A 52,474-nucleotide genomic window follows, 5' to 3' on the forward strand; every position below is an offset into this window, starting at 1 on the left:
CGCGCGGATCTTCCCGGCGATCTGGGCGATGGACTCCTCGCGCAGCGTGCGCGCCGAGCCGTGCGGCGTCACGGTGATCTTCGGATGCCGCCAGAAGGCATGGTCGGCCGGCAGCGGCTCGACCTGGAACACGTCGAGCGTGGCGCCCGCGAGCTGGCCGGCGTCGAGCATCGGGATCAGGTCGTCTTCGACCAGGTGGCCGCCGCGCGCGATGCTGATGAGGTAGCCCTCGGGCTTGAGCTTGCCCAGCGTGGTGCGGTTCAGGATGCCGCGCGTGGCTTCGGTCAGCGGCAGCAGGTTGACCAGCACGCGCGTGGACGCCAGGAACTCGTCGAACTGCGCCTCGCCGCTGAACACCTGCACGCCGTCGAGCGCCTTGGGCGAACGGCTCCAGCCGAGCACCGGAAATTCGAACTGCGCCACCGCCTTGGCCACGCGCTCGCCGAGCACGCCCAGGCCCATGATGCCGACCGGGAAGTCGCGCCGCAGCTTCGGCTTGCGGTAGCTCCACTTGCCCTCGCGCGCATCCGCTTCGTACACGTCGAATTCGCGGAAGTGGCGAATGAGCGTGTGGCACACGTACTCGGCCATCTGCACCGACATGCCCGCATCGTCGAGCCGCACGATGCGCGTGTGCGCGGGCACCCTGAGCTTGAGCAGCGCATCGACGCCCGCGCCGATGTTGAACAGGCCGCGCAGGTCGGGCTGCTCGTCGAGGAACTGCTGGGGCGGCGCCCACACCACGCCGTGGTCGGCCTGCGGCGCGCCGGGCGTCCAGGCTTCGATGGTGGCTTCGGGGAGTTCGGCCTTCAGGCCATCGATCCAGGGATCGGGACGGTTGTCGGTGAGGTAGACGGAGATTCGCATGGACGCCATCTTAGAAGGCACCGGCTTGTTGCGTCGCGCGCCATCTCCTATGCTCGACCGCATTCAGCCACCCAGGAGACACCTTCCATGATCAAAGTCAGCGTGATGTACCCCCACACCCCCGGCGCGCGGTTCGACCACGACTACTACCGCGACCAGCACATGCCCATGCTCAAGGCCCGCATGGGCGACGCCTGCCTCTCGTACACCATCGACAAGGGCCTGGGCGGCGGCGCACCGGGCACGCCGCCCACGTATGTCGGCATGTGCCACGTGTTCGCCGAATCGGTCGAGTCCTTCCAGAAGGCCTTCGGCCCGCACGTGAAGGAGATCATGGGCGACGTGAAGAACTACACCGACATCGCGCCGGTGATGCAGATCAGCGAAGTGGTGGTGGGCTGACGGGCGCTTGCCCCAGGTCCGTCGGAACACGCGCCATCAACCCCACGCCCGGCAAGTAACCCCGGTCCGCTTCGTCGAGCCGCGTCGGGTCGACACTCCACGCATCAGCAAGCGCCGTGACGTCCTCTTCGCCGGGCATGACGCTGCGGCCAGTCGGACGGACCTGGCGGTCGGCGTCGCGGTGCGACATGCCTGAGGCGACCAGCGCTGCCTCCCGTGCGAATTCATCCTCGAGCAGGTCCGAGAGCCGATCGCGCGCATCGACCGGCGACAGTCCGCTGAGCACGGCAAAGCCCAGTGCGGCTTCCTCGGCGCTCTGTGCGCCCACGTTCGCATACACCTCGCCGCTGCTGCCTGCATAGCAGAACTGCCGCCCGGGCTCGCCGCGCCGTGCGCGCGCCCAGGTGACGAAGTCGGCGACACGGTGGCTGCCGAAGAACTGCGCTTCGCCGAAATGGTCCTTCAGGCGCGTGAAGATCACGTCGAAGGCCTGCCCGATGCCTTCGAGGCGGTCCTCCGGGTACACGGCGGGATACGGCAGGCCGTCTCCCACGAGAAGCACCCAGCCCTCGACGGGCGGTGATGCGAACACCCAGGAGGCCTGTCCGCCAGACGTCCGGCGGTAGGCCGCCGCGATGCCGGTGTGCCAGTTGGCCGGCCCTTCGGACGCCCACCCGAGGGCATCGAGCACCTGTGCGGGGTCCGAGGCTCGCACGGCAAACCAGCAGACCTTGTAACCGAAGGGTTCCGGCAGGTCCGGTGTCGCGTCGAACTGCGGCGGAGGTGCCTCGACGGGTGGCGCGGGCGGGTTCCGTGGTGGAGGCTTCGAGGGCGTCGGGGGCGCCGAGGCCCACGGGGCGGCAATCAACCGTTCCATGGGCTGGGCAAGTTTGACGTCGAAGGTGTAGCGCAGTGCAGGGGGCGCTGCGGGCGGTGGCGCCGGTTCAGGCGCAGCCGGCACAGAGGCAGGCACCGCCCCATCGTCCTGCGCCTTCCCCAGGCCCAGTCCCGCAAGAAACTTCCGAAATCGACCCACCATGCGGCCCCTCCTTCTTGTCGTGCGGCCGCGCTGTGTCGGGCGCGGCCGGCGCGCAGTGTCTCACGCCGACTTGGCGCGGCGGCGACGCCACAGCACCCGCACCAGCCACCCCACGGGCAGCACCACCAGCAGCAACCACGGCAGCGCCGCGGCCACGAAGGTGATGAGCGCGCCCACGCTTTCGGCCAGCACGTCGCCGGCGTTGCGCAGCGCATGCGCCATCGGGCTGTAGCCGTCGCTGCCGCTGACCAGCGCGCGCTTGGGCGTGAACTGGATCTGGATGTGCTGCTTGCTGGTCTGCTGCGCCAGCACCTTGCGCTGGGTGGCGATGGCGTCGAGTTCGGCCTGCGTGTCCGACAGCGTGCGCTGGATCGCCAGCAGGTCGGCCATGGTGCGCTTGGTGACGGTGTCGCGCAGCATCACGCGCAGGCTGTCGCGGAACTCGGTGCGGTTCTTGATGCGGGCCTCGACGTCGATCACCTCGGAGGTCTTGTCCTCGCTGGTGGTGGTGTGCGAGACCACGTTCGCCACGCCGGCCAGGCCGCCGAGCAGCTTGTCGACGTCGGCGGGTTCCACGCGCATCTCGAGCAGGGCGTTGCCCGGCTGCTGCGGCGTCTCGCGCAGCAGCGAGGACGACAGCAGCTCGCACTTCAGCGTGCCGCACAGGTCGCGCACCTTGCCCCAGGCGTCGGCCAGCTGTTCAGCCGGGACTTCGACATTCAGGTCCTGGCGCACGGCCAGGAAGCGCTGCAGCGCGGTCTCGCCACTGCCGCCCCGCGCCTCGTCGGACTGCGACGCGACGATCTCGGCCTGCGGTGCGCTCGCCCGCTGTGCTTTCATGGCACCGCCATAGCCCATCGGCGGCGCCGGCATGGACGCGGAGGCCGGCGCGGCCGACTCGGCACTGCGCTGGCGGTCGCAGCCGGCCAGCGACAGGGCGGCCGCCAGGGCCAGCAGGACAGCGCCTGCGCGGTGGCGCACGGCGGCGCGGGGTGTCGACATGGAAAGGGTGCGGCGGATCATCAGGACTCCTTGAAAAGAATGACTACCACCGCTGATACGGGCGAACGGCCCGAACGGGGTTAAGCCGCCGCAGCCGCCATTCGCAACAATTCGTCGCCTTCCGCCACCTGCTCGCCCGGCGCGAACATCAGTTCCTCCACCGTGCCGTCGGCCGGCGCGGCGATGGTGTGCTCCATCTTCATGGCTTCCATCACGGCCAGCGGCTGGCCGCGGCTGACCTTGTCGCCGGCCTTGACCGCGAAGGACACGACCTTGCCGGGCATCGGCGCCGTGAGGCGGCCGCCTTCGGCGTGGGTGTCGCCCGCGTGGGCGAGGCGGTCGATGGCCGTGAGGCGCGTGGCGCCCTTCGCCGCGAACACATGGGCGGTGGCGCCGTCCAGGTGCACGTCGAGGGTCTGGCGCGTGCCGGCGAACTCGAGCTCGAACTCGCCCGTGGGAAAACGCCCGATGGTGAGCGGGCCTTCGACACCGCCCACTTCGAGGTGCAGGCCGCCGTCGCGGCGGTAGGTCAGCAGTGCGCTGTGCTCGGTGCCACGGAACTCGAAGTCGAAGCGGCGCTTGTACTCGCCGTGTGCGCGCCAGCCGTCGCGGCGTTCGAAGGGGTCGGGCAGCTGCGTCGGCCACTCGGTGACCAGCGTGCGCGTGATGGCAGCGGCGGCGGCCAGCGGCAGGCCCAGCGGCTCGCGGTCGAACAGCACGGCGCGCTCGCGCTCGATGAGCGCGGTGTCGAGGTTGGCCTTCGAGAACGACTCGGTCGCCAGGATGCCGCGCAAGAACTGCACGTTGGTCGACACGCCCACGATCTGCACCTGCGCCAGCGCGGCGTCGAGCCGGGCCAGCGCCTCGGCGCGCGTGCTGCCGTGCACGATGAGCTTGGCGATCATCGAGTCGTAGAAGGGCGAGATCTCGCCGCCCTCGCGCACGCCGTCGTCGATGCGCACGCGGCTGCGCTGGAAAGCGGTCGCCTGCGGCTTGCGGTACACGCGCAAGGTGCCGGTGGCGGGCAGGAAGTTGTTGTCGGGGTTCTCGGCGCAGATGCGCGCCTCGATGGCGTGGCCGTGGATCTGCAGTTCCGATTGCTTGGCGGGCAGCGGCTCGCCCGAGGCCACGCGCAATTGCCATTCGACGAGGTCGAGGCCCGTGATGGCTTCCGTGACCGGATGCTCCACCTGCAGGCGCGTGTTCATCTCCATGAAGAAGAAGTTCATCTCGCCGCCTTCGCGCTGCTCGACGATGAACTCGACAGTACCTGCGCCGACGTAGTTCACGGCGCGCGCGGCAGCCACGGCCGCATCGCCCATCTGCTTGCGCATCGCCTCGGTCATGCCGGGCGCGGGCGCTTCTTCCAGCACCTTCTGGTGGCGCCGCTGCACCGAGCAGTCGCGCTCGAACAGGTAGACGTAGTTGCCCTGCGTGTCGCCGAACACCTGGATCTCGATGTGGCGCGGGCGCTGCACGTACTTCTCGATCAGCACCGCGTCGTCGCCGAAGCTGTTGATGGCTTCGCGCTTGCACGAGGCCAGCGCGGCCTCGAAGTCGGCGGCCTTGTCGACCGCGCGCATGCCCTTGCCACCGCCGCCGGCGCTGGCCTTGATGAGCACCGGGTAGCCGATGCGGTCGGCTTCGCGCTGCAGCAGCGCCGGGTCCTGGTCGGCGCCGTGGTAGCCGGGCACCAGCGGCACGCCGGCCTTTTCCATCAGCTGCTTCGACTCGGCCTTCAGGCCCATGGCCTTGATCGCCGAGGGCGGCGGGCCGATGAAGGCCAGGCCGGCGTCGGCGCAGGCCTGTGCGAACTCTTCGTTCTCGCTGAGGAAGCCGTAGCCCGGGTGCACGGCTTCGGCGCCCGTGGCCTTGGCGGCCTCGAGGATCTTTTCCCAGCGCAGGTAGCTGTCCTTCGGGGCGCTGCCGCCGAGGTACACCGACTCGTCGCAGGCGCGCACATGGTTGGCGTGCGCATCGGCATCGGAGTACACGGCGACGGTGCGAACCGCCATGCGACGAGCGGTTGCGGCCACGCGGCAGGCGATCTCGCCACGGTTGGCGATGAGGATCTTCTTAAACATTCGGAGTGTCTCCCGGAGGATTCTTTTTCAGTTGAAAGGCGGACGTGACGCCCGGATCGGGCCGGCCACTGAAGATGCGTGCCACGCGGCTGAACAGCGCGCGCAAGAAACGCCAGCTCTTGCGGATGAGCCACACGCTGAGCACGAGCACGAAGACGAACAGCACCAGAAAGACCAGCGGATGCGCCACCGCGAGCCACAGCCCGGCCGGCACCATCGAGTCTTCGACCAGCGATGCACCCACGTTCGAGAACGGCTCGGGCGAGGTGTTGATGGCCGCGCGCGTGGTGGCCTTGGCCGCATGCGCCGTGGCCGCGAAGCCGCCACCCAGCAGCGCCGCGACGACGGCCATGGCGCCGTGGTCGGCACCGAACACGCTGGCCGCGAGCGCCGCGCCGGCGGGGATGCGGATGGCGGTGTGCACCACGTCCCACAGCGAGTCCAGGCCCGGGATCTTGTCGGCGAAGAACTCGACGAACACCATGAAGCCGCTGACCGCCAGCACGATCGGATGCGCGAGCATCTGCAGCCCCGCGGGCAGCGGCACCCAGCCGAAGTAGCCGACCAGGCCGGTCAGCAGCACGACGAGGTACAGGCGCACGCCGCTGGCCCAGCCGATGGCGGCGGCCAGTGCGAGCAGTTGCGGCATGTCGAGCGTGTTCATGGCGTGCGGCGGTGGGTCAGCCGGCCAGCCAGCTCGGCTTGCGCTTCTGCAGGAAGGCCTGCACGCCCTCGCGGCCTTCGTCGCTGGCGCGGATGTCGGCGATGCCTTCGACCGTCTTGGCGATGAGCGCGCTGTCGATCTCGCGGCCGGCCACGTCGGCGATCAGCTGCTTGCAGGCGCGCACGGCGGCGGGGCTGGCGCCGGTGAGCGCCTTCAGCAGCTCGTCGACCTTGGCATCGAGCGCGTCGGCGGCCACCACTTCATGCACGAAGCCGATGCGGTGCGCCTCGGCGGCGGTGAAGCGCTCGGCCGTGAGGAAGTAGCGCTGCGAGGCGCGCGGGCCCATGGCGCGCAGCACATACGGGCTGATGGTCGCGGGCACGAGGCCGATCTTCACTTCGCTCAGGCAGTACCACGCGGTGTCGACGCTCACGGCCATGTCGCACGCGGCCACGAGCCCCATGCCGCCCGCGTACACGTCGCCCTGCACGCGCGCGATGGTGGGCTTGGGGCACTCGGCGATGGTGCGCAGCATGTCGGCCAGCTTGCCCGCGTCGGCGAGGTTCTCGCCCCGCGTGTAGTCGGCCATGCGGCGCATCCAGTTGAGGTTGGCGCCCGCGCAGAAGGCCGGGCCGTTCGCGCCGAGCACGACGGCCTTGACCTGCGGCGCGCCGCCGGCTTCGAGGAAAGCCTGCGTCAGCTCGGCGATCACGACGTCGTCGAAGGCGTTGCGCGCGTCGGGCTGGTCGAGCCAGATGCGGGCGACCGCGCCGTCGATGGCGAGGTTCAGCTTGGTGAAGGTGCTGCTCATGCGGTGCCCCTGGTCACATGCGGAAGATGCCGAACTTGGGCTCGGGGATCGGCGCGTTGCGCGATGCGGCCAGGCCCAGTGCCAGCACGCGGCGCGTGTCGGCCGGGTCGATGATGCCGTCGTCCCACAGGCGCGCGGTGGCGTAGTAGGGGTGGCCCTGGTCTTCGTACTGCTGGCGGATCGGTGCCTTGAAGGCTTCTTCCTCGTCGGCGCTCCAGCTGCCGCCCTTCAGTTCGATGCCGTCGCGCTTCACCGTGGCCAGCACGCTCGCGGCCTGCTCGCCGCCCATGACGCTGATGCGCGCGTTGGGCCACATCCAGAGGAAGCGCGGGCTGTACGCACGGCCGCACATGCCGTAGTTGCCGGCGCCGAAGCTGCCGCCGATGATGATCGTGAACTTCGGCACGTTGGCGGTGGCCACGGCCGTCACCATCTTGGCGCCGTGGCGCGCGATGCCTTCGTTCTCGTACTTGCGGCCCACCATGAAGCCGGTGATGTTCTGCAGGAACACCAACGGGATCTTGCGCTGGCAGCACAGCTCGATGAAGTGCGCGCCCTTCTGTGCCGACTCGCTGAACAGGATGCCGTTGTTCGCGATGATGCCCACGGGCATGCCCTCGATCTCGGCGAAGCCGCAGACCAGCGTGGCGCCGAAGCGTGCCTTGAACTCGTGGAACTCGCTGCCGTCGACGATGCGCGCAATGATCTCGCGCACGTCGAAGGGCTTGCGCGTGTCGGTGGGGATCACGCCGTACAGCTCTTCGCGCGGGAAGTCGGGTGCGCGCACCGCGGCGCCTTGCGGCGTGTCGGCGGCCTTCGCGTTGAGGTTGGCCACTGCCGAGCGCGCCAGCGCCAGCGCGTGCAGGTCGTTCTGCGCCAGGTGGTCGACCACGCCCGACAGGCGCGTGTGCACGTCGCCGCCGCCCAGGTCTTCGGCCGACACGACCTCGCCGGTGGCTGCCTTCACGAGCGGCGGGCCGCCCAGGAAGATGGTGCCCTGGTTCTTCACGATGATCGATTCGTCGCTCATCGCCGGCACGTACGCGCCGCCGGCCGTGCACGAGCCCATGACCACCGCGATCTGCGGAATGCCCTGGGCGCTCATGTTGGCCTGGTTGTAGAAGATGCGGCCGAAGTGATCGCGGTCGGGAAACACCTCGTCCTGGTTCGGCAGGTTGGCGCCGCCCGAGTCCACGAGGTAGATGCAGGGCAGGCGGTTCTGCTCGGCGATCTCCTGCGCGCGCAGGTGCTTCTTGACCGTCATCGGGTAGTAGGTGCCGCCCTTCACCGTGGCGTCGTTGCACACGATCATGCAGTCCACGCCGTTCACGCGGCCGATGCCCGCGATGATGCCGGCGCCGGGCGCCGACTCGGCCCCCTTGGCATCGAGGTACATCGCATGCGCGGCCAGCGGCGCGATCTCGAGGAAGGGCGTGCCCGGGTCGAGCAGCTCGGCCACGCGGTCGCGCGGCAGCAGCTTGCCGCGCGCCGTGTGCTTGGCGCGCGCGGCCTCGCCGCCGCCCTGCTCCACCTTCGCGAACTGCTGCTGCAGGTCGTCGACCAGCGCGCGCATCGCGGCCGCATTGGCCTGGAAGTCGGCCGACCGTGCGTTGAGTTTGGTTTCGAGTTTGCTCATGCTGTCTTTTCTTGGCTGAGACCGAGCTGCTCGGTCATGGCGTCGCGGATCTTGAATTTCTGGATCTTGCCGGTCACCGTCATCGGGAACTCGGAGACGAACTGGATGTACTTGGGCACCTTGTAGTGCGCGATCTGGCCCTTGCAGAAGTCGCGGATCTCGGCGTCGGTGGCGCTCTGGCCGGGCTTGACGATGATCCAGGCGCACAGCTCTTCGCCGTACTTCTTGTCGGGCAGGCCGACCACCTGCACGTCCTGCACCTTCGGGTGGCGGTACAAAAATTCTTCGATCTCGCGCGGGTAGATGTTCTCGCCGCCGCGGATCACCAGGTCCTTGATGCGCCCGACGATGTTCACGTAGCCCTCGGCATCCATCGTGGCGAGGTCGCCGGTGTGCATCCAGCGCTCGGCGTCGATGGCCTCGCGCGTCTTGGGCTCGTCTTCCCAGTAGCCGTGCATCACCGAGTAGCCGCGCGTGCACAGCTCGCCCGACTGGCCCGGCGGCATGATCGCGCCGGTCTCGGGGTCGATGATCTTCACCTCGAGGTGCGGCTGCACGGTGCCTACCGTGGACACGCGGCGGTCCAGCGGCGTGTCGGTGCTGCTCTGGCAGCTCACGGGGCTGGTCTCGGTCATGCCGTAGGCGATGGTGATCTCGCCCAGGTGCATCTCGTTGACCACGCGCTTCATCACTTCGATGGGGCACGGCGAGCCGGCCATGATGCCGGTGCGCAAGGTCGACAGATCGAACTCCTTGAAGCGCGGATGGTCCAGCTCGGCGATGAACATCGTGGGCACGCCGTGCAGGCCCGTGCACTTCTCGGCCTGCACCGTCTCGAGCACGGTGAGCGGATCGAACCCGTCGTTCGGGTACACGATGGCCGAGCCGTGCGTGAGGCAGGCCAGGTTGCCCAGCACCATGCCGAAGCAGTGGTACAGCGGCACCGGGATGCACAGGCGGTCGGCCGGCGTGAGCTTCATGCATTCGCCGATGAAGAAGCCGTTGTTCAGGATGTTGCGGTGCGTGAGCGTTGCGCCCTTGGGGAAGCCCGTGGTGCCGCTGGTGAACTGGATGTTGATCGGGTCGGTGGCCTTCAGCGTCTTCTGCGTGGCGGCCACGCGCGCGTCGGCCGCATCGCCGCCGGCCAGCAGCTCGCTGAAGCGGCGCATGCCGGGCTGCTCGTCGCCCTGGCCGGGCTTGTCGATCCAGAAGGTGTGCTGCAGCAGCGGCAGCTTGGCCGGGCCCAGCTCGCGCAGCATGCCCAGGTAGTCGCTGGTCTTGAACTGCGCCATCGTCACCAGCGCCTTGCAGCCGACCTTGTTGAGCGCGTACTCGAGCTCGGAGGTGCGGTAGGCGGGGTTGATGTTCACGAGGATCAGGCCGACCTTGGCGGTCGCGATCTGCATCAGCACCCACGGCACGTTGTTGTGCGACCAGATGCCCACGCGGTCGCCGGGCACGAGCCCCAGGCCCAGCAGTGCGCTGGCCAGCTTGTTCGACGCGGTCTGCAGTTCGCGGTAGGTGAAGCGCTGGCCTTCGTGGCGGCTGACGAGGGCTTCGCGTTCAGGCTGCTTCTCGACCATGTCGTCGAAGAAGTCGCCGATGGCTTGCTCGATGAGGGGGACGTCCGTGGCGCCTTGGGCCAGGCTCTGCGTCAGTGGCATCGTCTTGTCTCCTTGTCTGGCGCCCTCTCCCTGCGGGGAGAGGGTGGGGTGAGGGTGTGCGGCGACTTATGCCGTTTCTGAGAACAGCTCGCGGCCGATGAGCATGCGGCGCACTTCGCTCGTGCCCGCGCCGATCTCGTACAGCTTGGCGTCGCGCCACAGCCGCTCGACCGGGAAGTCCTTGGTGTAGCCCACGCCGCCCAGCGTCTGGATCGCCTCGCCGGCCATCCAGGTTGCCTTCTCGGCCGAGTACAGGATGGCGCCCGCCGCGTCCTTGCGGAAGGTGCGCGCATGGTCGTTGCGGTCGCAGGCCTTGCCCACGGCGTACACGTAGGCGCGGGTGGCCTGCCAGGTCGAGTACATGTCAGCGATCTTGCCCTGCATCAGCTGGAACTCGCCGATGCTCTGGCCGAACTGCTGGCGCTCGTGGATGTAGGGAATCACGGCGTCCATGCAGGCGGCCATGATGCCCAGCGGGCCGCCCGAGAGCACGGCGCGCTCGTAGTCCAGGCCGCTCATCAGCACCTTGGCGCCCATGCCTTCGCCGCCGAGCACGTTCTCTTCGGGCACTTCGCAGTTGTCGAAGAACAGCGGGAAGGTGTTGGAGCCGCGCATGCCGAGCTTGTCGAGCTTGGTGCCTGCCGAAAAACCTTTGAAATTCTTTTCGACGATGAAGGCCGTCATGCCGCGCGCGCCCATCTCGGGTTCGGTCTTGGCGTAGATGACCAGCGTGTCGGCGTCGCCGCCGTTGGTGATCCACATCTTGCCGCCGTTGAGCACGTAGTAGCCGTCCTTTTTGTCGGCCTTGAGCTTCATGCTCACCACGTCGGAGCCGGCGTTGGGCTCGCTCATGGCCAGCGCGCCGACGTGCTCGCCGCTCACCAGCTTGGGCAGGTATTTCTTCTTCTGCGCGTCGCTGCCGTTGCGGTGGATCTGGTTCACGCACAGGTTGGAGTGCGCGCCGTACGACAGGCCCACCGAGGCCGAGGCGCGCGAGACTTCTTCCATGGCCACGATGTGGGCCAGGTAGCCCAGCTCGGTGCCGCCGAATTCCTCCTTCACCGTCATGCCGTGCAGGCCCAGCTCGCCGAGCTTTTGCCACAGGTCGTGCGGGAACAGGTTGTCGCGGTCGATCTCGGCGGCGCGGGGCGCGATTTCGTTGGCGGCGAAGTCCTGGATCGCGCTGCGCAGCGCGTCGATGTCGTCGCCCAGGTCGAAGTTGAGGCCGAAATCGTGCATGAGTCTTGTCTCCTCTGAAGGGGTCGGCGCGCAGGGCTGCCCGCGCGGATGGCGCTTGAAAAAACGCAGCTTACGCCTCGTGGCGCCGCAATTGGCGCCACAATGGTTGCAAATTGCGCCACGACCGATGCCCTCCACCACGTCGTCCCCCGCCTTCCTGCGACCCGCCCGCGCCGTCACGCCGATGGCCTTCGTGCGAGCCATCGTGCAAGGGTATGCCCGCTACGGCAAGGACCCGGCGCAGGCCCTGCAGGCGGCACAGATCGCGCCGCGCGAGCTGGCCCGCCCGGGCGCCCGGGTGACGGCCGCGCAGTTCGAGGCGCTGTCGGGCCACGCGATGCAGGAGCTGGACGACGAGGCGCTGGGCTGGTTCTCGCGCCGCCTGCCCTGGGGCAGCTACGGCATGCTGTGCCGCGCCTCGCTCACCTCGCCCGACCTGGGCGTGGCCATGAAACGCTGGTGCCGCCACCACCGCCTGCTGACCGAGGACATCACGCTCGCGCTGGACGTGACCGGCGGCGTGGCCACGCTGCGCATCACCGAGAACCGCCCGCTCGACCCGGCGTTCCGCGAGTTCTGCCTGGTGACGAGCCTGCGCTTCATGCACGGCTACGTGTGCTGGGCGATCGACTCGCGCATCTCGCTGCGCCAGGCCACCTTTCCGTTCGCGGCGCCGCCGCACCGCGACGCCTACCCGCTGATGTTCACGCCCGACGTGCACTTCGACGCGCCGCAGGCCAGCATCAGCTTCGACGAGCGCTACCTCGCGCTGCCGCTGCTGCGCGACGAGCGCGCGCTGCGCACCATGCTCAAGCGCGCCCTGCCGCTCACGGTGCTGCAGTACCGCCGCGACCGCCTGCTGGGCCAGCGCGTGCGCGAACTGCTGCGCGCGCGCGCCGGCGAGGCCACCACGGCGGAAGCGCTGGCGGGGCTGCTGAATGTGTCGGGGCGCACGCTGCACCGGCAGCTGCATGAAGAGGGCACCTCGCTGCAGGTGCTGAAGAACGAGGTGCGGCACGAGCTCGCGGTGGAACAGCTGCGCCGGACCACGCGGCCGATCAAGCAGGTGGCGCTGGCGGTGGGGTTTCGCAACGAGAAGAGCTTTTCGCGTGCGTTCCTGCAGTGGACGGGGCACGCGCCTCGGGATTTTCGGCAGCTGGGGTTGTAGGGCGCTGGTTCAGGGCGCGTGCACAGGCCACCGGGTACTTCCCTCCGCGAATGTCCCCCGGGCTTCGCCCTCCTCCTTGATTTCGCTGCGGGAAGCACCCAGTGTCCTGTGCACGATGGGCGCGGTCGTGGTGCTGGCCGATCAACAGCTGCACTGCCCAACGCTCACGTCGATGGGGTGCCTTGCGCAGCGAAATCAAGGAGGAGGGGCGAAGCCCCGGGGGACATTCGCGGAGCAAGGCTCCCCGTCGGCGGGAGCGTCGCCCTGAATAACGGAACTCAGGCCGGCGAATCGATCAACGCCAATGCCTCGGCGATCGACTGGCTGTCTTCCGGCCGCACCAGCTTCGCGACCTGTTGCCCGTCGCGCAGGAACACCAGCGTGGGCCACAGCCGCACGTTGAACGAACGCCCCAGCGGGCGGCCGCTGCCGTCTTCCACCTTGATGCGGCGCACGTTCGGGTACTGGGCAAAAGCCTCGGCAATGTTCGGCTGCGCGGCCTTGCAGATGCCGCACCAGTTGGTGCCGAACTCCACCACGGCCGGGCCCTGGAGCGCGTCGATCTCGCTGCGGTCGGGTTGCTCGGTCTGGTACTCGGAGGTCATGGGCAGGGTCCTTGCGAATTCGTGGGAAGGAGCGCGTGCAGGCGACGGGCGCGCCACACGCTGACGGGCGTCATTGCACCAGAAACTCAGGCCGCCTGCAGGCCGTAGCCGGCCAGCAATGCGGGCAGCCCGGTCATGTCGCTGAACACGGCCACGGCACCCGCGGCGCGCAGCGCGCCCGGGCCGCTGTGGCCCGATTCGCCCGTGCTGTAGCCGAACACCGTGGCACCGGCGGCCACGCCGGCCATTGCGCCGGTGACCGTGTCTTCGACCACCGCGCAGCGCTTCGGGTCGACACCCAGCGCTTCCGCCGCGGCCAGGTACACGTCGGGATGCGGCTTGGAACGCGGCATCTCGTGGCCGCTGAAGATGCGGCCCTCGAAGCAGTCGAGCAGGCCGACCTTGGCCAGCTGCAGCTCGACCTTGTGGCGGTCGGCGCCCGAGGCGCAGGCGATGCGGCCCTTGAGCCGCGCATGGATCTCGCGGATGGCGGCGGGCGCATGGGGAATGGCGACGAGGTCGCGGTCCAGCGCCTCGTTGCGGCGGGCGCGGAAGCCGCGCAGCCAGTCGTCGGTAATCTTGAAACCCGTCTTGGCCTCGATGAGCGCCGTCTCGTCCTTCACGGCCTTGCCGGTGAAGATGTTCATCGATTCCTCGGCCGTGAGCTGCCAGCCGAGCTCGCCGAGCATGTCGGCAAGCACGCGGTTGGTGATGGGTTCGGAATCGACGAGCACGCCGTCGCAATCGAAGAGAACGGCGGAAAAGGGGAAAGGGGTCATTGCGAGGCTGGAGTTCAGGGGTCTGGCCCCATGGTAGCAACGCCCCCTTTCCGCACGGGGAGACTCAGGCTATCTCAGGCGACGGGACGGATCGGGATGTAGATCTCGCCGCCGCCGGCCATGAATTCTTTCGACTTCTCTTCCATGCCCTCGGCCATGGCAGCCGCCTCGGCCACGCCTTTCTTGGCCGCGTATTCGCGCACTTCCTGCGTGATCTTCATCGAACAGAACTTGGGGCCGCACATCGAGCAGAAGTGCGCCACCTTGCTCGAGTCCTTCGGCAGCGTCTCGTCGTGGAATTCGCGCGCCGTGTCGGGGTCCAGGCCCAGGTTGAACTGGTCTTGCCAGCGGAACTCGAAGCGTGCCTTGCTCAGCGCGTCGTCGCGCGAGCGCGCACCCGGGTGGCCCTTGGCCACGTCGGCCGCGTGCGCGGCGATCTTGTAGGCAATGATCCCCTGCTTCACGTCGTCGCGGTCGGGCAGGCCCAGGTGCTCCTTGGGCGTCACGTAGCAGAGCATCGCCGTGCCGGCCCAACCGATCATGGCGGCGCCGATGGCGCTGGAGATGTGGTCGTAGCCCGGCGCGATGTCGATGGTCAGCGGGCCGAGCGTGTAGAACGGCGCTTCGTGGCAGTGCTTGATCTGCTCGTCCATGTTGGCCTGGATCATGTGCATCGGCACGTGGCCCGGGCCTTCGATCATGGTCTGCACGTCGTGCTTCCAGGCGATCTGCGTGAGCTCGCCCAGCGTGCGCAGCTCGGCAAACTGCGCCTCGTCGTTCGCATCGGCACCCGAGCCGGGGCGCAGGCCGTCGCCGAGCGAGAAGCTCACGTCGTAGGCCTTCATGATGTCGCAGATGTCCTCGAAGTGCGTGTAGAGGAAGCTCTCCTTGTGGTGCGCGATGCACCACTTGGCCATGATCGAGCCGCCGCGCGACACGATGCCCGTCATGCGGTCGGCCGTGAGGTGGATGAACGGCAGGCGCAGGCCCGCGTGGATGGTGAAGTAATCAACGCCCTGCTCCGCCTGCTCGATGAGCGTGTCGCGGTAGATCTCCCAGGTCAGGTCTTCGGCCACGCCGCCCACCTTTTCGAGCGCCTGGTAGATCGGCACCGTGCCGATGGGCACCGGCGAGTTGCGCACGATCCAGTCGCGCGTGGTGTGGATGTTCTTGCCGGTCGACAGGTCCATGACGTTGTCGGCGCCCCAGCGGATGGCCCACACCAGCTTCTCGACCTCTTCCTCGATGCTCGAGGTGACGGCCGAGTTGCCGATGTTGGCGTTGATCTTCACCTTGAAGTTGCGCCCGATGGCCATCGGCTCGACCTCGGGGTGGTTGATGTTCGCGGGAATGATCGCGCGGCCACGGGCCACCTCGTCGCGCACGAACTCGGGCGTGATGATGCGCGGAATGCTCGCGCCCATCGGGTTGCCCGCCACGCGCTTGGCGCGCTCCTCGTTGGCCAGGTACTCGGCCATCCACTCGCGCTTGCCGTTCTCGCGCAGGGCCACGTATTCCATCTCGGGCGTGACGATGCCGCGGCGCGCGTAGTGCATCTGCGTGACGTTGGCGCCCGACTTGGCGCGGCGCGGCGTGCGCTGCAGTGCCGAGGCACCGGCGCGCAGCTCGGCCAGGCGCTGCGCGTCGCGGTCTTCGTTCTTGGCGCCGTCGTCCAGCGCGTGGTGCGTGCGGCCTTCGTAGCTTTCGGTGTCGCCGCGCTCGATGACCCAGGCGCTGCGCACGTCGGGCAGGCCGCGGCGCACGTCGATCTCGACCTTCGGGTCGGTGTAGGGGCCCGAGGTGTCGTACAGGGAGACGGTTTCGCCGTTGGTCAGCGCCACGTCGCGCACGGGTACGCACAGGTCGGGCCGGCTGCCCGGAATGACGCACTTGTGCGAGGCGGGAAAGGGTTCGCGCGTCAGCGACAGCAGCGAGGTGAATTTGTCGGTGGCATTCATCGGGGGCACTCCTTGTTGAGGGAAAGGGTGCTCCGCAATCGCTCGATGGACCTCGGGAGGCCCGTCACCGAAAAAGGGAGTGACGGACCGAAGTCAGGGAGTGCAGCTCTTCTTACGCCGGTATGACCCGGATCAAGTTCGCGGGTCGGCAGCTTTGCCATCTCAGCACGCCACATGCGTGCACCCCGGAGCGGGGCCGATTGTGCGGGCCGAAGCCCGCCGCCGTCAACCCGGGGGCTGGTGCAGGTCGCCGTCGACGTAGAACCAGCGCTCGTCCTCGCGCACGAAGCGGCTGCGCTCGTGCAGGCGGAACGCCACGCCTGTCGCGCCGCGCTGGCGGGCGACGAACTCGACCTCGGCGTGGTCGGCATCGAGCACCGAGCGCGAGCGGATGTCCAGCCCCAGCCATTTGACGCCCGGCTCGAACTCGACCGAGGCCGGTCGCTTCGATGCGTGCCAGGTGGCGAGCAGGTAGTCGGCACGCGCCAGCACGAAGGCCGAGTAGCGCGAACGCATCAGCGATTCGGCGTCGGGCGCCGGCGTGTTCTCGAAATCGTCGAGGTAGCGCCCACAGCACAGGGCGTAGCCAATGGGCTTGTCGCGACGGTCGGTGCGGCCGCAGGGGCAGGGGCCGGGAGTGGGGTCGGTGGCGCTCATGAAGGGCTCTATTGGAACACTTGGCGCGGCGGGGGTTGAAGGTGGGGTGTGGGGGGCTTCGGGCATGCCCGCTTTGCGAAGACCTGCCGGGGCCAAAGGCGCCAGGGCCTCTTGCGCCAATGGCTTGTGTCGCTACAGTCGTCTGGCGTTTCGTTCTTTCAAGCTGAACACCAAAGCATGCTTTTGCGATTCCTCAAGCTGTTCTTCCTGCTCGCTGCGACCCTCTCCTTGGGCGTCTTCGCCTTTCTGCACGGATTCAGCGCATGGCGCGCCGGACAAATCGTTGTCACGCGACGGGGGCGCGAACCCTTTGTCGCAGCCGCCGATGGTGCATTTCCCATCACGTTCAATATGGAAGTCTGGGGATGGATGATCATCGGGGGCGCTGTTGCTCTTTGCGGCATTGCAGGCGTCGTCAAGCTCCTCATCAACACGCCGGACCAGCGACGCACGATGCTGACCCGTATGGATGGCGTCTCGCGCCGCGAGCGCAGTGACATGGACATTCCGTGGTCGATTGGGCTTGCCATCGTCGGGGCGGTTGTGGCGTTTTTTCTCTACTTGGGATTTAGGGTCCACGCGCAATAGGCTTGTCTGTCTGCAACCAGCCATGAGTGGCCTTTCATCAGCAAGAACGACGACGAACTCAGGAAAGTGTCCGCGCAGGGTTTCAAGCACTACCGCGAGACTGGCGTGCAACGGATGAGCGTGCGCAAGCTCGACGTCTCGGCGATCGACGAACTCCACGGATTCGCCCGCGTGGAATGGCGAGCGATCTACAAGGTCGATGGCGCGCAGAAGGTGATCGACTTCACCAATGTCTATCTGGTGCGGCTTGAAGGCGCCAGCGCGAAAGTGTTCGGGTGGATCACTGGCGATGAAGCTGAGGTGCTACGGCAGCATAGCATTGGGTGAGGGGCTGCCGAGGGGGCGCTTTCGGCCCGAAAGGGGCCTTTAGCTTTGAGACTCCCTCAAGCGCTCGTGCGGCGCTCCCTGTCTGCTACTTTGGGGTGTACGTCATCTTGACCGGGTAATCCTGCCATGAGAAGCCGCTCAGGGATTGCCTGCCTACTGCTTGGCCGCGAAGTGGGCCTTCCGCTGGAATCTCGAACTTGAGCCGCCGATCGTAAGACTTGCCCGGCGTCGTAGCCTTCGTATTTTCGTAAAGCATGCAGGTCTCGTAGGTGCCGAGCAACGTCGAGAGCGTATGCCTTCCACCGTAGGTAAATTCTGTCGTCAGATCGTAGATCTGCTCGGGGTCTGGCGCAGCGGGTACACCACCTTTCGGCGTGAAAACGGAAACCGCCTTCATCCGGTATTTCCGAGTGACCACCTCGTCCTTCTTCATGTTCAAGGGACGCGTGAGGGGTGGGTCGTAAACGATGGTGTCGGTCCTGGAGCCGGAAGAGTCGCTGTAGGTGAAGCGGCGGCCGTAATACACGACGTTTCCATCGACCAAGTCCGTGAACTCGGTATCGCTGAACGCAACCCGCTCAACGATGAGTCCATCTGATTTGGACGTGATGGCGATTGGCGTCACACCAGCGAATGGCTGACGTCCCTCGAGCTTGTAGTAAACCTTGTCGGCACCCAGCGCTGGCTCGAGGATCAGGTTCCGATTGAACTCCGCTTCCAGAACGGTTCCCTCACGGAAATCTGCTTCGTTGGTGCACGCGGCGGCAGTGGGCGCCTCCGGAGCGGGCGGAGAGACAGGTGGAGCAGGAGGTGGCGCTGGTGGATTACCCCCGCTTGAGGGCGGAGGTGCCACTGGCAGCAAAGGCAGGCCCCCGCCGCCGCCTCCCCCGCCTCCCCCTCCGCCGCATGCGGCAAGCATCACGGCCACACCGAGCATGACCGATATAAGACTTTTAACTCCACTCATCAAATTCTCTCCTCGCTTGTTTTGTAGTCCAAATCTTACGAGGGAAAAGTTATGCTCACGATAGTTCCGATCGCTCGGCTCATGCCAGTTCGGCAACCGTTGTTTTGATGCCCAGAGTTGCGCAGGACGCAAGCCCCAGCGAAGTGCTCCTACTCGTCCACCGCCTCGCACTGCGCTTCAATCCGCGCATGAAGCAGCCCCAGCGAGACCGCAAGAAACCGTTGCAGCGAACTGCGCTGGCATGCATCGAAAAGCGGCGCGGCGTCTGCATCAGAAGAAGCGGCGTCGCGCCGGTCCTCATCCCATTCGAGCAACTGAACCAGCGTCTGCGCGCCCTGCACCACATCGCGCGCCTCGTTGAGAAACGCCGCGTGGCTTTGCAGTGAAGGAGGGAGCCGTTCGCCTTGCACCCATTCGAAGGGTTTGAACTGAGCGGCGGAACGAGAAGACGCGCAGGAACAATCGGCGTCGGTGACTGCGTTTGAAGCATTGGCCATAGGCCTCCAAGGATTGCTACGCAGGATGTCAGCGGGACGCCAATCCCGACCTCGCTCATCACGAGGCGATGGCAATGTTCGCGGCCACCACGACGCCCGTCAAGCGCCGGCGACCGGTACGCACCACCCTACCGAAACATCACCCACTCAGGCCGCATGTTGAACCGCACCGGCAAGATGCTCACGCCAAGCCCGCTGGTCACGTACATGCGCTTGTTGTCCTTGTGCGCGATCCAGCCATAGGCCCATTCACGCGGCGCGCGCCCAGGCACCACGAGTGCGCCGTAGCCCGGCACGCTGATCTGCCCGCCATGCGTGTGCCCCGCCACCACGAGCCCCTGCGTGCGCGGCATGCCGGCGAAGCTGAAGGGGTCGTGCATCATGACCAGCGTGGCGGCGCCGGGTGGCACGCCGGCCAGGGCCTTGTCGGGCTGCGAATGGCCTGTGGAGTCGTCGCCGATGCCGACCACCCAGAGGTCGTGCCCGGGCAGGCGCGCCGAGGCGTTCTCAAGCACGCGGATGCCCTGGGCGGACAAGGCCTTGGCGGTGCGTTCGCCGTCGTGCCACCAGTCGTGGTTGCCGAGCACCGCGTACACGCCCTGCGGCGCCTTCAGGCGGCCGAGCACGGCGGCCATGGCTTCGATGGAAAAGTCTTCGTCGTCGCCGGAGCCCGCTAAAAAGTCGCCGGGCAGCAGGATCACGTCGGGCTGCGCCGCGTTGATCTGGTCGACGATGGCCGCGGCGCTGTGGCGCTGGTCACGCGCCACAGCGAGCGCGTGCTGAGGTGCCAGTCGCTGGCCACGGCGACCTTCAGACCGGCCGGGGGTTGCCACTGCGCCGAGCCCAAGGGCTCGACGCGCGCGGCCACCCAGCGCGGCTCGATGACGACGCTCCAGGCGGCCAGCGCCACGAGCGCGAGTGCCGCGGCGATCGAGCCCCAGGGTCGGCCGCGGCGTCGGCTCACGTGATCAAGCAATCACGCCAGCGCGCGTTGAATCAGCAGCTTCTGGATGTCCGACGTGCCTTCGTAGATCTGGCACACGCGCACGTCGCGGTAGATGCGCTCCAGCGGGAAGTCGTTCACGTAGCCGTAGCCGCCCAGGGTCTGGATGGCGGCGCTGCACACGCGCTCGGCCATTTCGCTGGCGAAGAGCTTGGCCATGGCGGCTTCTTTCAGGCAGGGCCGGCCGGCGTCGCGCAGGCTGGCGGCGTGCCAGATGAGCTGGCGCGCGGCTTCGATCTGCGTGGCGCAGTCGGCCAGGCGAAAGCCGACGGCCTGCTGGTCGAAGATGGCGCCGCCGAAGGCCTGGCGCTCCTTGGCGTAGGCCACGGCCACGTCGAAGGCGCTGCGGGCCATGCCCACGCTTTGCGCGGCGATGCCGATGCGCCCGCCTTCGAGTGCGCCGAGCGCGATCTTGTAGCCCTCGCCTTCGGCGCCGATGAGGTTCTCGGCCGGGATGCGGCAGCTGTCGAAGTTGATCTGCGCGGTGTCGCTGCTGTGCTGGCCGAGCTTGTCTTCCAAACGCGCGACGTTGTAGCCGGGCGCGTCGGTGGGCACGATGAACGCGCTCATGCCGCGCTTGCCGGCGCCCTTGTCGGTCACGGCGATGACGATGGCGACCTGGCCGTTCTTGCCGCTGGTGATGAACTGCTTGACGCCGTCGATCACGTAGCCGTCGCCGTCCTTGCGCGCGGTGGTGCGCAGGCTCGAGGCGTCGCTGCCGGCCTGCGGTTCGGTGAGGCAGAAGGCGCCGAGCATCTGGCCCTGGGCCAGCGGCTCGAGCCATTTCTTCTTCTGCTGCGCGTTGCCGTAGCGCATGAGGATGGCGTTGACGGGGCAGTTGGTCACGCTGATGGCGGTGCTGGTGCCGCCGTCGCCGGCCGCAATCTCTTCGAGCACGAGTGCGAGCGTGAGGTAGTCGAGGCCCGCGCCACCATGCTCCTCGGGCACGCAGATGCCGTAGGCGCCCAGTGCGGCGAGGCCCTGGTGCACTTCCTTCGGGAAGCTGTGGTCGCGGTCCCATTTGGGGGCGTTGGGCCACAACTCGGCTTGCGAAAAATCGCGCACGGCGTCGCGGATGGCTTCCTGGTCTGCGCTAAGCAGCATGGCGTTGTCTCCAGTTCTTTCTTGTCGGTGGGTGCGAGGCTTACTTGCCAGCGCCCAGGTCCATGATGAGACGCGCGGCCATGTACAGGCGGCGCGGAATGGCGCTGATGTCGACGTACTCGGCCTTGTCGCTGTGATAGCCGAAGCCGGGCAGGCCCAGGCTTTCGATCACGGGCTTGCCCGAGAGTGCCGCGTAGGCTGCGTCGGTGCCGCCGCCGGTGCGCTCTTCGACACCCACGCTGCCGCCGGCTTCCTTGTAGAAGCCCACGGCCTTGTCGACCAGCTTCTTGCCGCCCTCGCCCGCGTTGAAGGCCGGACGGCCGCGCGTGACGAGCACCTTGACGTCGGCCTCGGGCAGCTTCTTCTGCTGTGCCTTCTCTTCGAGGGTCTTCATGGCGGCGTCGAAGTCCTCGTTGCGTGCGTAGCGCACGTCGGCGTTCAGCGTGGCGCTGGCCGGGATGATGTTCGACACGTTGCCGGCCTTGGCAATGGTCCAGTTGAAGCGCAGGTTCTTCGACTTGTCGTCGATGCTCATGGTGCGCAGCACGAGGTCGGAGGCCTCGACCAGCGCGTTCACGCCCAGCTCGGGTGCGGCGCCCGCGTGCGAGGCCTTGCCGGTGATGTTGACCTGCACGTAGGCGATGCCCGAGGTGCCGAGCGACATCTTTTCGTCGCCGGCGCTGGTTGGCTCGAACGAGAGCACGTAGTCGGCCAGCTTGGCTTCTTCCTGGATCAGGTCGCGCGAGCCGAAGGAGCCTTTTTCTTCGTCGGTGTTGAACAGCACGGTGATGGTGCCGTAGTCGCGCACGCCGTAGTCCTTGAGCAGCTTGAGGGTGTGCAGGATGACGGCGTTGCCGCCCTTGTCGTCGGCGATGCCGGGGCCGTAGGCCTTGTCGCCTTCGATGCGGAACGGCGCCTTGGCGAGCGTGCCCTTGGTGTACACGGTGTCCATGTGCGACATGAGCAGCAGGTTCTTGCCGCCGCGGCCCTTGAGCTTGCCGACGATGTTGTCGCCGACCACGAGGCCGACCGACTTGCTGCGCGTGACGGTGAAGCCGAGGTTCTTGAGCTCGCCTTCGAGGTACGCGCCAGCGGCGGCCATGCCTTCGGCGTCACCGGTGCCGGTCTCGATGTTGACGAGCTTCTCGAGCGTCTTGATCACCGCCGGCTGCTCGTCGGTGGCGGCCTGGAACAGCACGTTGTCGCGCTTCTGGGCCCAGGCGCCACCTGCCACGAAGGCGGTAGCGAGCACGGCGGCAACGGCGGTACGGTGAATGGATGGGCGCATGAAATCTCCTGCTCTACGCATGGTTTTGTTTGAACTGTCCGGGGTGGAAACCGGCCGGCGCCCTCTCCCGGGCGCCGGCGGCTCCTGGCGTTATAGCAATTCGAGCGCGACGGCGGTGCCTTCGCCGCCGCCGATGCACAGCGTGGCGACGCCGCGCTTCTTGCCGCGCGCCTTCAGCGCGTGCAGCAGCGTGACCATGATGCGCGCGCCACTGGCGCCGATGGGATGGCCCAGCGCGCAGGCGCCGCCGTTCACGTTGACGATGTCGTGCGACACGTCGAGCTCGTGCATGAGGGCCATGGGCACGACGGCGAAGGCCTCGTTCACTTCCCACAGGTCGACGTCTTTCACGCTCCAGCCGGTCTTGGCGAAGAGCTTCTGCACGGCGCCGACCGGCGCGGTGGAGAACCACTCGGGCTGCTGCGCGTGCGTGGCGTGGCCGACGATGCGCGCCAGCGGCTTGGCGCCGATCTTCTTCGCATGCGACTCGGTCATCATGACCAGCGCGGCGGCGCCGTCGTTGATCGACGAGCTCGAGGCGGCGGTGATGGTGCCGTTTTCTTTCTTGAACGCGGGCTTGAGCGTGGGGATCTTGTCGAGCTTGACCTTGCCCGGGCCTTCGTCGATGGAGATGACGGTGTCGCCGCCGCGGCCCTTCACGGTGACGGGCGTGATCTCGTCCTTGAAGGCGCCCGATTCGGTCGCGGCCTTGGCGCGCTGCACGCTGGCGATGGCGAAGGCGTCCTGCTGCTCGCGCGTGAAGTTGTACTTGGCAGCGCAGTCTTCGCCGAAGGTGCCCATGGAGCGGCCCGGCTGGTAGGCGTCTTCGAGGCCGTCGAGCATCATGTGGTCATAGATCTTGTCGTGGCCCATGCGGTAGCCGCCGCGGCCCTTGAGCATGAGGTAGGGCGCGTTGGTCATGCTTTCCATGCCGCCTGCCACGATGACGTCGTGCGTGCCGGCCAGCAACAGGTCGTGCGCGAGCATCGCGGCCTTCATGGCCGAGCCGCACATCTTGCTGAGCGTGACGGCGCCCGCGCTGTCGGGCAGGCCGCCCTTGTAGGCCGCCTGGCGCGCCGGGGCCTGGCCCTGGCCGGCCATGAGGCAGTTGCCGAACAGCACTTCACCCACGCTCTCGGGCGCGATGCCGGCGCGCTCGACGGCCGCCTTGATGGCCGCGCCGCCCAGGTCGTGCGCGGAGAGGGACGAGAAGTCGCCCTGGAAGCCACCCATGGGGGTGCGGGCGGCGCCGACGATGACGATGGATTCGGACATGGGGGTCTCCTTCAGGAATGTGAAAGTGAAATCAAAGACAAAACGAAAACGGAATCGGGAAACGGGCGGTCAGAAATGCGTCGCATGGCCTTCGTGCTGGAAGCGTTGCGACTCTTCGTACGGGAACACATCGAGCATCTGGCCAGCCTGGATGCGTTCCTTGTGGTGCTGCCAGAAGGCGGCATCGAGCAGGTCGGCGTGGTGCGCCATGAAGGCGGCGCGCACGTCCTTGTTGCCCAGCAGAAAGGGCTCGAAGGTCTCGGGGAACACGTCCTTCGGGCCGACCGAATACCAGACCTCGCCGCTCATCTCGTCTTCTTCGTTGCGCGGCGTGGGCACCTTGCGGAACTTGCAGTCGGTGACGTATTCGATTTCGTCGTAGTCGTAGAACACGACCTTGCCGCCGCGCGTGACGCCGAAGTTCTTCCACAGCATGTCGCCGGGGAAGATGTTGGCGGCCACCATGTCCTTGATGGCGTTGCCGTACTCGATGACCGCATGCTCCAGCTGGTCCTTGGCGCGCCGGGCCTGGGCCGGGCTCTCGGGGTGGGCCAGCGTATCGAAGGCTTCCTGCAGGTAGATGTTCAACGGAATCATGCGGCGCTCGATGTAGACGTGCTTGAGCACGACCTCCATCTCCCCGTTGCCGTCGCGGTCGCCGATCTCGAGCTGGCTGGGCGCGAACTTGCGGATCTCTTCGATGAGCTCGGGCTCGAAGCGGTCGAGCGGAAAGCCCACGTTGCTGTACTCGAGCGTGTCGGCCATGCGGCCCACGCGGTCGTGCTGCTTCACGAGCATGTATTTGCCCTTGATCTGCTCGCGCGTGGTGTCCTTCTGCGGCGGGTAGAAGTCCTTGATGACCTTGAACACGAAGGGGAACGAGGGCAGGTCGAACACCAGCATGACCATGCCCTTGATGCCGGGCGCGATGCGAAAGCGGTCGCTCGAGTAGTTCAGGTGCGACAGGAAGTCGCGGTAGAACAGCGTCTTGCCCTGCTTGGCCAGGCCGAGCGCGTTGTAGATTTCGGCGCGCGGCTTGCGCGGCATGAGCGAGCGCAAAAACTGCACCCAGGCCGAGGGCACTTCCATGTCGACCATGAAGTAGGCGCGCGCAAAGCTGAACAGCATCTGCAGGTCGTCTTCGCCGAACAGCGCCGCGTCGATGTAGAACTTGCCGTGGGTGTCGTGCAGGATGGGCAGCGAGAACGGGATCTCGGTGAAGCCGTTCATGATCTTGCCGACCACGTAGGCGCCCTTGTTCCGGTAGAACAGGCCCGACAGCACCTGCAGCTGGAAATTGGCGCGCAGCTTGACCTGGTGGAAGCGGTTCAGGATGACGTGCGCCACGCGCTCGGCGTCGCGTCGCTTGTTGGCGTAGCTGCCCTGCAGCGCGAAGTCGTCGAGCATCTGCTCGATGATGTCGGGTAGCGTCGCCTGCGAAGGGTAGTACGGCCGGTAGGTGGGTGCGCCGCGCGGCTCGATGTACTCGGTGCTGATGGCCGGGCGCACGAAGATGAAGTCGTTCTGGAAGTAGGCCCGGTGCAGGATCTTCGTGGTGACCGAGTTGAAGAAACTCTCGGCCAGCTCGGGCTGGTGATGGTTCACCAAGAGGCCGATGAAGTGCAGCTTGACCTGGTGCCAGACCTCCATGGGCTGGTCGCCGGCCTTGAACTCTTTTTCGAGCCGGGCCACGGCCTCGTTCACGCGCAGGTCGTAGAACTCGATGCGCTCGCGCTGCGCCCGCTGCTGGCCATGCCAGTCGGCGGTTTCGAAGCGGTGCTTGGCGCGCGCCGATTCGGCCCGGAACAGCCGGTAGTGCCGGTTGAACCCGTCGATCATCGCCTTCGCGATGTCGTAGGCCAGCGGGGAATCGAGGCGCTGCGGGAACATGGCGACAGGACCGGCGATGGCAGCGGCGGGTTCGCTCAGGCGGCTGGCGGGGTCTCGGTGCCTTCGGTGCCGTCGGCACCTGCCTGCGCCGACGGCGAGGCGCCTGCGGGCTTGCTCCACTTGTAGCGGATGCGCTGCACGGCGGCCTTGTAGATGGCGTCGAGCGGCTTGTCGCCCTCGACACTCAGGCCGAGGTCTTGCAGCAGGCCGTCGTGCACGCCGAAGGTCCAGCCGTGGATGCGAACCTTCTGGCCGCGCGCCCAGGCGTCGACCATGACGGTGCTGACGGCCACGTTGACCACCTGCTCGGCCACGTTGAGCTCGCACAGCGCGTCGACGCGCACGTCTTCGGGCAGGCTGTCGAGCATCACGCTGTGGCGGTCGCGCACGTCCTGGATGTGGCGGATCCAGTTGTCGGCCAGGCCGATGCGCTTGCCGCTGAGCGCGGCCTTGACGCCGGCGCAGCCGTAGTGGCCGACCACCATGATGTGCTCGACCTTCAGGTGCTCGACCGCGAACTGGATCGCCGAGAGTGCGTTGAGGTCGGAGTGCACCACGATGTTGGCGACGTTGCGGTGCACGAACACTTCACCCGGCTCCAGGCCGGTGATCTGGTTGGCGGGCACGCGGCTGTCGGAACAGCCGATCCACATATAGCGCGGCGTCTGCTGCTTGACAAGGCCGGTGAAGAAGCCGGGCCGGTCACGCTCCATCTGGGCGGACCAGGCACGGTTGTGGGCAAAGAGGTCGTCGAGGTTGTCGGAGGGCATGGTGGTCTATTGTCAGTGAGTCGTCGTGTCGGGCGTGTTTTCGCCACCTCGGGCGTCCTGGACGGCCTTGGCGGCCTTCTGCGCCCTGGTCAGCGTGGCGCGGCCTTTTTTCTCGTGCTCGCGCACTTCGGCGAGGTTGGCCTGCAGCTCGGCCAGCTGCGCCTCGAGCTGCGCGCGGTGGGCGCCGAGCACGCCCAGGAATTTTTCCAGCTGCGGCACGGTGTCACGCGGGCTGTCGTACATGTCGAGGATGTCTTTCGCCTCGACCAGCGTCAGGCCCAGGCGCTTGGCGCGCAGCGTGAGCGTGAGCCGCGCCCGGTCGCGCGCGCTGTACACGCGCTGCAGGCCGGCCCGCTCCGGCGACAGCAGGCCCATGTCTTCATAGAAGCGGATGGCGCGCGTCGTGAGATCGAACTCCTTGGCGAGCTGGCTGATGGTGAAGGTCTGCGCGGGCATGGGCGGCAAGGGTTGTGGGGGCGACAGCAGGTTGGCGGCGCATTCTCTACAATGATGCCTCAACCCATGACGTTTACGTAAACGTCAATCATACATGAACCTCCTCGAACGCGAACTCCACTACCCCCTGGGCGACACCCTGCCCGCCGCTGGCGAAGCACTGGAAGTCGCGCCCGGCGTGCGCTGGATCCGCATGCGGCTGCCCTTTGCGCTGGACCACATCAACCTCTGGCTGCTGCGCGACACGATCGACGGCGTCGAGGGCTGGACGGTGGTCGACTGCTGCATTGCGCACGACGAGGCCCGCGCGCAGTGGGAGCAGATTTTCGAGACCCAGCTGCAGGGCCTGCCGATCCTGCGCGTGATCGTGACCCACATGCACCCGGACCACATCGGCCTGGCCGACTGGCTGTGCCAGCGCTGGAACGCGCCGCTCTGGATCAGCGCCACCGACTACCACGTGGCGCGCGTGCTGTGCAGCGCCGGCGACACGCTCGCGGGCGGCGACGCGGCGGCCGACTTCTTCGCCTCGCACGGCCTCACCAACCCCGAGTCGATCGCCAAGATCCGCGCGCGCACCAGCTACTACACCAACATGGTGCCCAGCGTGCCCGCCCGCTACGTGCGCATGATGGACGGCGACATCGTCCGCATCGGCGGACGCGACTGGCGCTGCATCAGCGGCTACGGCCACGCGCCCGAGCACATCGCGCTGTACTGCGCCGAGCCGAAGCTGCTGCTGGGCGGCGACATGATGCTGCCGCGCATCTCGACCAACGTGAGCGTGCACGCGGGCGAGCCCGAGGCCAATTCGCTGCGCCTGTTCCTGGACAGCATCGACAAGTTCAAGGCCCTGCCGGCCGACACGCTGGGCCTGCCCTCGCACGGCAAGCCCTTCACCGGCATCCACCGCCGCGTCGACCAGCTGCAGGAGCACCACCGCGACCGCCTGGCCGAGCTGCTCGAAGCCTGCCTCGCGCGCCCGATCACGGCGTCGGAGGGCCTGCCGATCCTGTTCAAGCGCGAGCTCGACCTGCACCAGATCACCTTCGCCATGGGCGAGACCGTGGCCCACCTGCACCTGCTGTGGTTCTCGGGGCAGGTGAAGCGCACGCTCGATGCCGACGGCATCTACCGCTTCGGCGCAGCCTGAGGCCCCCCGGCTTTTCACTTCGCTTCGCTGCGTGTAACTCCACCCCCCGAGAGGGAGGCGCGGCTCGCCTTGGGGCGGCCCGGCGGCGGCCGCATAGACTCTGGGAATGACAATGTCGAACACGCTGGCTGAGCTGCGCGCCGGCCGGCTGGCTGGCGCACGACGACTGGACCTCTCGTGCGGACTCACCGAGTTCCCGCGCGAGATTTTTGCGCTCGCCGACACCCTCGAAACGCTGAACCTCACGGGCAATGCGCTCAGCGCGCTGCCCGACGACCTTGGCCGGCTGCACCGGCTGCGCGTGCTGTTCTGCTCCGACAACCGCTTCACCGAACTGCCGGCCTCCATCGGCCAGTGCCGCCAGCTCGACATCGTGGGCTTCAAGGCCAACCGCATCGCCCACGTGCCCGCCGAGGCGCTGCCGCCCTCGCTGCGCTGGCTGATCCTGACCGACAACGCCATCGAAGAATTGCCCGACACGCTCGGCGACTGCACCCGCATGCAGAAGCTGATGCTGGCCGGCAACCGCCTGCGCGGCCTGCCGCCGTCGGTGGCCCGCTGCCGCCAGCTCGAGCTGCTGCGCCTGTCGGCCAACCGCTTCGAGGCGCTGCCCGACTGGCTGCACACACTGCCGCGCCTGGCCTGGCTGGCCTGCGCGGGCAACCCGTTCGACACCCCGACCGAAGACGCCGCTATCGACGCGCCCACCGTGCCGCACGTCGACTGGCGCGACCTGACGCTCGGCCCGAAGCTCGGCGAAGGCGCCTCGGGCGTGATCCACCGCGCCATGCTGGCCACGCCCGATGGCGCCGCACAGCCCGTGGCCGTCAAGCTGTTCAAGGGCGCCGTCACCAGCGACGGCTGGCCGCACAGCGAGATGGCGGCCTGCATCGCGGCCGGCGCGCACCCGACATTGATCGCCGCACAGGGCCGCATCGACGGCCACCCCGACGGCACCGAAGGCCTAGTGATGGCGCTGGTGCCGCCCTCGTTCCGCACCCTGGCCGGCCCACCGAGCCTGGCCTCGTGCACCCGCGACGTCTATGCCGACGACGCGCGCTGGACGACCGGCACCGCGCTGCGCATCGCGCGCGACATCGCCGCGGCCATGGCGCACCTGCATGCGCGCGGTCTGCTGCATGGCGACCTGTATGCCCACAACATCCTCTGGCATGCGCAGGACGGCGGACGGCTCGGCGATTTCGGCGCGGGCTGGATGACCGGCGCGCTCGACCCGGCACTGGCGAAGGCCCTGCAGGGCGTGGAAATGCGCGCCTTCGGCTGCCTGCTCGAAGAGCTGGCGGAGCGCTGCGACGATGCAGCTTCTTCTCCCTTGACCACGCTCGCGGCGCGCTGCCTGCAGCCCGAAGTGGCGGCGCGGCCGTCGTTCGCCGAGGTGCTGTCGGTGCTGGACGCCGCCGCGCCATGACGCGCCCCCGCTTCCCCGTCCCGATGCCCACGCGCGATGGCGTGAGCCCGAGCTGCGTTTCGCTGCCTTGCGGTCCCTGGCCCACCATCGCCGACTTTCTCGTCGAGCGCTTTCCCGCCATCTCGCGCGAGGCCTGGCTCTCGCGCATCGAAGCGAACGACGTGTGCGACGAGCACGGCGTGCCCATCACCGCCACGCGGCGCTACGAGTCGCCGCTGCGCGTGTACTACTACCGCGCGCTCGACGCCGAGACGCCCATCCCTTTCGAAGAGCTGGTGCTGCACCAGGACGACGACCTCGTGGTGGTCGACAAGCCGCCCTTCGTGCCTGTCACGCCCACCGGCAAGTACGTGCAGCAGAGCCTGCTGGTGCGCCTGAAGCGCAAGCTCGGCCTGGACGACCTCGTGCCGCTGCACCGCATCGACCGCAACACTTCGGGGCTGGTGCTGTTCTCGGTGCGCCGCGAGACGCGCGGCGCCTACCAGGCGATGTTCCCCGAGCGGCGCATCGACAAGCATTACGAAGCCGTCGTGCCGTGGCACGAGGACGTGTCGTCGGTGCCCGCCGTGTACCGCAGCCGACTGGTGGACGACGACCATTTCATGCGGATGCGCGAAGCGCCTGGCGAGCCGAATTCCGAGACCCGCATCGTGCTGCGGGAGGCGCGCGACGGCCATGCGCTGCTGGAACTCTCGCCCGTCACCGGCCGCAAGCACCAGCTGCGGGTGCACTGCCAGGCGCTGGGTTTGCCGATCGTGAACGATCCGTTCTATCCCACGCTGCAGCCCGCGGGGAACGACGACTTCGACAGGCCGCTGCAGCTGCTGGCCCGGTCGCTGGCTTTTGTCGACCCGCTGAGCGGCGCCTTGCGCACCTTCGAGAGCCCGCGCCGGCTGGCGCTGCCTTCTGCTCCTGCTGCCGCCTAGGTGACGCGGCGCGGGCGCGGCGCGGACTAAGCTTTCTCCTGACGGGAATTGAACTTCCTCTCTTCCACCACTCAGGAGACAAACGCACATGGACACCACCCAACTCTTCTCGCTGAAGGGCCGCAGCGCCTTGATCACCGGCGGCTCGCGCGGCATCGGCCGCATGATTGCCGAAGGCTTCCTGGCGCAAGGCGCGCGCGTGTACATCTCGGCGCGCAAGGCGGCGGCTTGCGACCAGACGGCGAAGGAGCTGTCGGCTTTTGGGCATTGCGTGTCGCTGCCGGCGGATGTGTCTACTGTGGAAGGGGCTCAGGCGCTGGTCGATGCTTATGCGAAGCATGAAGGGTCGCTGGACATCCTGGTCAACAACGCGGGGGCTGCCTGGGGGGCGCCTTATGAGGAGTTTCCGGAGAGTGGATGGGACAAGGTCGTCGACCTGAACCTGAAGACGCCCTTCTTCCTGACGAAGGCGCTGACGCCGATGCTCAAGAAGGCGGCTACGGATCATCTGTCGAAGGTGATCAACATTGCTTCTATCGACGGGATTTCTGTGAATCCGCAGGAGACTTATTCGTATGCGGCGAGCAAGGCTGGGTTGATTCAGTTGACGCGGCGGATGGCGCTGCGGTTGGCGCAGGATCGGATCGTGGTGAGTGCGATTGCTCCGGGGGCGTTTGCTTCGGATATGAATAAGGATGCGCGGGATCACGGGGATGAGGTCAAAGGACGGATTCCTGCTGGGCGCATTGGTACGCCTGAGGACATGGCTGGTGCCGCTATCTATCTGGCCTCTCGGGCTGGGGACTATGTGATGGGGTCTACGTTGGTGGTGGACGGTGGGGTTACGCACGCTCGCTAGGTTTTTGGACTGCGTTGTGAGGTTGCTTTCCGGGGCCGGGTCTCGGCCCGGCGGCCGACCTACTTTTCTTTGCTTCGCCAAAGAAACGTAGGCAAAAGAAAGGCGACCCTGCTGTCTGCGTCCCTCCGCTTCGCTTCGGGCAACCTGCGGTGCTCACGTTTCGCGGGGTCTCGCCCAAACTCGCTTCGCTCAAACAAGGGCGAGCCCTGATCCGCGAAACGCTGCGCTCCTCGGCGCATACAGAAGGGATTGGGGAACCCCTCGGGCCATCGCTTCGCTCGGCCAGTGGGCCGCAGCAGGCGCTGCGCGCCTGCTGCGGCTGGGATTGGTAGCGGCGTTGGTTGGAGCGCGAACGCGGGCGCAGGCGCAGGCGCGAGCGAGTGCAGATGTGCCTACGAGCACCAACACCAACACCAACACCAGCACCAGCACCAGCACCAGCACCAGCACCAGCACCAGCACCAGCACCAGCACCAGCACCAGCACGGGCACCAGCACGGGCACGGGCACGGGATTCGGCTGTTGGAAATTCCCGGGCCGAGCAAAGCGACGGCCCGCCCGGTATCAAAGCCCCTCTGGCTGCGCCGAGGAGCGCAGCGTTTCGCGGATCAGGGCTCGCAGCTGTTTGAGCGAAGCGAGTTCTGCGAGACCCCGCGAAACGCGAGCACCGCAGGTTGCCCGCAGCGAAGCGGAGGGACGCAGACAGTGGGGTCGCCTTTTCTTTGCTTACTTTCTTTTGGCGAAGCAAAAGAAAGTGAGTCCGCCGCCGGGCGGAACTCCCGGCCTCGGGAAGCAAAAGAACCCCCTAGCCCCACCGAGGCACAGCCTCATCCTTCAACTGCTGCCTAAGCACCCCATAGTCAGGCACCACGCTTTCAACGGTCTCCCAGAACCGATGCGAGTGATCCATCACCCGCAGATGCGCCAGCTCATGCGCCACAACATAGTCGATCACCGGCAGGCGAAAGTGAATCAACCGCCAGTTCAGTCGAATCGACCCATCCGCACTCGCACTCCCCCACCGCGTAGCCGCATTGGAGAGCGACAGCTTCTGCCATGACACCCCCAGCAGCGGCGCAAAGTGATCCAGCCGTTCGATGAACAGCTTGCGAGCCTGCCGCATCAACCAGGCCTGCGCCGCATCCCGAATCTGCGAGGGCGCCGCGTTCTGCGCCACAGCCAACCGCAAAGTGCGCGGCCCACCGCCTTCCACAGCAGGATCGAGCGTCCCTCCCACACTGGCAAACCCGTGCTTCGGATCCAGTCGAATCACCACAGGCTCCCCCAGAAAAGGAAACTCCGCCCCGTCCTCCCAGGCAATCCGCGTCGCCTCGACCCGCGCATTGCGCTGCTGCGTCTCCGCCAGCTTGCGCAGGATCCAGTCGGCCTTCTCCCGCACCGCCGCATCGACATCCCGCAGCGTGACCCACCGCGGCGCCCGCACCGACAACCCTTCGGCACCGACCAGAAATCCGATCGTCTTGCGCTGCCCGCGTTTGAATTCGTAGGCCACCCGCGCCGACCCCAGAACCACTTCACGCGTGGCCTGCGGATGTGTGAAATTCGCCAGCGTCAGCGTGTCAGCCAACGGCACCGCAGGACGCGGATCAACGGGTCCGACAGGTGAAGGCGCGACAGCCACCACCGGCGCGGGAGCAGCGGGTGGCACAGGCGCTGGCGCCTTCTTTCGCGGCCGCCGCGGCGGCGCAGCAGCAGGCGCCGGCGTGCTCCCCAGCCCCTCGAAGAGGTCCATCGTGAACTGCAGCATTCCCCGCATGTCGGGCCCGGGTCTGAGGGTGGCGCGTCAGCCCGCTTCGCGCGGCAACGTCTGCTGCGGCTGCGCCGGGGTGTCGCTGTAAGCCTCGGGGTCGAGGCGGCGCATCTCGGCCTCGATCCAGGCTTCGACTTCGCGCATCAGCTCGTCGGGCTTGCGGCCCACGCTCGAGATCGCCGGGCCGATCGACACGTCGACCACGCCGGGGCGCTTGATGAAGGCCTTGCGCGGCCAGACCTTGGCCGAGGTGACGGCGATCGGGATCACGGGCACGCCGGTTTCGCAGGCCAGGCGCGTGCCGCCGCTCTTGTAGGTGCCCTTCTGGCCACGCGGAATGCGCGTGCCTTCGGGGAACATGATGATCCAGATGCCCTGCGCGAGCAGCTTGCGGCCCTGGTTCACCACCTTGTTGAACGCCTGCGCGCGCTGGCTCCGGTCGATGTGGATCATGTCCAACCGCGCCATCGCCCAGCCGAAGAACGGCACGTAGATCAGTTCCTTCTTGAAGACGAAGGCCAGCGGATGCGGCATCAGCGTGGGCATGAGGAAAGTCTCGAGCGTGGACTGGTGCTTCACCAGCAGCACCGCGCCGGCGAGTTGGTCGGTCGGCAGGTTTTCCATGCCGGTCACGCGGGTCTTGATGCCCAGCAGCACGCGCGCGCCACCGATGGCCCAGCTGAGCCATTGCTCGGCCATCCAGTACAGCGGAATGCCACGCTTCCAGAGCGAGCTGACGCACATGATGATGCCCCAGGGCACCACGGTGACAAGCATCCACAGGGCGTGGAGAACGGAACGGAGAAACGCCATCAGACAGCCACCTGCAGTGCAGCCCGCGCTTCGCGCGCGAGCAAAAAGTCGACAAAGGCGGCGAGGTCTTCATGCACCCTCGTGTCCGCCGGATATTCGGGAGGCAGCGGGTGAACCCCGCGGCAGGCCGCGCCCATGCCCGTGAGCAGGAGGTGCGGTTCGCAGCCGGCCGCGGCGCCGGCCTGCAGGTCGCGCAGGCTGTCGCCCGCCGTCGGTACGCCCTTCAGGTCGATGCCAAAGCGGTCGCCGATCTGAAGGAACAGCCCTTCCTTGGGCTTGCGGCAGTCGCAGCCTTCGTCGGGGCTGTGCGGGCAATAGAACACCGCATCGACCTTGCCGCCCACGGCCGCGAGCATCTTGTGCATCTTGGCGTGCATGGCGTTGAGCGAGGCCATGTCGAACAGCCCGCGGCCCAGGCCCGACTGGTTCGACGCCACCACCACGTGCCAGCCCGCATGGTTCAGGCGTGCCACGGCCTCGAGCGCACCGGGCAGCGGCGTCCACTCGATGTCGCTCTTGACGAAATCTTCGCGGTGCACGTTGATCGTGCCGTTGCGGTCGAGGATGACGAGCTTCATGGCGGAACCGCTCCTGGTGGAGGGATGGGGCACGGGGTCAGACAGCCAGCCGCTCGAGCTGCGCCACGCGGTTCATCGCGCTGTGCAGCGACATCAGCAGGCCCAGGCGGTTCAGCCGCAGGTCGGCCTGCTCGGCGTTCACCATCACGTCCGTGAAGAACGCATCGACCGGTTCGCGCAGCGCGGCCAGCGTCTGCAGCGAGCCGGTGTAGTCGCCCGCGTCGAACTGGGCGTTGGCGGCGGGCACGACCTGCGCCATGGCGGCGTGCAGCGCCTTCTCGGCGGGCTCCTGCAGCAGCAGCTCGCTGACGTGCGCGTCGGCTTCGGGCGCCTTCTTCAGGATGTTGCCGATGCGCTTGTTGGCGGCGGCCAGCGCGGCGGCGGCGGGCAGGGCGGCAAAGGCGCGCACGGCCGCCAGCAGCTTGGGCACTTCGCCCAGGCGCTGCGGCAGCGGGGCCAGCACGGCATCGACTTCCTGCGCGCTGGCGCCCTGCTCGCGCAGGCTGCCGGCGAGGCGGTCGAGGATGAAGTCGCGCAGCTCGACCGTGGCCTTGCTGCTGTCGAAACCGTCGATGGCGCTGAACTGCGCAGCGGCGTCCTGCAGCAGGGCGTCGAGCCCCAGCGCGAGGTCTTTCTCGATCAGCATGCGGATCACGCCCAGCGCGTGGCGGCGCAGCGCGAACGGGTCGCGGTCGCCGGTGGGCAGGTTGCCGATGCCGAACATGCCGACCAGCGTCTCGAGCTTGTCGGCCAGCGCGACCACGAGGCCCACGCTGTTGCGCGGCAGCTCGTCGCCGGCGAAGCGCGGCTTGTAGTGATCTTCGATGGCATCGGCCACCGCGGCATCGAGGCCGTCGTGCAGCGCGTAGTAGCGGCCCATGGTGCCCTGCAGCTCGGGGAACTCGCCGACCATGTCGGTCACGAGGTCGGCCTTGGCCAGTTGCGCGGCCTGGGTGGCCTGCGCGGCGAGCGTCGCGTCGCCGAGTTTTTCGGCAATGCCGCGCGCGATGTGCATCACGCGCTGCACGCGTTCGCCCTGCGTGCCGAGCTTGTTGTGATAGACCACCTTGCCCAGCGACTCGACGCGCGAGGCCAGCGATTTCTTGCGGTCCTGGTCGAAGAAGAACTTGGCGTCGGCCAGGCGCGGGCGCACCACGCGCTCGTTGCCGCCGGTCACGGCGCTCGCGTCGTCGGGGCTGATGTTGCTGACGACGAGGAACTTGTTGGTGAGCTTGGCTTGCGCGTCGAGCAGCGGGAAGTACTTCTGGTTGGCCTTCATCGTGAGGATGAGGCACTCCTGCGGCACTTCGAGGAACTCGCGCTCGAAGCTGCAGACCAGCACGTTGGGGCGCTCGACCAGCGCCGTGACTTCGTCGAGCAGCGCGTCGTCGTGGATCGGCACGGAGCCGCCACCCACCGTCACGGCGGCGGCCGCGAGCTGGCGTGCGATTTCGGCGCGGCGCGCTTCAAAGCTGGCGATGACGGCGCCGTCGTCCTGCAGCTGCAGGGCGTAGCTGTTGGCATCACGCAGCACCACGGGGTCGACCGCTGCCTCGAAGCGGTGGCCGTGCGTCTCGCGGCCGGCCTTCAGGCCCAGCGCCTCGATGGGCACCACGGTGTCGGCATGCAATGCCACGAGGCCGTGCGCGGGGCGCACGAAGCTCACGCTGCTCCAGCCGGGCAGCTCGCAGCCGCTTTCGAGCTGGTAGCTCATGACCTTGGGGATCGGCAGCTTGGCGATGGCTTCGGCCAGGGCCTTCTGCAGGCCTTCGGCCAGCGTGGCGCCCTTGGCGGTGCTTTCGTAGAACAGGGCTTCCGCCTTGCCGTCCATGGCGCGCTTGAGGCCCGGCACGGCCGAGGCATCGGCGCCGAGCGCGGCCAGGCGCTTGAGCAGCGCGGGCGTGGGCTGGCCCGAGGCGTCGAGCCCCACGGCCACGGGCATGAGCTTTTGCGACACGGCCTTGTCGGCGGCGCGCTCGGCCACGTGCGTGAGGTGCGCGGCCAGGCGGCGCGGCGACGCGTAGGGCGTGAGCACCGAGCCGGCCTCGGCCAGGCCTTGGGCCACGAGCTGGTCGCGCAGCACGCCCGCGAAAGCCTCGCCGAGCTTCTTCAGCGCCTTCGGCGGCAGCTCTTCGACAAACAGTTCAACCAGCAGGGAGTTCTTGTTGTTCATGGGGGTCGTCATCGCTCAGGCGGCTTTCTTCGGGGGCATCTGCGCCACCCACTCGCGCGGGGCCATCGGGAAGCCCAGGCGTTCGCGGCTGTCGTAGTAGCTCTGCGCCACGCTGCGCGCGAGGTTGCGGATGCGGCCGATGTAGGCCGCGCGCTCGGTCACGCTGATCGCGCCGCGCGCGTCCAGCAGGTTGAAGCTGTGCGCAGCCTTGAGCACCTGCTCGTAGGCCGGCAGCGCGAGCTGCTCGGTCATGAGGTGCTTGGCCTGCTTCTCGTGCGCGGCGAAGGCGGTGAAGAGGAACTCGGCGTCGCTGTGCTCGAAGTTGTAGGTCGACTGCTCGACCTCGTTCTGCTTGTAGACGTCGCCGTAGCTCAGGCCGTCGGTCCAGGTCAGGTTGTAGACGTTGTCCACGCCCTGCAGGTACATGGCCAGGCGCTCCAGGCCGTAGGTGATCTCGCCGGTGATGGGCTTGCAGTCGATGCCGCCGACCTGCTGGAAGTAGGTGAACTGCGTCACTTCCATGCCGTTGAGCCAGACCTCCCAGCCCAGGCCCCAGGCGCCGAGCGTGGGGTTCTCCCAGTCGTCTTCCACGAAACGGATGTCGTTCTTCTTCAGGTCGAAGCCCAGGGCCTCGAGGCTGCCGAGGTAGAGCTCGAGGATGTTGCTGGGCGCGGGCTTGAGCACGACCTGGTACTGGTAGTAGTGCTGCAGGCGGTTGGGGTTCTCGCCGTAGCGGCCGTCCTTGGGGCGGCGGCTGGGCTGCACGTAGGCGGCCTTCCAGGGCTCGGGGCCGAGCGCGCGCAGGAAGGTGGCGGTGTGCGAGGTGCCCGCGCCCACTTCCATGTCGTACGGTTGCAGCAGCGCACAGCCCTTGTCGGCCCAGTACGACTGCAGTTTGAGAATGATTTGCTGGAAGGTCAACATGAAGCTGGCCGGCGTCGGGGGCCGGACATTGGACGGGACGGTGGCGCGGCACACGCCGCGAAAGGCGACGATTTTACGTTCGCGGGAGGGCATCTCTCCCACAGCCGCTCGGGATGCCGGCTGCCGCGACAGCCCGCACGGCTGTGGGACAAAGCCCGGCCCCGCACGCTTTTTTGCGTTTCCCGCCGCTTTCGGCACTTTCCTGTGCTTTCCCCCTCTCTCACTGCATGGCATCGCCCCACATCGGCCCCGACACCCCGTTTTTCATCGTGCTCAATGCCGGCTCCGGCAGCGAAGACGCCGCGCAGGCCCGGCAGGTCATCGACGACGCCTTTGCCGCGGACGGCCGCCGGCACCGCGTGTTCCTCGTGGACGGCCCCGGCCGCGTGCAGGCGCTGGCGCGCGAAGCGGTCGAACGGGCCCGGGCCGTGGGCGGCGTGGTGGTGGCCGCTGGCGGCGACGGCACCATCAACGCCGTGGCCCAGGCCACGCTGGGCAGCGGCTGCCCTTTCGGCGTGCTGCCGCAGGGCACCTTCAACTACTTCAGCCGCACCCACGGCATCCCGCGCGACACGGCGCAGGCGCTGCAGGTGCTGCTCACGCAGCAGCCCCGGGCGGTGCAAGTGGGGCTGGTGAACGACCGCGTGTTCCTGGTCAACGCCAGCATGGGCCTGTATGCCGACCTGCTGGAGGAGCGCGAGAGCCACAAGGCGCGCTTCGGCCGCCACCGCTGGATCGCCTTCTACTCGGGCCTGCTGACGGTGCTGCGCGGGCGCCATCGCCACTGGCAGTTGCGCATCGCCTCGCACGGCCACGAGCGCGACATCCGCACGCCCACGCTGTTCGTGGGCAACAACCCGTTGCAGCTGATGCAGGCGGGCGTCGACCACGCCGAGGCGCCCGAGCAGGGCCGGCTGACCGCGGTGGCGCTCAAGCCGGTCGGCCTGCTGGCGATGCCGGGGCTGCTGGTGCGCGGTGCGCTCGGGCGGCTGGGCGACGCCGACGAGGTGCTGAGCTTTCCCTTCGAGTCGATGACGGTGAAGGCCGGCCGGCTGCGCACGCCGCGCCGCGTGAAGATCGCCACCGACGGCGAGATCGACTGGGTCGACATGCCCTTGCTGTTCCGCGTGGCGCCCGACCCGCTGTGGCTGGTGCGGCCCGACAGCGCGCCCGAGTTGGAGGCGGCACGGCCATGAGCTGCCTGCTGCAAGTGTCCGACCCGCACTTCGGCACCGAGCAGCCCGAGGTGCTGCAGGCGCTCGAACGCCTGGCGCACGCGCTCGCGCCGCAGGCGGTGCTGCTGTCGGGCGACATCACGCAGCGCGCCACGCGCCGCCAGTTCGCGGCGGCGCGCGCCTTTGCCGAGCGGCTCGCGGCGCCGGTGGTCGCGATTCCGGGCAACCACGACATCCCGCTGTTCCAGCTGGCGGCGCGCGTCTTCTCGCCCTACGGCCGCTACACCGAGGTCTTCGGCGCCGACCTGGAGCCGGTGTTCGCCTGCGACGACTGGCTGGTGGTCACGGTCAACACGACGCGCTGGTACCGGCACGAGGACGGCGAGGTGTCGCCCGCTCAGGTCGAGCGCGTGGCGGCGCGACTGGCACAGGCTTCGCCCCGGCAGGTGCGCGTGGTCGTGACGCACCAGCCGGTGCTGGTGACGCGGCCCGAAGACCGGCAGAACCGACTGCACGGGCGCGCGGCGGCGGTGGCGCGCTGGACAGAGTCGGGCGCCGACCTGATCGTCGGCGGCCACATCCACCTGCCTTTCGTGCGCCCGCTGGACGAGCGCTTTCCGGGCTGCCCGCCCACGGCCTGGGCGGTGCAGGCCGGCACCGCCGTGTCGACGCGCGTGCGCTGGGACGCGCCGAACTCGGTGAACGTGCTGCGCGCGGAGGCGTCCGGCGACGGCGCGCAGCGCGTGTGCGTGGTCGAGCGCTGGGACCATTCGGCGACAGACAAAGCCTTCACGCGCGTCGACCTATTGCGGCTTCCGCTTGCCAGCCGCGCGACGGCCCCTTAGGGTTGCGCCGCATGCCTCCTGCGGACACCCTTCTTCTTTCTTCTTCAGCCCCCTTGGTTCTTCTTGCACAACAGCTGGGCGAACACGCCCTGGCCTGGTTCGCGCTTGCGCTGGTCGTGTCGGTGCTCGGCGCCGGCCTCGCCTGCCGGATGCTGCAACGGCGTCATCCTTTGCCCGACACGGGCGAGCCTGACGAATCGCGCCTGGCGCTCGGCCTGGGGCTGGGCTTCGTACTGATCCTCGCGGCGGCTTTTCTGGTTGCATGGATCGCCTCGCACCTGGGCGACGGCCGCACCATGGGCCGCGCCGACCAGGCGCTGGCCGACGCCATCGCCGCCCACGTGCCGTGGGGCGCGCTCGTGAGCTTCAGCTGGCTCACGCACCTGGGCGACGCGCAGCTGCTCGCGCCCGTGTGCGGGCTGGTCGCGCTGCTGCTGTGGCGCAACGCGCATCGTGGGCTGGCGCTGGGCTGGGTGACCGCGCTCGGCGGCATCGTGGTGCTGAACCCCGCGCTCAAGCACATCTTTGCGCGGGCCCGGCCGGTGCACGACCACGGGCTGGCGCTGGAAACGAGCTTCAGCTTTCCCAGCGGCCACAGCGCAGGCGCGATCGTGAGCTACGGGATGCTGCTGTACCTGGCGCTGCGGCTGCTGCCGGCGCGCTGGCATGTGCCGGCCGCCATGGCCGCGGTGGCGGCCATCGTCACCATCGCCTGCAGCCGGATCTTCCTTCAGGTGCACTTCGCGAGCGATGTCGCGGCCGGCCTGCTGACCGGCCTGGGCTGGCTGCTGGTGTGCGTGAGCAGCCTGGAATACGCGCGGCACCGCAAGCGCCGCACCGCGCGCTGACCGTCGATCAGTATTCCCAGAAGATGCGCTGAAGCTCTTTGGTGTTGTTGGTCTTCGTGAGGGCCACCATCGCCAGGATGCGCGCCTTCTGCGGGCGCAGGTCGTGCGCCACCACCCAGTCGTACTTGTCGTCGGGCTGCTCGGCGTTGCGGATCACGAAGCCGTCGGGCACGCGCGAGCTGCGAATGACGATCACGCCGTCGGTGCGAGCCTTCTGCAGGTTCGGCACGATGCGGTCGGCCACCGAACCATTGCCCGTGCCGCCGTGGATCAGCGCCTTGGCGCCGCTCTTGGCGATCGCGTCGATGGCCACCGACGACACGCCTTCGTAGCCCATCGCGATCTCGACCGGCGGCAGCGCGGTGATGGTGTCGATGTTGAACTCCGAGTTCGTGGTGTGGCGCTTGACCGGCGCGCGGAACCAGTAGTTCTTGCCCTCGACGATCATGCCCAGCGGACCCCACTGGCTGGAGAACGCGCTGGTCTTGATGTTGACGTTCTTGCTCACGTCGCGGCCGGTGTCGATGTTGTCGCCCATCGTCACCAGCACGCCCTTGCCCATCGCGTCCTTGCTGCCCGCCACGTTCACGGCGTCGTACAGGTTGAGCGCGCCGTCGGCCGACAGGGCCGTGCCCGGGCGCATCGAGCCGACCACGACGATCGGCTTGTTGGTGTGCACGGTGAGCGTCAGGAAGTAGGCGGTTTCTTCCAGCGTGTCGGTGCCGTGGGTGATGACGATGCCATCGACGTCCGACTGCTTGGACAGCGCCGAGACGCGCTTGGCCAGCGTCATCAGGTTGTCGTTGGTGAGGCTTTCCGATGCGACCTGGAACACCTGCTCGCCGCGCACGTTGGCGACCTTGGCCAGCTCGGGCAGGCCGGCGATCAGCTTCTCGACGCCGACCTTGGCGGCCGCGTAGGTCGCGCTGTTGACGGCCGATGCGCCGGCACCGGCGATGGTGCCGCCGGTCGCCAGGATCACCACGTTGGGCAGCGCCTGCTGGGCCTGCGCGAGCGCGCTGGCCGCGAGCAGTGCGGCACCGGCCGCAAAGGCACGGAAATGGGTAGAAAAGTACATACGGGCTCCTTGGTTTGAGGATGATTTCTCGAGGCGGCGAGGAAGATACATGAACCATGCCCGCATGCCATGCCGCTGCATGCCGGCATGGCATGCGGTCATGCGCCGGCCTTAGAGGGCCAGCAGCCAGCCCGCCACCGCCGCCAGCCCGACGACCCACACCGGCGACAGGCGCGCGTAGACCAGCAAGCCGAACGCCGCCAGCGCCAGCCCGAAATCGGCCTTCGAGTGGATCGCGCTCGTCCACACCGGGTCGTAGAGCGCGGCGAGCAGCACGCCGACAACCGCCGCGTTGACGCCCGCCATCGCGCGCTGGACCGCGTCGCGCTGGCGCAGCGTCTCCCAGAACGGCAGCGCACCCACCACCAGCAGGAAGGCCGGCAGGAAGATGGCCAGCAGCAGCGCCAAGCCGCCCACCCAGCCACCGAACGGCCCCAGCATGGCGGCGCCGAGGAAGGCCGCGAAGGTGAACAAGGGCCCCGGCACGGCCTGCGCTGCGCCGTAGCCCGCCAGGAACACGTCGTTCGAGACCAGGCCCGTCGGCACCACACCCGCCTGCAGCAAGGGCAGCACGACGTGCCCACCGCCGAACACCAGCGCGCCCGACCGGTAGAAGGACGCGATGACGGACAGCGGCGGCCACTGCGTCGCCGCAGCCAGCATCGGCAGGGCGACGAGCAGCGCGGCGAACAGGCCCAGCAGCGCGGCGCCGGTCGCCTTGCTCACGCCGTGGTCGCGGTGCTGCGCGGCGGGCAGGTGGCCGGACGGCAGCGCCCACCGGCCGACGACGCCCCCGGCGACGATGGCGACGATCTGCCCCATGGCCGAGGGCACCGCGAGCACCAGCAGCGCCGCGGCGATGGCCACGCCCGCACGCAGCCGGTCGGGGCACAGCGACTTCGCCATGCCCCACACCGCCTGCGCGATGACGGCCACCGCGACGACCTTCAGCCCGTGCACCGCGCCCGATTGGGCCAGCCCCGCCCACTGCGTGACGCCGGCCGCAAAGAGGATGAGCGCCACGGCGGACGGCAGCGTGAAGCCGAGCCACGCCGCCAGCGCCCCGCCCCACCCCGCGCGGCCGAGCCCCAGCGCGATGCCGACCTGGCTGCTTGCGGGCCCGGGCAGGAACTGGCACAGCGCCACGAGGTCGGAATAGCGCTTGTCGTCGAGCCACTTGCGGCGCTCCACGAACTCCGTGCGGAAGTAGCCCAGGTGCGCCACCGGTCCGCCGAAGGAGGTCAGGCCGAGCTTCAGGAAAGCGAGAAAGACTTCGAGCACCGAGCCCCTGGCGCGAAGGTCGCCTGCGCCATCAACAGCGGATGGCGCGGCGGGCTTGGGGCGGTGGTGGTGCTTCATGAACGACGACGTCGAATGTGCATCCGCCGGTGCGGCTCAGCCCTGGTTGCGCCCGGGCCGGAGGACGACAGCGCCGAGCGCGACGATCGCCAGCGCCGCGATCCACAGCGGCCACAGGCCGAAGGGTGCGACCCAGCGCGCGAAGGGCGTGAGCCCGCGCCGGCCCTCGACCGGCGCTTCGAGCACGCCGCGCGTGAGACGCGGCAGCTGGTGCGTGACGCGGCCCGCGGCGTCGATCACCACGGTGGCGCCAGTGTTGGTGGACCGCACCATCGGCCGCGCGAACTCGAGCGCGCGCATGCGCGAGATGGCCAGGTGCTGGTCGATGGCGACCGAGTCACCGAACCAGGCGATGTTGCTGACGTTGAGCAGGACGGTCGGCGCCGTGGCCTCGTCGCGGAAGTTCGCGCCGATCTCGTCGCCGAACAAGTCTTCGTAGCAGATGTTGGGCGCGATGCGCTGGCCCTGCCAGACGAAGGGCGCCTGTGCCAGCCCGCCGCGCTCGAAGTCGCCCAGCGGGATGCTCATCATGCGGATGAACCAGCGAAAGCCCGACGGAATGAATTCGCCGAAGGGCACGAGGTGGTGCTTGCTGTAGGCGTAGGGCTGCGCCGCGCCACCGGGCATGAAGCCGAGCACGGCGTTGCGGTAGGTGCCCGGCCCGTCGCCGAGCGGTAGGCCGACGATGGCGGCCTGCTGCGAGCCCGGCTGGCCGTAGCGTTCCTGGATGCTGTCGAGGTAGCCGGCGGGCAGCTGGCGCGGCAGCAGCGGCAGCGCCGTTTCGGGCGTGACCACGAGCTGGGCCTTGGCGTCGCGCAGCTGTTCGGCGTACCAGCGCAGCGCGGTTTCGATGCCGCCGCCGGGAATGAATTTCTCGTCCTGCGGGATGTTGCCCTGCAGCAGTGCGACCTGCAGCGTGCCGGCAGTGCCCTGCGCGCCGCGCGCATCGGCAGGCAGCGGCGAGACAACGTTGGGCAGCACGAAGACCGCGGCGAGCAGCACGGCGGCCAGCGCCGTCGGCGCCACGCCGCGCAGCGGCAGGCGTCGCGCGACCAGCGCCACGGCCAGTGCCGCCGCGGCGCCGATGCCGTACACGCCGACCCACGGCGCCAGCGCGGCCAGCGGGCCGTCAACATGGGCGTAGCCGCCCGCGCCCCAGGGAAAGCCGGTGAACCAGCTGCCGCGCACGAGCTCGGCCAGCGTCCACAGCGCCGCGAACACGAAGGCACCCGCGACGCGCCCTGCCGGCCCGCGCACCACGAACCAGGCGCAGGCCACGGCGTAGTAGAGCCCGAGCGCCGCCGCCAGCGCGAGCACGGCGATCACCGCCAGCGGCGCCGGCAGCCCGCCGTAGGTGTGCATCGAGATGAAGAGCCACCAGAAGCTGCCGGTGAGCCAGGCGGTCGCGAACACCCAGCCGTGCAGGCCGGCGCGGCGCCAGCCCGCGCCTTGGGCGCGCAGGCCGTCGAGCAGCCAGACCAGCCCCGCCAGCGACAGCAGCTGCAGCCACCACAGCGGACGGCCGTCGCCCGGCCATGCGATGGACAGGGCCTGCGCCACGCCCGCCAGGCCGAAGCCGAGCAGGCGAAGCAGCCCGGAGGCGGCGGAGGAAGGGGGAGAGGTGGGCGAGACGCGGGCCGGGGCCGCTGCTGCAGGCGCCGGCATCAGTCGGCCGCGTCGCCGCCGCGCGCCGGCGACACCCGGAACCAGCGCACCGCGCCGCCCTTGGTGTGCAGCACGACGAAGTCGAAGCCGCCGATGGCGTGGTGCTCGCCGCGCTTGGGCACGTGGCCCATCTCGTGCGCGATGAGTCCGCCGATGGTGTCGAAGTCTTCGCTCAGCTGTTCTTCGTTGAAGACGATGCCGAAGGCCTCGGCCACGCGCTCGATGGGTGTGTCGCCCGAGACGCGGTAGGTGTGGTCGGCCAGGCCGAAGATGTCGCCCTCGTCTTCGGCGATGTCGAACTCGTCCTCGATCTCGCCGACGATCTGCTCGAGCACGTCCTCGATGGTGATGAGGCCGGCCACGCGGCCGAACTCGTCGATGACGATGGCCAGGTGGTTGCGGTTGCCGCGGAACTCGCGCAGCAGGTCGTTCAGGCCCTTGCTCTCGGGCACGAAGGTGGCCGGGCGCAGCAAGGCGCGGATGTTCAGGCCCGGCGCGCGCTGCAGCTTGAGCAGGTCCTTCGCGAGCAGGATGCCGATGATGTTTTCTTTTTCGCCCTCGTAGACCGGAAAGCGCGAGTGCGCGGTCTGGATCACGGCGTGCAGCAGCGCGTCGAAGGGCGCGTCGATGTTCACGAGGTCCATGCGCGGCGCCGCGACCATCACGTCACCGGCCGTCATGTCGGCCATGCGCAGCACGCCTTCGAGCATCACGCGCGATTCGGCGCCGATCACCTCGTTGTCCTCGGCATCGGCGAGGGTTTCGATCAGCTCGTCGCGCGAATCGGGGCCGGGGTGGATGAATTCGGCGAGCTTCTGGAGAAAGCCACGCTTGTCTTCCCGTTCAACGGGAGCGCGTTCAGGGTGAGGGTCGGCCACTGCGGGAGGGCGGAGTTGAAGAGAGACAAGGATAACGGATTGCGCATGACAGGCTCTACCGTCCGGCCGGCATAGGCCGCCCTCGCCCGCTCAGGGGGCCGATTTGCTTCTTGCGTCGCGCATGCCGCTGCGCACTTCCTGCAGGCTCGCCAGGAAGGCCCAGAACTGCTTGGCGCGGCTCTTGAGCGCGAAATCGACGGCGGCGTAATGCTCCAGCGCGATCTCGCTCATGCGGCTGTCGAAGGTAGCGGTGGGCAGCTGCAGGTGCGCTTCCGACTCGGAGCCGCTGCGCACCACGGTGGCGCCGGCGTTGCGGGCGATCTTGAGCATGGCCGCGTTTTCGCTCAGCGCATGGATGAAGAGCATGCCCACGCCTTCGTTGCGCGCGGCAACCACGGCGCGTTCGAACAGGCGCGCACCATAACCGCGGCCGCGGGCGTGCGACGACACGGACACGCCGAATTCGGCGCAGTCGCTGTGCTGGTCGCCGGGTGCGTAGGCCACGTGCGCCATCGCGATCAGGTCGAGGCGGCGGTTGTAGATGCCGAACAGTTCGTCACGGTCGAAGTCCAGGCCTTCGACATAGCGCAGGACCTGCTCGTCGGCCGCGGCGTAGCCGAAGCGCAGGTAGCGGTCGTGCGGCGTCAGGTCCAGCAGGTGGCGCGCGATGCGTTCGCGTTCGCGCGGGCCGATCGAACGGATCGGCACCATGACGGGTGGGGGCGCGCTGACGGCGCGCGGTTGCGCCTCAACCATCGGCGCCTTCAGGAAAGAGCCGAGGCCGAGAGACGCTTTGAGGAGGGTCTTGGCGGTAAGCATGGCTCCAATGTAAGGGTTTTCCCTTAATCACCAAGCCCGCAAGGACACTTTCTGGACGCATTCGTGACTCGATACCAGAGTCCGTGGTGTTTACGCAACCAATTTGTGGTTAAACGGGCACAGATGTTGTGGCTTTGACACGATCGAGCACGAAGCTGGTCTTGCAGTCTTCGACGCTGGGGTGCTTCAGCAGGGTGTCCATGATGAAGCGGCTGTAGTGCGCCATGTCGGCCACCACCACGCGCAGCAGGTAGTCCATGTCGCCGGTGAGGGCCGCGCACTCGACCACCTCGGGCCAGGTCTGCACGCTGGCGCGGAACAGGTCCATGGGGTTGCGCTTGTGGGTTTCGGTGTGCTTTTCGAGCCGCACGTTCAGGTAGGCCGTGAGGCCCAGGCCGACCGCCTCGGGCTGGACCAGCGCCACGTAGCGGTCGATGACCTTGTGCTCCTCGAGCCGCTTGACGCGCCGCAGCACGGCGCTGGGCGACAGGCTGACCTGCTCCGCGATCTGGTCGTAGGTGGCGCGGCCGTCTGCTTGCAGCATGCGCAAAATGAGCCGATCTATCTTGTCGAGTGCTTCCATTTCTTCATTTTTGCAGTTTTACTGCGTCATGACCACCCATGGCGCCCAGAAACGCAGAAAACCTGAAAGCCTTCCGACCTACAGTGCAGCACGGCCCGGATCCGGGCCTTTGTTTTCCTTTCTGCACAACTTCCCCACTTTCCGGAGACAGCACCCATGAGCCACGCCGACGCCCCCGCCTTCACGCCCTGGGAGAACCCGATGGGCACCGACGGCTTCGAATTCATCGAGTACGCGGCACCCGATCCGGTCGCGATGGGCAAGGTGTTCGAGCGCATGGGCTTCGTGGCCATCGCCAAGCACCGTCACAAGAACGTGCTGCTGTACCGCCAGGGCACGATCAACTTCATCCTGAATGCCGAGCCCGATTCGTTCGCCCAGCGTTTTGCGCGCGAGCACGGCCCGAGCGTGTGCGCCATCGCCTTCCGCGTGCAGGACGCCAAGCAGGCCTACGAACGCGCCACCGCGCTGGGCGCCTGGGGCTTCGCCGACAAGGCCGGCCCGGGCGAGCTGAACATCCCCGCCATCAAGGGCATCGGCGACAGCCTGATCTACCTGGTGGACCGCTGGCCGGGCAAGAACGGCGCGCAGCCGGGCGACATCGGCAACATCGGCTTCTACGACGTGGACTTCGAGGCGCTGCCGGGCGTGTCGTCGCAGGACGCGCTGGCGCGCAAGGGCAACGGCCTGACCTACATCGACCACCTGACGCACAACGTGTACCGCGGCCGCATGGACGTGTGGGCCAATTTCTACGAGAAGCTCTTCAACTTCCGCGAAGTGAAGTACTTCGACATCGAGGGCCAGGTGACGGGCGTGAAGAGCAAGGCCATGACCAGCCCCTGCGGCAAGATCCGCATCCCGATCAACGAAGAGGGCAAGGAACAGGCCGGCCAGATCCAGGAGTACCTGGACATGTACAAGGGCGAGGGCATCCAGCACATCGCCATGGGTTCGGACAACCTGTACGAGAGCGTCGACGCGCTGCGCGCCAACGGCGTGACGCTGCTGGACACCATCGACACCTACTACGAGCTGATCGACAAGCGCATTCCCGAGCACGGCGAAAGCGTGGCCGAGCTGAAGAAGCGCAAGATCCTGATCGACGGCAAGAAGGACGCGCTGCTGCTGCAGATCTTCAGCGAGAACCAGCTGGGCCCGATCTTCTTCGAGTTCATCCAGCGCAAGGGCGACGACGGCTTCGGCAACGGCAACTTCAAGGCGCTGTTCGAGAGCATCGAGCTCGACCAGATGCGCCGGGGCGTGCTGAGCGCCGCAAAATAAGGCGCTTCACCACTGCCCTGGAGCCCGGCATGCGCCACGCGTCTTCTTCGACTGTCGTCACTTCCTTCGTCGCGGCAGCCGCCGCTGCTGTCGTGCTCTCGGGCTGTGCTTCGGCGCCGCCCGCGGCCGGCCCGGGTGCCTCGCACCTGGACACGGTGCAGAAGGCGGCGGTGCTGCGCATCTGCACGCCGGGCGACTACCGGCCCTTCAGCTTCCAGAAGGCCGACGCCTCGTTCGAAGGCATCGACGTCGACCTGATGACCGGCTTCAGCGCCAGCCTCGGCGCCAAGCCCGAGTGGGTCAAGACGACGTGGGCCAACCTGCTGCCCGACCTGGCCGCCGGCAAGTGCGACATCGCCGTGGGCGGCGTGTCGGTGACCACCGACCGCCAGAAGCGCGCCTTCTTCAGCGCGCCGTACATGGTCAACGGCAAGACGCCCATCGCGCGCTGCGCCGACGTAGCCAAGTACCAGAGCGTGGCGGCCATCGACCGACCGTCGACCCGCGTGATCTTCAACCCGGGCGGCAGCAACGAACGCTTCGCCCGCACCAACTTCAAGCAGGCCAGGCTCACGCTGCACGGCGAGAACGTCACGATCTTCGACGAGATCCTGGCCAACCGCGCCGACGTGTTCGTCACCGAATCGGCCGAGGCCATCACGCAGCAAAAGCTCAAGCCCGGGCTGTGCGCGGTGAACCCCGACAAGCCGCTGCAGTACGGCGAGATGGCCTGGATGCTGCCGCGCGACGACGTGGCTTTCAAATCGTATGTCGACCAATGGCTGCACCTGCAGCAAGCCGGCGGCGACTTCCAGCGCGTGATGGACCGCTGGCTCAAGTAACCCGAGAAACCGAACGCCCCATGGATACCCCCGCCGCCGTTGTCACTCCCGCCGTCTATGGCGCCTCCGATCGCCCGCCGCGCGGCGACTACTCGCGCGGCGGTTCGGTGCAAGCCGACTACACCTGCCCACAGGACTGGGCCAGCTACACGGCGGCCGACCATGACACCTACAAGCGGCTGTACGAACGCCAGGCCGCGCAGCTGACGGGCCTGGCCTGCGACGCCTTCATCAAGGCGCTGCCGCTGCTCGGCGTGAAGGACCGCATCCCGCGCTTCGAGGAACTCAACGAGCGCCTGCACCGCGCCACCGGCTGGGAGATCGTCGCGGTGCCGGGGCTGATTCCCGAGCTGCCTTTCTTCACGCTGCTGGCGAACCGCAAGTTCCCGGTGACCGACTGGATCCGCAAGCCCGAAGAGTTCGACTACATCGTCGAGCCCGACGTGTTCCACGACCTGTTCGGCCACGTGCCGATGCTGTTCGACCCGACCTTCGCTGACTACGTGCAGCGCTACGGCCAGGGCGGCATCAAGGCGCACGAGCTGGGCGCCGGCGAGAAGCTGGCGCGGCTGTACTGGTACACGGTCGAGTTCGGCCTGATCCGCCAGCCCGAGGGCCTGCGCGCCTACGGCGCCGGCATCCTGAGCTCGGTCGGTGAGCTGCAGCACGCGGTGCGCAGCCCCGAGCCGCACCGCCTCCCGCTCGACCTGCTGCGCACCATGCGCACGCAATACAAGATCGACACCTACCAGGCCAACTACTTCGTGATCGAGAACTTCGCGCAGCTCTTCGATCTCACGGCACCCGACTTCACGCCGCTGTACCGCGCGCTCGAGGTGCAGCCCGACATTCCGGCCGGCGTGCTGCTGCCGGGCGAATCCGGCAACGCCTGATCGGCATCTGTGTGACCCCGGCGCGCGCGGCGGCTATCGCCTGCGCGACACCGGGTATGCGCCCCTAGGACAAGCCCGCTGGCGGGTGGGAGGCATTGGCTCCCACAATCCGCGCCAAAGGAGCTTGCATGCAGACATCCGCGCGACAGAACTACCCGGCCGGCGTGCCACACGAGATTCATCCGGAGCAGTACCGCTCCCTGCCTCACATGTTCGACGAGGCTTTCGGCCGCTACAAGGACCGTCCGTTCTCGGTCTGCATGGAGCGCTGGATGTCGTACGGCGAGCTCGACACGCTCTCGAAGGCGATGGGTGCCTGGCTGCAATCGCAGGGCCTCGCGCCCGGTGCGCGGGTGGCGATCATGCTGCCCAACGTGCCGCAGTTCGCGGTCACGATGTGCGCCGTGCTGCGCGCGGGCTACACCTGCGTCAACGTCAATCCGCTGTACACGGCGCGCGAGCTGGAGCACCAGCTCAAGGACTCCGGCGCCACCGCCATCGTCATCCTCGAGAACTTTGCCGCCACGCTCGAACAGGTGATCGAGCGCACGCCGGTCAAGCACGTGGTGATGACCGCGATGGGCGACCTGCTCGGCGGGCTGTACGGCGCCTGGATCACGGTGGCCGTGCGCCACCTGGCCAAGATGGTGCCGCCCTACAAGCTGCCACTGAGCGACGGCCGCACGGTCACGCCGTTCAAGCAGGCGATTGCCGAAGGCCGCGGGCGCACGCTCGGGCCCGACCAGAGCACGCTCGATTCGATCGCCTTCCTGCAGTACACGGGCGGCACCACCGGCCTGTCGAAGGGTGCGGTGCTGACCCATCGCAACATCGTGGCCGCCACGCTGCAGGCCGAAGCCTGGTTCACGCCCGCACTGGCGCGGGCCGGCGACCTGGCGAAGGTCAACAGCATCGCCGCGCTGCCGCTGTATCACATCTTCGCGCTGACGCTGTGCCTGCTGGTGATCCGCCAGGGCTCGCACATGACGCTGATTCCGAACCCGCGCGACTTCAACAAGTTCGTCGCGGTGCTGAAGAAGCGGCCCTTCCACATGCTGCCGGCGGTGAACACCTTGTTCAATGCGCTGCTGATGCACCCGGAGTTCAAGACGGTCGATTTCTCCACGCTGTTCGTGTCGCAGGCCGGCGGCATGGCCGCCTCGGAAGGCACGGCGCGCAAGTGGTTCGAGGCCACCGGCTGCCCGATGATCGAAGGCTGGGGCATGAGCGAGACCTGTGCGATCGGCACCAACAACCCGGTGTCGAACACGAAGTTCACGGGCACCATCGGCCTGCCGTTGCCGAGCATTGAGATCGCGATCAAGGACGATGAAGGCCAATCGCTGCCGATCGGTCAGGCGGGCGAGCTGTGCATCAAGGGGCCGAACGTGATGACCGGCTACTACAACCAGCCCGCCGAGACGGCCGCGGCCTTCACGGCCGACGGCTTCATGCGCACCGGCGACATCGCCGTGATGCAGGAAGACGGCTACAGCCGGATCGTCGACCGCAAGAAGGACATGATCCTCGTCAGCGGTTTCAACGTGTTCCCCAACGAGTTGGAGAACGTGATCTCGCTGTGCCCGGGGGTGGTCGAATGCGCTGCCGTGGGTGTGCCGGACGAGAAGCAAGGCGAAGCCATCAAGGTCTTCGTGGTCCGCAAGGACCCGACGCTGACGGAAGACGCCGTGCTCCAGTACTGCAACGGACAGCTCACCGGCTACAAGCGGCCGAAGCACATCGAGTTCCGCGAGTCGCTGCCCAAGACCAACGTCGGGAAGATCCTGCGGCGCGAGCTGCGCACCAGCGCCGGTGCCTGAGCGCGTGGGGCACCAGGGGGGAGCCAGCGCCGGGCTGCCGGCGAATGTCGTCGTGTTCGAGCGGGGCTGGCTGTCTTCGAACAACATCCTCTTCGTCGGAGCCGAGGAAACGGCGCTGGTCGACACCGGCTATGCCACGCATGCCGATCAGACGCTGGCCTTGGTCGAGTCGGTGTTGGGCGAACGTCCGCTTGATCGGGTGCTGAACACGCACCTGCACAGCGACCACTGCGGGGGGAACGCGGCGTTGCAGCAGCGTTATCCATCGCTGCGGACGGACATTCCGCCTGGAGAGGCGGCGCTGGTTGAACGATGGGATGCGCGGGGTCTGAGTTTTCTTGCGACGGGGCAGAGTTGCCCGCGCTTTGGCTTCACTGGACTGCTCGAGCCAGGCACTGAATGCCTGCTGGGAGACAGCGCGTGGCAAGTGCATGGGGCTCCGGGCCACGATCCGCATTCGGTGATCCTGTTCGATCCGGTGTCGCGGACCCTGATTTCCGCGGATGCGCTCTGGGAGAACGGGTTTGGCATCGCCTTTCCGGAGCTGATGGGTGAGCCCTCGTTCGGGGACATTGCGGCAACGCTTGATCTGATCGAGAAATTGGCGCCGCGCCAGGTGATTCCAGGTCACGGCGGAGTCTTTGGCGACGTCGACCGAGCCTTGCTGACGGCGCGCAAGCGCTTAGCTGGACTGCAGCGAGACCCGGTGAAGCACGCGCGTCATGCCATGAAGGTGCTGATGAAGTTCAAGCTTCTGGAATTGCATGCGGTGTCGCACGCTGAGTGGGGTGCGTGGCTGGCCGGAACGCCCTATTTCGAGCTGATCCGGGCTCGATTCTTTGCCGATGCGTCGTTGGTCGATCTGACGGGAGACCTGTTGGCAGAGCTGGTTGCGGTCGGCGCAGCGCAATCCGATGCCTTGGGAGTCCGCAACGCCTGATTGGTGGTTGTCTGCTGCAATAAAAAAGCGCTGCTTCTTTCGAGTCAGCGCTTTTTATGCGTTTGGTCTTTGCATTGCG

51 protein-coding genes and 1 riboswitch (1 of these 52 only partly in view) are annotated in these 52,474 nt (G+C 67.7%); of the genes, 16 read left to right on the plus strand and 35 right to left on the minus strand.

Going from position 1 to position 52,474, the window contains the following annotated elements:
* Positions 1–867, minus strand: partial view of a 2-hydroxyacid dehydrogenase gene (locus AC57B8_RS19685; protein ID WP_496480498.1) — the 5' portion only. The gene continues 54 nt to the left of window position 1, outside the view; the window shows 867 of its 921 coding nt (coding positions 1–867); its start codon is at positions 865–867; the stop codon falls past the left edge of the window.
* Between the two features lie 87 nt (positions 868–954).
* On the opposite strand from AC57B8_RS19685, the gene AC57B8_RS19690 reads away from it, so the two are divergent.
* A complete protein-coding gene (locus AC57B8_RS19690) occupies positions 955–1,269 on the plus strand; it encodes an EthD family reductase (RefSeq protein ID WP_496480499.1) in 315 nt (104 codons plus the stop codon).
* Here the strand turns inward: AC57B8_RS19690 and AC57B8_RS19695 are convergent.
* From AC57B8_RS19695 to AC57B8_RS19730, 8 genes are all read right to left on the minus strand, one after another.
* Complete coding sequence (locus tag AC57B8_RS19695; protein WP_496480500.1) at positions 1,247–1,960, minus strand: hypothetical protein; 714 nt, start codon at positions 1,958–1,960, stop codon at positions 1,247–1,249. The genes AC57B8_RS19690 and AC57B8_RS19695 overlap by 23 nt on opposite strands.
* A gap of 408 nt (positions 1,961–2,368) precedes the next feature.
* Complete coding sequence (locus AC57B8_RS19700) at positions 2,369–3,331, minus strand: DUF4349 domain-containing protein (protein WP_496480501.1); 963 nt, start codon at positions 3,329–3,331, stop codon at positions 2,369–2,371.
* 59 nt (positions 3,332–3,390) lie between these two features.
* Positions 3,391–5,394, minus strand: a complete 2,004-nt coding sequence (locus tag AC57B8_RS19705; protein ID WP_496480502.1) for an acetyl/propionyl/methylcrotonyl-CoA carboxylase subunit alpha — start codon at positions 5,392–5,394, stop codon at positions 3,391–3,393.
* Positions 5,387–6,058 carry a DUF4126 domain-containing protein gene (locus AC57B8_RS19710; protein WP_139701356.1) on the minus strand — a complete coding sequence of 224 codons (672 nt, stop codon included), beginning with the start codon at positions 6,056–6,058 and terminating at the stop codon, positions 5,387–5,389. Before AC57B8_RS19710 ends, AC57B8_RS19705 begins: the two co-directional genes overlap by 8 nt.
* A gap of 16 nt (positions 6,059–6,074) precedes the next feature.
* Positions 6,075–6,869: an enoyl-CoA hydratase/isomerase family protein gene (locus AC57B8_RS19715; protein WP_496480503.1), complete on the minus strand. Its 795-nt coding sequence runs from the start codon at positions 6,867–6,869 to the stop codon at positions 6,075–6,077.
* Positions 6,870–6,882: 13 nt separating this feature from the next.
* Positions 6,883–8,505, minus strand: coding sequence for a carboxyl transferase domain-containing protein (locus AC57B8_RS19720; RefSeq protein WP_307584289.1), 1,623 nt, complete (start codon positions 8,503–8,505; stop codon positions 6,883–6,885).
* Positions 8,502–10,169 carry an AMP-binding protein gene (locus tag AC57B8_RS19725; RefSeq protein ID WP_095746924.1) on the minus strand — a complete coding sequence of 556 codons (1,668 nt, stop codon included), beginning with the start codon at positions 10,167–10,169 and terminating at the stop codon, positions 8,502–8,504. The genes AC57B8_RS19720 and AC57B8_RS19725 overlap by 4 nt, the downstream gene beginning before the upstream one ends.
* A gap of 66 nt (positions 10,170–10,235) precedes the next feature.
* Positions 10,236–11,408, minus strand: coding sequence for an isovaleryl-CoA dehydrogenase (locus AC57B8_RS19730; protein WP_056577364.1), 1,173 nt, complete (start codon positions 11,406–11,408; stop codon positions 10,236–10,238).
* A 127-nt stretch (positions 11,409–11,535) separates the two neighbouring features.
* Here AC57B8_RS19730 and AC57B8_RS19735 point away from each other — a divergent pair, with 127 nt between their 5' ends.
* Entirely contained in the window at positions 11,536–12,576 is a 1,041-nt protein-coding gene (locus tag AC57B8_RS19735; protein ID WP_492737589.1) for an AraC family transcriptional regulator ligand-binding domain-containing protein, read from the plus strand.
* Between the two features lie 278 nt (positions 12,577–12,854).
* On the opposite strand, the gene AC57B8_RS19740 is transcribed toward AC57B8_RS19735, so the two are convergent.
* The 4 genes from AC57B8_RS19740 to AC57B8_RS19755 form a co-directional block, all read right to left on the minus strand.
* Positions 12,855–13,181, minus strand: coding sequence for a thioredoxin family protein (locus AC57B8_RS19740; protein WP_496480504.1), 327 nt, complete (start codon positions 13,179–13,181; stop codon positions 12,855–12,857).
* An 86-nt stretch (positions 13,182–13,267) separates the two neighbouring features.
* Positions 13,268–13,960 (minus strand): HAD family hydrolase, encoded by a 693-nt coding sequence (locus tag AC57B8_RS19745; RefSeq protein WP_062478714.1) that lies wholly within the window; start codon positions 13,958–13,960, stop codon positions 13,268–13,270.
* Positions 13,961–14,034: 74 nt separating this feature from the next.
* Positions 14,035–15,918 (minus strand): phosphomethylpyrimidine synthase ThiC, encoded by a 1,884-nt coding sequence (thiC, locus tag AC57B8_RS19750; protein ID WP_496480505.1) that lies wholly within the window; start codon positions 15,916–15,918, stop codon positions 14,035–14,037.
* 92 nt (positions 15,919–16,010) lie between these two features.
* Positions 16,011–16,116: riboswitch (TPP riboswitch) on the minus strand.
* Between the two features lie 27 nt (positions 16,117–16,143).
* The gene (locus tag AC57B8_RS19755) at positions 16,144–16,575 is read right to left on the minus strand and encodes a YchJ family protein (RefSeq protein WP_095746929.1); all 432 of its coding nucleotides are present in this window, start codon (positions 16,573–16,575) and stop codon (positions 16,144–16,146) included.
* A 177-nt stretch (positions 16,576–16,752) separates the two neighbouring features.
* On the opposite strand from AC57B8_RS19755, the gene AC57B8_RS19760 reads away from it, so the two are divergent.
* Positions 16,753–17,163, plus strand: coding sequence for a hypothetical protein (locus AC57B8_RS19760; protein ID WP_496480506.1), 411 nt, complete (start codon positions 16,753–16,755; stop codon positions 17,161–17,163).
* Between the two features lie 114 nt (positions 17,164–17,277).
* Positions 17,278–17,490, plus strand: coding sequence for a hypothetical protein (locus AC57B8_RS19765; RefSeq protein WP_496480507.1), 213 nt, complete (start codon positions 17,278–17,280; stop codon positions 17,488–17,490).
* A gap of 85 nt (positions 17,491–17,575) precedes the next feature.
* On the opposite strand, the gene AC57B8_RS19770 is transcribed toward AC57B8_RS19765, so the two are convergent.
* The 10 genes from AC57B8_RS19770 to AC57B8_RS19815 form a co-directional block, all read right to left on the minus strand.
* The gene (locus tag AC57B8_RS19770; protein ID WP_496480508.1) at positions 17,576–18,457 is read right to left on the minus strand and encodes a hypothetical protein; all 882 of its coding nucleotides are present in this window, start codon (positions 18,455–18,457) and stop codon (positions 17,576–17,578) included.
* Between the two features lie 149 nt (positions 18,458–18,606).
* Entirely contained in the window at positions 18,607–18,954 is a 348-nt protein-coding gene (locus tag AC57B8_RS19775) for a hypothetical protein (protein WP_496480509.1), read from the minus strand.
* A gap of 128 nt (positions 18,955–19,082) precedes the next feature.
* A complete protein-coding gene (locus tag AC57B8_RS19780; protein ID WP_496480510.1) occupies positions 19,083–19,721 on the minus strand; it encodes a metallophosphoesterase in 639 nt (212 codons plus the stop codon).
* The gene (locus AC57B8_RS19785; RefSeq protein ID WP_496480511.1) at positions 19,652–19,918 is read right to left on the minus strand and encodes a hypothetical protein; all 267 of its coding nucleotides are present in this window, start codon (positions 19,916–19,918) and stop codon (positions 19,652–19,654) included. The genes AC57B8_RS19780 and AC57B8_RS19785 overlap by 70 nt, the downstream gene beginning before the upstream one ends.
* Before the next feature lie 12 nt (positions 19,919–19,930).
* Positions 19,931–21,061 carry an acyl-CoA dehydrogenase family protein gene (locus AC57B8_RS19790; protein WP_095746931.1) on the minus strand — a complete coding sequence of 377 codons (1,131 nt, stop codon included), beginning with the start codon at positions 21,059–21,061 and terminating at the stop codon, positions 19,931–19,933.
* 40 nt (positions 21,062–21,101) lie between these two features.
* Entirely contained in the window at positions 21,102–22,349 is a 1,248-nt protein-coding gene (locus tag AC57B8_RS19795; protein WP_070062931.1) for a glutamate carboxypeptidase, read from the minus strand.
* A 90-nt stretch (positions 22,350–22,439) separates the two neighbouring features.
* Complete coding sequence (locus AC57B8_RS19800; protein ID WP_095746933.1) at positions 22,440–23,624, minus strand: acetyl-CoA C-acyltransferase; 1,185 nt, start codon at positions 23,622–23,624, stop codon at positions 22,440–22,442.
* Positions 23,625–23,693: 69 nt separating this feature from the next.
* A complete protein-coding gene (gene aceK / locus AC57B8_RS19805) occupies positions 23,694–25,514 on the minus strand; it encodes a bifunctional isocitrate dehydrogenase kinase/phosphatase (RefSeq protein ID WP_062478759.1) in 1,821 nt (606 codons plus the stop codon).
* 35 nt (positions 25,515–25,549) lie between these two features.
* Positions 25,550–26,284 (minus strand): carbonate dehydratase, encoded by a 735-nt coding sequence (gene can / locus AC57B8_RS19810; RefSeq protein WP_062478745.1) that lies wholly within the window; start codon positions 26,282–26,284, stop codon positions 25,550–25,552.
* 12 nt (positions 26,285–26,296) lie between these two features.
* Positions 26,297–26,740 (minus strand): MerR family transcriptional regulator, encoded by a 444-nt coding sequence (locus AC57B8_RS19815; RefSeq protein ID WP_070062936.1) that lies wholly within the window; start codon positions 26,738–26,740, stop codon positions 26,297–26,299.
* Between the two features lie 94 nt (positions 26,741–26,834).
* Between AC57B8_RS19815 and AC57B8_RS19820 the strand changes: the two genes are divergently transcribed.
* The 4 genes from AC57B8_RS19820 (at position 26,835) to AC57B8_RS19835 (ending at position 31,107) form a co-directional block, all read left to right on the plus strand.
* Complete coding sequence (locus AC57B8_RS19820; RefSeq protein ID WP_062478751.1) at positions 26,835–27,893, plus strand: MBL fold metallo-hydrolase; 1,059 nt, start codon at positions 26,835–26,837, stop codon at positions 27,891–27,893.
* 112 nt (positions 27,894–28,005) lie between these two features.
* Positions 28,006–29,322, plus strand: coding sequence for a leucine-rich repeat-containing protein kinase family protein (locus AC57B8_RS19825; protein ID WP_496480512.1), 1,317 nt, complete (start codon positions 28,006–28,008; stop codon positions 29,320–29,322).
* Positions 29,319–30,248 (plus strand): pseudouridine synthase, encoded by a 930-nt coding sequence (locus tag AC57B8_RS19830; protein ID WP_496480513.1) that lies wholly within the window; start codon positions 29,319–29,321, stop codon positions 30,246–30,248. Before AC57B8_RS19825 ends, AC57B8_RS19830 begins: the two co-directional genes overlap by 4 nt.
* A gap of 88 nt (positions 30,249–30,336) precedes the next feature.
* Positions 30,337–31,107 (plus strand): SDR family oxidoreductase, encoded by a 771-nt coding sequence (locus tag AC57B8_RS19835; RefSeq protein WP_062478757.1) that lies wholly within the window; start codon positions 30,337–30,339, stop codon positions 31,105–31,107.
* 189 nt (positions 31,108–31,296) lie between these two features.
* On the opposite strand, the gene AC57B8_RS19840 is transcribed toward AC57B8_RS19835, so the two are convergent.
* The 6 genes from AC57B8_RS19840 to glyQ all read right to left on the minus strand — a co-directional run bounded on the left by AC57B8_RS19840 (position 31,297) and on the right by glyQ (position 37,366).
* Complete coding sequence (locus AC57B8_RS19840) at positions 31,297–31,617, minus strand: hypothetical protein (RefSeq protein ID WP_496480514.1); 321 nt, start codon at positions 31,615–31,617, stop codon at positions 31,297–31,299.
* A gap of 295 nt (positions 31,618–31,912) precedes the next feature.
* Entirely contained in the window at positions 31,913–32,884 is a 972-nt protein-coding gene (locus AC57B8_RS19845) for a YgjP-like metallopeptidase domain-containing protein (RefSeq protein WP_492739005.1), read from the minus strand.
* 27 nt (positions 32,885–32,911) lie between these two features.
* Complete coding sequence (locus tag AC57B8_RS19850) at positions 32,912–33,691, minus strand: lysophospholipid acyltransferase family protein (protein ID WP_095947897.1); 780 nt, start codon at positions 33,689–33,691, stop codon at positions 32,912–32,914.
* Positions 33,691–34,269: a D-glycero-beta-D-manno-heptose 1,7-bisphosphate 7-phosphatase gene (gene gmhB, locus AC57B8_RS19855; RefSeq protein ID WP_070062939.1), complete on the minus strand. Its 579-nt coding sequence runs from the start codon at positions 34,267–34,269 to the stop codon at positions 33,691–33,693. Before gmhB ends, AC57B8_RS19850 begins: the two co-directional genes overlap by 1 nt.
* Positions 34,270–34,306: 37 nt before the next feature.
* A complete protein-coding gene (glyS, locus tag AC57B8_RS19860; protein WP_095947895.1) occupies positions 34,307–36,442 on the minus strand; it encodes a glycine--tRNA ligase subunit beta in 2,136 nt (711 codons plus the stop codon).
* A 15-nt stretch (positions 36,443–36,457) separates the two neighbouring features.
* Positions 36,458–37,366 (minus strand): glycine--tRNA ligase subunit alpha, encoded by a 909-nt coding sequence (gene glyQ, locus AC57B8_RS19865; protein ID WP_062481784.1) that lies wholly within the window; start codon positions 37,364–37,366, stop codon positions 36,458–36,460.
* A 227-nt stretch (positions 37,367–37,593) separates the two neighbouring features.
* On the opposite strand from glyQ, the gene AC57B8_RS19870 reads away from it, so the two are divergent.
* The 3 genes from AC57B8_RS19870 to AC57B8_RS19880 are packed head-to-tail and all read left to right on the plus strand — an operon-like array spanning position 37,594 to position 40,234.
* A complete protein-coding gene (locus tag AC57B8_RS19870) occupies positions 37,594–38,562 on the plus strand; it encodes a diacylglycerol/lipid kinase family protein (RefSeq protein WP_095746940.1) in 969 nt (322 codons plus the stop codon).
* Positions 38,559–39,386 (plus strand): metallophosphoesterase family protein, encoded by an 828-nt coding sequence (locus AC57B8_RS19875; RefSeq protein WP_496480515.1) that lies wholly within the window; start codon positions 38,559–38,561, stop codon positions 39,384–39,386. Before AC57B8_RS19870 ends, AC57B8_RS19875 begins: the two co-directional genes overlap by 4 nt.
* Before the next feature lie 11 nt (positions 39,387–39,397).
* Positions 39,398–40,234 (plus strand): phosphatase PAP2 family protein, encoded by an 837-nt coding sequence (locus tag AC57B8_RS19880; protein ID WP_496480516.1) that lies wholly within the window; start codon positions 39,398–39,400, stop codon positions 40,232–40,234.
* Between the two features lie 7 nt (positions 40,235–40,241).
* On the opposite strand, the gene AC57B8_RS19885 is transcribed toward AC57B8_RS19880, so the two are convergent.
* The 6 genes from AC57B8_RS19885 to AC57B8_RS19910 form a co-directional block, all read right to left on the minus strand.
* Positions 40,242–41,312: an asparaginase gene (locus AC57B8_RS19885; RefSeq protein WP_062481776.1), complete on the minus strand. Its 1,071-nt coding sequence runs from the start codon at positions 41,310–41,312 to the stop codon at positions 40,242–40,244.
* Between the two features lie 111 nt (positions 41,313–41,423).
* Positions 41,424–42,671: a chromate efflux transporter gene (gene chrA, locus AC57B8_RS19890; protein WP_496480517.1), complete on the minus strand. Its 1,248-nt coding sequence runs from the start codon at positions 42,669–42,671 to the stop codon at positions 41,424–41,426.
* Positions 42,672–42,707: 36 nt separating this feature from the next.
* On the minus strand, positions 42,708–44,336 hold the full coding sequence (gene lnt, locus AC57B8_RS19895) for an apolipoprotein N-acyltransferase (protein ID WP_496480518.1): 1,629 nt from the start codon (positions 44,334–44,336) through the stop codon (positions 42,708–42,710).
* Positions 44,336–45,214 carry a CorC family transporter gene (locus AC57B8_RS19900; protein WP_062482253.1) on the minus strand — a complete coding sequence of 293 codons (879 nt, stop codon included), beginning with the start codon at positions 45,212–45,214 and terminating at the stop codon, positions 44,336–44,338. The genes lnt and AC57B8_RS19900 overlap by 1 nt, the downstream gene beginning before the upstream one ends.
* Positions 45,215–45,304: 90 nt before the next feature.
* Positions 45,305–46,033, minus strand: coding sequence for a GNAT family N-acetyltransferase (locus AC57B8_RS19905; protein WP_062482250.1), 729 nt, complete (start codon positions 46,031–46,033; stop codon positions 45,305–45,307).
* A 109-nt stretch (positions 46,034–46,142) separates the two neighbouring features.
* Entirely contained in the window at positions 46,143–46,616 is a 474-nt protein-coding gene (locus tag AC57B8_RS19910) for an Lrp/AsnC family transcriptional regulator (RefSeq protein WP_062482247.1), read from the minus strand.
* A 156-nt stretch (positions 46,617–46,772) separates the two neighbouring features.
* Here AC57B8_RS19910 and hppD point away from each other — a divergent pair, with 156 nt between their 5' ends.
* The 5 genes from hppD to AC57B8_RS19935 all read left to right on the plus strand — a co-directional run bounded on the left by hppD (position 46,773) and on the right by AC57B8_RS19935 (position 52,395).
* Positions 46,773–47,900 (plus strand): 4-hydroxyphenylpyruvate dioxygenase, encoded by a 1,128-nt coding sequence (hppD, locus tag AC57B8_RS19915; RefSeq protein ID WP_139701335.1) that lies wholly within the window; start codon positions 46,773–46,775, stop codon positions 47,898–47,900.
* Positions 47,901–47,929: 29 nt separating this feature from the next.
* Positions 47,930–48,742 carry a transporter substrate-binding domain-containing protein gene (locus AC57B8_RS19920; RefSeq protein ID WP_496480519.1) on the plus strand — a complete coding sequence of 271 codons (813 nt, stop codon included), beginning with the start codon at positions 47,930–47,932 and terminating at the stop codon, positions 48,740–48,742.
* A gap of 20 nt (positions 48,743–48,762) precedes the next feature.
* Positions 48,763–49,635, plus strand: coding sequence for a phenylalanine 4-monooxygenase (gene phhA, locus AC57B8_RS19925; RefSeq protein WP_307590654.1), 873 nt, complete (start codon positions 48,763–48,765; stop codon positions 49,633–49,635).
* A gap of 128 nt (positions 49,636–49,763) precedes the next feature.
* Complete coding sequence (locus tag AC57B8_RS19930; protein ID WP_307697145.1) at positions 49,764–51,455, plus strand: AMP-binding protein; 1,692 nt, start codon at positions 49,764–49,766, stop codon at positions 51,453–51,455.
* Positions 51,448–52,395, plus strand: coding sequence for an MBL fold metallo-hydrolase (locus AC57B8_RS19935; RefSeq protein WP_496480520.1), 948 nt, complete (start codon positions 51,448–51,450; stop codon positions 52,393–52,395). Before AC57B8_RS19930 ends, AC57B8_RS19935 begins: the two co-directional genes overlap by 8 nt.
* The last annotated feature ends 79 nt before the right edge of the window (positions 52,396–52,474 follow it).

The organism is Variovorax sp. BGA-UO-ETr-C22, assembly GCF_059567965.1.

Bases quoted from the DNA above. Each gene is read 5' to 3' on its own strand.
- AC57B8_RS19690 (WP_496480499.1), top strand. From the start codon at position 955: ATGATCAAAGTCAGCGTGATGTACCCCCACACCCCCGGCGCGCGGTTC.
- AC57B8_RS19700 (WP_496480501.1), bottom strand. From the start codon at position 3,331: ATGATCCGCCGCACCCTTTCCATGTCGACACCCCGCGCCGCCGTGCGC.
- AC57B8_RS19705 (WP_496480502.1), bottom strand. From the start codon at position 5,394: ATGTTTAAGAAGATCCTCATCGCCAACCGTGGCGAGATCGCCTGCCGC.
- AC57B8_RS19710 (WP_139701356.1), bottom strand. From the start codon at position 6,058: ATGAACACGCTCGACATGCCGCAACTGCTCGCACTGGCCGCCGCCATC.
- AC57B8_RS19715 (WP_496480503.1), bottom strand. From the start codon at position 6,869: ATGAGCAGCACCTTCACCAAGCTGAACCTCGCCATCGACGGCGCGGTC.
- AC57B8_RS19720 (WP_307584289.1), bottom strand. From the start codon at position 8,505: ATGAGCAAACTCGAAACCAAACTCAACGCACGGTCGGCCGACTTCCAG.
- AC57B8_RS19725 (WP_095746924.1), bottom strand. From the start codon at position 10,169: ATGCCACTGACGCAGAGCCTGGCCCAAGGCGCCACGGACGTCCCCCTC.
- AC57B8_RS19730 (WP_056577364.1), bottom strand. From the start codon at position 11,408: ATGCACGATTTCGGCCTCAACTTCGACCTGGGCGACGACATCGACGCG.
- AC57B8_RS19735 (WP_492737589.1), top strand. From the start codon at position 11,536: ATGCCCTCCACCACGTCGTCCCCCGCCTTCCTGCGACCCGCCCGCGCC.
- AC57B8_RS19740 (WP_496480504.1), bottom strand. From the start codon at position 13,181: ATGACCTCCGAGTACCAGACCGAGCAACCCGACCGCAGCGAGATCGAC.
- AC57B8_RS19745 (WP_062478714.1), bottom strand. From the start codon at position 13,960: ATGACCCCTTTCCCCTTTTCCGCCGTTCTCTTCGATTGCGACGGCGTG.
- thiC (WP_496480505.1), bottom strand. From the start codon at position 15,918: ATGAATGCCACCGACAAATTCACCTCGCTGCTGTCGCTGACGCGCGAA.
- AC57B8_RS19755 (WP_095746929.1), bottom strand. From the start codon at position 16,575: ATGAGCGCCACCGACCCCACTCCCGGCCCCTGCCCCTGCGGCCGCACC.
- AC57B8_RS19760 (WP_496480506.1), top strand. From the start codon at position 16,753: ATGCTTTTGCGATTCCTCAAGCTGTTCTTCCTGCTCGCTGCGACCCTC.
- AC57B8_RS19765 (WP_496480507.1), top strand. From the start codon at position 17,278: ATGAGCGTGCGCAAGCTCGACGTCTCGGCGATCGACGAACTCCACGGA.
- AC57B8_RS19770 (WP_496480508.1), bottom strand. From the start codon at position 18,457: ATGAGTGGAGTTAAAAGTCTTATATCGGTCATGCTCGGTGTGGCCGTG.
- AC57B8_RS19775 (WP_496480509.1), bottom strand. From the start codon at position 18,954: ATGGCCAATGCTTCAAACGCAGTCACCGACGCCGATTGTTCCTGCGCG.
- AC57B8_RS19790 (WP_095746931.1), bottom strand. From the start codon at position 21,061: ATGCTGCTTAGCGCAGACCAGGAAGCCATCCGCGACGCCGTGCGCGAT.
- AC57B8_RS19795 (WP_070062931.1), bottom strand. From the start codon at position 22,349: ATGCGCCCATCCATTCACCGTACCGCCGTTGCCGCCGTGCTCGCTACC.
- AC57B8_RS19800 (WP_095746933.1), bottom strand. From the start codon at position 23,624: ATGTCCGAATCCATCGTCATCGTCGGCGCCGCCCGCACCCCCATGGGT.
- aceK (WP_062478759.1), bottom strand. From the start codon at position 25,514: ATGTTCCCGCAGCGCCTCGATTCCCCGCTGGCCTACGACATCGCGAAG.
- can (WP_062478745.1), bottom strand. From the start codon at position 26,284: ATGCCCTCCGACAACCTCGACGACCTCTTTGCCCACAACCGTGCCTGG.
- AC57B8_RS19815 (WP_070062936.1), bottom strand. From the start codon at position 26,740: ATGCCCGCGCAGACCTTCACCATCAGCCAGCTCGCCAAGGAGTTCGAT.
- AC57B8_RS19820 (WP_062478751.1), top strand. From the start codon at position 26,835: ATGAACCTCCTCGAACGCGAACTCCACTACCCCCTGGGCGACACCCTG.
- AC57B8_RS19825 (WP_496480512.1), top strand. From the start codon at position 28,006: ATGTCGAACACGCTGGCTGAGCTGCGCGCCGGCCGGCTGGCTGGCGCA.
- AC57B8_RS19830 (WP_496480513.1), top strand. From the start codon at position 29,319: ATGACGCGCCCCCGCTTCCCCGTCCCGATGCCCACGCGCGATGGCGTG.
- AC57B8_RS19835 (WP_062478757.1), top strand. From the start codon at position 30,337: ATGGACACCACCCAACTCTTCTCGCTGAAGGGCCGCAGCGCCTTGATC.
- AC57B8_RS19845 (WP_492739005.1), bottom strand. From the start codon at position 32,884: ATGCGGGGAATGCTGCAGTTCACGATGGACCTCTTCGAGGGGCTGGGG.
- AC57B8_RS19850 (WP_095947897.1), bottom strand. From the start codon at position 33,691: ATGGCGTTTCTCCGTTCCGTTCTCCACGCCCTGTGGATGCTTGTCACC.
- gmhB (WP_070062939.1), bottom strand. From the start codon at position 34,269: ATGAAGCTCGTCATCCTCGACCGCAACGGCACGATCAACGTGCACCGC.
- glyS (WP_095947895.1), bottom strand. From the start codon at position 36,442: ATGAACAACAAGAACTCCCTGCTGGTTGAACTGTTTGTCGAAGAGCTG.
- glyQ (WP_062481784.1), bottom strand. From the start codon at position 37,366: ATGTTGACCTTCCAGCAAATCATTCTCAAACTGCAGTCGTACTGGGCC.
- AC57B8_RS19870 (WP_095746940.1), top strand. From the start codon at position 37,594: ATGGCATCGCCCCACATCGGCCCCGACACCCCGTTTTTCATCGTGCTC.
- AC57B8_RS19875 (WP_496480515.1), top strand. From the start codon at position 38,559: ATGAGCTGCCTGCTGCAAGTGTCCGACCCGCACTTCGGCACCGAGCAG.
- AC57B8_RS19880 (WP_496480516.1), top strand. From the start codon at position 39,398: ATGCCTCCTGCGGACACCCTTCTTCTTTCTTCTTCAGCCCCCTTGGTT.
- AC57B8_RS19885 (WP_062481776.1), bottom strand. From the start codon at position 41,312: ATGTACTTTTCTACCCATTTCCGTGCCTTTGCGGCCGGTGCCGCACTG.
- chrA (WP_496480517.1), bottom strand. From the start codon at position 42,671: ATGAAGCACCACCACCGCCCCAAGCCCGCCGCGCCATCCGCTGTTGAT.
- lnt (WP_496480518.1), bottom strand. From the start codon at position 44,336: ATGCCGGCGCCTGCAGCAGCGGCCCCGGCCCGCGTCTCGCCCACCTCT.
- AC57B8_RS19905 (WP_062482250.1), bottom strand. From the start codon at position 46,033: ATGCTTACCGCCAAGACCCTCCTCAAAGCGTCTCTCGGCCTCGGCTCT.
- AC57B8_RS19910 (WP_062482247.1), bottom strand. From the start codon at position 46,616: ATGGAAGCACTCGACAAGATAGATCGGCTCATTTTGCGCATGCTGCAA.
- hppD (WP_139701335.1), top strand. From the start codon at position 46,773: ATGAGCCACGCCGACGCCCCCGCCTTCACGCCCTGGGAGAACCCGATG.
- AC57B8_RS19920 (WP_496480519.1), top strand. From the start codon at position 47,930: ATGCGCCACGCGTCTTCTTCGACTGTCGTCACTTCCTTCGTCGCGGCA.
- phhA (WP_307590654.1), top strand. From the start codon at position 48,763: ATGGATACCCCCGCCGCCGTTGTCACTCCCGCCGTCTATGGCGCCTCC.
- AC57B8_RS19930 (WP_307697145.1), top strand. From the start codon at position 49,764: ATGCAGACATCCGCGCGACAGAACTACCCGGCCGGCGTGCCACACGAG.